General features: G+C 38.2%; 51 protein-coding genes and 1 other RNA gene (2 of these 52 cut by a window edge). 27 read left to right on the forward strand and 25 right to left on the reverse strand.

What is annotated here, in order from left to right; translation table 11 throughout:
* The 3 genes in view from HCU67_RS14360 to HCU67_RS14370 are tightly spaced (at most 51 nt apart) and all read left to right on the forward strand, a layout consistent with a single transcriptional unit that may run on beyond the window.
* Nucleotides 1-50, forward strand: the 3' end of a protein-coding gene (locus HCU67_RS14360) for a winged helix-turn-helix domain-containing protein (protein ID WP_168553285.1). The gene continues 244 nt to the left of window position 1, outside the view; the window shows 50 of its 294 coding nt (coding positions 245-294); the start codon falls outside the window, past its left edge; the stop codon is at nucleotides 48-50.
* Between the two features lie 51 nt (nucleotides 51-101).
* Nucleotides 102-1469, forward strand: a complete 1368-nt coding sequence (creD, locus tag HCU67_RS14365) for a cell envelope integrity protein CreD (RefSeq protein ID WP_345890717.1) — start codon at nucleotides 102-104, stop codon at nucleotides 1467-1469.
* A gap of 51 nt (nucleotides 1470-1520) precedes the next feature.
* Nucleotides 1521-2162 (forward strand): DUF1361 domain-containing protein, encoded by a 642-nt coding sequence (locus tag HCU67_RS14370; protein WP_168553286.1) that lies wholly within the window; start codon nucleotides 1521-1523, stop codon nucleotides 2160-2162.
* Between the two features lie 19 nt (nucleotides 2163-2181).
* Here the strand turns inward: HCU67_RS14370 and HCU67_RS14375 are convergent, their stop codons facing one another.
* Nucleotides 2182-2463 (reverse strand): hypothetical protein, encoded by a 282-nt coding sequence (locus HCU67_RS14375; protein WP_168553287.1) that lies wholly within the window; start codon nucleotides 2461-2463, stop codon nucleotides 2182-2184.
* A 78-nt stretch (nucleotides 2464-2541) separates the two neighbouring features.
* Nucleotides 2542-3747: an NAD(P)-dependent oxidoreductase gene (locus tag HCU67_RS14380; RefSeq protein WP_168553288.1), complete on the reverse strand. Its 1206-nt coding sequence runs from the start codon at nucleotides 3745-3747 to the stop codon at nucleotides 2542-2544.
* 275 nt (nucleotides 3748-4022) lie between these two features.
* Here HCU67_RS14380 and ssrA point away from each other — a divergent pair.
* From ssrA to HCU67_RS14405, 5 genes are all read left to right on the forward strand, one after another.
* Nucleotides 4023-4422, forward strand: a transfer-messenger RNA (tmRNA) gene (ssrA, locus tag HCU67_RS14385).
* 379 nt (nucleotides 4423-4801) lie between these two features.
* On the forward strand, nucleotides 4802-5086 hold the full coding sequence (locus HCU67_RS14390; RefSeq protein WP_168553289.1) for a DUF2188 domain-containing protein: 285 nt from the start codon (nucleotides 4802-4804) through the stop codon (nucleotides 5084-5086).
* Nucleotides 5087-5374: 288 nt separating this feature from the next.
* On the forward strand, nucleotides 5375-8662 hold the full coding sequence (locus HCU67_RS14395) for a hypothetical protein (protein ID WP_168553290.1): 3288 nt from the start codon (nucleotides 5375-5377) through the stop codon (nucleotides 8660-8662).
* A gap of 2 nt (nucleotides 8663-8664) precedes the next feature.
* A complete protein-coding gene (locus tag HCU67_RS14400) occupies nucleotides 8665-10587 on the forward strand; it encodes a DUF3857 domain-containing protein (protein WP_168553291.1) in 1923 nt (640 codons plus the stop codon).
* 6 nt (nucleotides 10588-10593) lie between these two features.
* On the forward strand, nucleotides 10594-12561 hold the full coding sequence (locus tag HCU67_RS14405) for a DUF3857 domain-containing protein (protein WP_168553292.1): 1968 nt from the start codon (nucleotides 10594-10596) through the stop codon (nucleotides 12559-12561).
* Nucleotides 12562-12627: 66 nt separating this feature from the next.
* Here HCU67_RS14405 and HCU67_RS14410 read toward each other — a convergent pair whose 3' ends face one another.
* Nucleotides 12628-14367, reverse strand: a complete 1740-nt coding sequence (locus HCU67_RS14410; protein WP_168553293.1) for an amidohydrolase family protein — start codon at nucleotides 14365-14367, stop codon at nucleotides 12628-12630.
* Between the two features lie 216 nt (nucleotides 14368-14583).
* Between HCU67_RS14410 and HCU67_RS14415 the strand changes: the two genes are divergently transcribed.
* The 3 genes from HCU67_RS14415 to HCU67_RS14425 are packed head-to-tail and all read left to right on the forward strand — an operon-like array spanning nucleotide 14584 to nucleotide 18517.
* The gene (locus tag HCU67_RS14415) at nucleotides 14584-15009 is read left to right on the forward strand and encodes a hypothetical protein (RefSeq protein WP_168553294.1); all 426 of its coding nucleotides are present in this window, start codon (nucleotides 14584-14586) and stop codon (nucleotides 15007-15009) included.
* Between the two features lie 21 nt (nucleotides 15010-15030).
* A complete protein-coding gene (locus HCU67_RS14420; RefSeq protein WP_168553295.1) occupies nucleotides 15031-17181 on the forward strand; it encodes a S8 family serine peptidase in 2151 nt (716 codons plus the stop codon).
* Nucleotides 17182-17191: 10 nt separating this feature from the next.
* Nucleotides 17192-18517 carry an MBL fold metallo-hydrolase gene (locus HCU67_RS14425; RefSeq protein ID WP_168553296.1) on the forward strand — a complete coding sequence of 442 codons (1326 nt, stop codon included), beginning with the start codon at nucleotides 17192-17194 and terminating at the stop codon, nucleotides 18515-18517.
* An 18-nt stretch (nucleotides 18518-18535) separates the two neighbouring features.
* On the opposite strand, the gene HCU67_RS14430 is transcribed toward HCU67_RS14425, so the two are convergent.
* The 5 genes from HCU67_RS14430 to HCU67_RS14450 all read right to left on the reverse strand — a co-directional run bounded on the left by HCU67_RS14430 (nucleotide 18536) and on the right by HCU67_RS14450 (nucleotide 23418).
* On the reverse strand, nucleotides 18536-19108 hold the full coding sequence (locus HCU67_RS14430; RefSeq protein ID WP_168553297.1) for a hypothetical protein: 573 nt from the start codon (nucleotides 19106-19108) through the stop codon (nucleotides 18536-18538).
* 24 nt (nucleotides 19109-19132) lie between these two features.
* A complete protein-coding gene (locus tag HCU67_RS14435) occupies nucleotides 19133-20209 on the reverse strand; it encodes a hypothetical protein (protein WP_168553298.1) in 1077 nt (358 codons plus the stop codon).
* Between the two features lie 108 nt (nucleotides 20210-20317).
* Entirely contained in the window at nucleotides 20318-20932 is a 615-nt protein-coding gene (locus HCU67_RS14440) for a response regulator (protein ID WP_168553299.1), read from the reverse strand.
* Complete coding sequence (locus HCU67_RS14445; protein WP_210423719.1) at nucleotides 20929-22638, reverse strand: sensor histidine kinase; 1710 nt, start codon at nucleotides 22636-22638, stop codon at nucleotides 20929-20931. The genes HCU67_RS14440 and HCU67_RS14445 overlap by 4 nt, the downstream gene beginning before the upstream one ends.
* Before the next feature lie 207 nt (nucleotides 22639-22845).
* Nucleotides 22846-23418 carry a hypothetical protein gene (locus HCU67_RS14450; protein WP_168553301.1) on the reverse strand — a complete coding sequence of 191 codons (573 nt, stop codon included), beginning with the start codon at nucleotides 23416-23418 and terminating at the stop codon, nucleotides 22846-22848.
* Between the two features lie 416 nt (nucleotides 23419-23834).
* Here HCU67_RS14450 and HCU67_RS14455 point away from each other — a divergent pair, with 416 nt between their 5' ends.
* From HCU67_RS14455 to HCU67_RS14470, 4 genes are all read left to right on the forward strand, one after another.
* Nucleotides 23835-25208, forward strand: a complete 1374-nt coding sequence (locus HCU67_RS14455; RefSeq protein ID WP_210423720.1) for an exonuclease domain-containing protein — start codon at nucleotides 23835-23837, stop codon at nucleotides 25206-25208.
* A 42-nt stretch (nucleotides 25209-25250) separates the two neighbouring features.
* Nucleotides 25251-26300 carry a sensor histidine kinase gene (locus tag HCU67_RS14460; RefSeq protein WP_168553302.1) on the forward strand — a complete coding sequence of 350 codons (1050 nt, stop codon included), beginning with the start codon at nucleotides 25251-25253 and terminating at the stop codon, nucleotides 26298-26300.
* Nucleotides 26301-26432: 132 nt separating this feature from the next.
* Nucleotides 26433-27515, forward strand: a complete 1083-nt coding sequence (locus tag HCU67_RS14465; RefSeq protein ID WP_168553303.1) for a sensor histidine kinase — start codon at nucleotides 26433-26435, stop codon at nucleotides 27513-27515.
* Between the two features lie 15 nt (nucleotides 27516-27530).
* Nucleotides 27531-28307 (forward strand): LytR/AlgR family response regulator transcription factor, encoded by a 777-nt coding sequence (locus HCU67_RS14470; RefSeq protein ID WP_168553304.1) that lies wholly within the window; start codon nucleotides 27531-27533, stop codon nucleotides 28305-28307.
* 99 nt (nucleotides 28308-28406) lie between these two features.
* On the opposite strand, the gene HCU67_RS16540 is transcribed toward HCU67_RS14470, so the two are convergent.
* The 3 genes from HCU67_RS16540 to aceB all read right to left on the reverse strand — a co-directional run bounded on the left by HCU67_RS16540 (nucleotide 28407) and on the right by aceB (nucleotide 31731).
* Complete coding sequence (locus HCU67_RS16540) at nucleotides 28407-28556, reverse strand: hypothetical protein (RefSeq protein ID WP_246865791.1); 150 nt, start codon at nucleotides 28554-28556, stop codon at nucleotides 28407-28409.
* 205 nt (nucleotides 28557-28761) lie between these two features.
* Complete coding sequence (gene aceA / locus HCU67_RS14475) at nucleotides 28762-30039, reverse strand: isocitrate lyase (protein WP_168553305.1); 1278 nt, start codon at nucleotides 30037-30039, stop codon at nucleotides 28762-28764.
* A 93-nt stretch (nucleotides 30040-30132) separates the two neighbouring features.
* Nucleotides 30133-31731: a malate synthase A gene (gene aceB / locus HCU67_RS14480; protein WP_168553306.1), complete on the reverse strand. Its 1599-nt coding sequence runs from the start codon at nucleotides 31729-31731 to the stop codon at nucleotides 30133-30135.
* 126 nt (nucleotides 31732-31857) lie between these two features.
* Between aceB and HCU67_RS14485 the strand changes: the two genes are divergently transcribed.
* Nucleotides 31858-33333, forward strand: a complete 1476-nt coding sequence (locus HCU67_RS14485) for a helix-turn-helix domain-containing protein (RefSeq protein WP_168553307.1) — start codon at nucleotides 31858-31860, stop codon at nucleotides 33331-33333.
* Here the strand turns inward: HCU67_RS14485 and HCU67_RS14490 are convergent.
* The 3 genes from HCU67_RS14490 to HCU67_RS14500 form a co-directional block, all read right to left on the reverse strand.
* A complete protein-coding gene (locus HCU67_RS14490; protein ID WP_168553308.1) occupies nucleotides 33330-34109 on the reverse strand; it encodes an aldose epimerase family protein in 780 nt (259 codons plus the stop codon). The two genes, HCU67_RS14485 and HCU67_RS14490, sit on opposite strands and share 4 nt — an antisense overlap.
* A gap of 44 nt (nucleotides 34110-34153) precedes the next feature.
* The gene (locus tag HCU67_RS14495; RefSeq protein WP_168553309.1) at nucleotides 34154-35134 is read right to left on the reverse strand and encodes a PLP-dependent cysteine synthase family protein; all 981 of its coding nucleotides are present in this window, start codon (nucleotides 35132-35134) and stop codon (nucleotides 34154-34156) included.
* 61 nt (nucleotides 35135-35195) lie between these two features.
* A complete protein-coding gene (locus HCU67_RS14500) occupies nucleotides 35196-36437 on the reverse strand; it encodes an ABC transporter permease (RefSeq protein ID WP_168553310.1) in 1242 nt (413 codons plus the stop codon).
* 3 nt (nucleotides 36438-36440) lie between these two features.
* Between HCU67_RS14500 and HCU67_RS14505 the strand changes: the two genes are divergently transcribed.
* Nucleotides 36441-37679, forward strand: coding sequence for an exo-beta-N-acetylmuramidase NamZ family protein (locus HCU67_RS14505; protein ID WP_168553311.1), 1239 nt, complete (start codon nucleotides 36441-36443; stop codon nucleotides 37677-37679).
* Here the strand turns inward: HCU67_RS14505 and HCU67_RS14510 are convergent.
* The 3 genes from HCU67_RS14510 to HCU67_RS14520 are packed head-to-tail and all read right to left on the reverse strand — an operon-like array spanning nucleotide 37670 to nucleotide 39541.
* Nucleotides 37670-38503 carry a sterol desaturase family protein gene (locus HCU67_RS14510; protein ID WP_168553312.1) on the reverse strand — a complete coding sequence of 278 codons (834 nt, stop codon included), beginning with the start codon at nucleotides 38501-38503 and terminating at the stop codon, nucleotides 37670-37672. The two genes, HCU67_RS14505 and HCU67_RS14510, sit on opposite strands and share 10 nt — an antisense overlap.
* A 25-nt stretch (nucleotides 38504-38528) precedes the next feature.
* Nucleotides 38529-39026: a YkgJ family cysteine cluster protein gene (locus HCU67_RS14515; RefSeq protein WP_168553313.1), complete on the reverse strand. Its 498-nt coding sequence runs from the start codon at nucleotides 39024-39026 to the stop codon at nucleotides 38529-38531.
* A complete protein-coding gene (locus HCU67_RS14520) occupies nucleotides 39023-39541 on the reverse strand; it encodes a DUF2059 domain-containing protein (protein ID WP_168553314.1) in 519 nt (172 codons plus the stop codon). The genes HCU67_RS14515 and HCU67_RS14520 overlap by 4 nt, the downstream gene beginning before the upstream one ends.
* A gap of 37 nt (nucleotides 39542-39578) precedes the next feature.
* Here HCU67_RS14520 and HCU67_RS14525 point away from each other — a divergent pair, with 37 nt between their 5' ends.
* Both HCU67_RS14525 and HCU67_RS14530 read left to right on the forward strand, forming a co-directional pair.
* On the forward strand, nucleotides 39579-40292 hold the full coding sequence (locus tag HCU67_RS14525; RefSeq protein WP_168553315.1) for a class I SAM-dependent methyltransferase: 714 nt from the start codon (nucleotides 39579-39581) through the stop codon (nucleotides 40290-40292).
* Nucleotides 40293-40334: 42 nt separating this feature from the next.
* Nucleotides 40335-41303 (forward strand): hypothetical protein, encoded by a 969-nt coding sequence (locus HCU67_RS14530; protein WP_168553316.1) that lies wholly within the window; start codon nucleotides 40335-40337, stop codon nucleotides 41301-41303.
* Here the strand turns inward: HCU67_RS14530 and HCU67_RS14535 are convergent.
* From HCU67_RS14535 to HCU67_RS14545, 3 genes are all read right to left on the reverse strand, one after another.
* Nucleotides 41290-41922, reverse strand: a complete 633-nt coding sequence (locus HCU67_RS14535; protein WP_168553317.1) for a 7-carboxy-7-deazaguanine synthase QueE — start codon at nucleotides 41920-41922, stop codon at nucleotides 41290-41292. The genes HCU67_RS14530 and HCU67_RS14535 overlap by 14 nt on opposite strands.
* A 44-nt stretch (nucleotides 41923-41966) precedes the next feature.
* The gene (locus HCU67_RS14540; RefSeq protein ID WP_168553318.1) at nucleotides 41967-44405 is read right to left on the reverse strand and encodes a T9SS type B sorting domain-containing protein; all 2439 of its coding nucleotides are present in this window, start codon (nucleotides 44403-44405) and stop codon (nucleotides 41967-41969) included.
* Between the two features lie 177 nt (nucleotides 44406-44582).
* On the reverse strand, nucleotides 44583-45032 hold the full coding sequence (locus HCU67_RS14545; RefSeq protein WP_168553319.1) for a RidA family protein: 450 nt from the start codon (nucleotides 45030-45032) through the stop codon (nucleotides 44583-44585).
* A gap of 130 nt (nucleotides 45033-45162) precedes the next feature.
* On the opposite strand from HCU67_RS14545, the gene HCU67_RS14550 reads away from it, so the two are divergent.
* Both HCU67_RS14550 and HCU67_RS14555 read left to right on the forward strand, forming a co-directional pair.
* Entirely contained in the window at nucleotides 45163-46674 is a 1512-nt protein-coding gene (locus tag HCU67_RS14550; RefSeq protein ID WP_168553320.1) for a helicase HerA-like domain-containing protein, read from the forward strand.
* A 13-nt stretch (nucleotides 46675-46687) separates the two neighbouring features.
* A complete protein-coding gene (locus tag HCU67_RS14555) occupies nucleotides 46688-47239 on the forward strand; it encodes a hypothetical protein (RefSeq protein WP_168553321.1) in 552 nt (183 codons plus the stop codon).
* Between the two features lie 3 nt (nucleotides 47240-47242).
* Here the strand turns inward: HCU67_RS14555 and HCU67_RS14560 are convergent, their stop codons facing one another.
* Nucleotides 47243-47665: a winged helix-turn-helix transcriptional regulator gene (locus HCU67_RS14560; protein ID WP_168553322.1), complete on the reverse strand. Its 423-nt coding sequence runs from the start codon at nucleotides 47663-47665 to the stop codon at nucleotides 47243-47245.
* 97 nt (nucleotides 47666-47762) lie between these two features.
* Between HCU67_RS14560 and HCU67_RS14565 the strand changes: the two genes are divergently transcribed.
* Both HCU67_RS14565 and HCU67_RS14570 read left to right on the forward strand, forming a co-directional pair.
* Nucleotides 47763-48602 carry an alpha/beta fold hydrolase gene (locus tag HCU67_RS14565; protein ID WP_168553323.1) on the forward strand — a complete coding sequence of 280 codons (840 nt, stop codon included), beginning with the start codon at nucleotides 47763-47765 and terminating at the stop codon, nucleotides 48600-48602.
* Nucleotides 48603-48658: 56 nt separating this feature from the next.
* Complete coding sequence (locus HCU67_RS14570; protein WP_168553324.1) at nucleotides 48659-49078, forward strand: VOC family protein; 420 nt, start codon at nucleotides 48659-48661, stop codon at nucleotides 49076-49078.
* A 567-nt stretch (nucleotides 49079-49645) separates the two neighbouring features.
* Here the strand turns inward: HCU67_RS14570 and HCU67_RS14575 are convergent.
* Nucleotides 49646-51376, reverse strand: coding sequence for an alpha/beta hydrolase-fold protein (locus tag HCU67_RS14575; RefSeq protein WP_168553325.1), 1731 nt, complete (start codon nucleotides 51374-51376; stop codon nucleotides 49646-49648).
* A gap of 171 nt (nucleotides 51377-51547) precedes the next feature.
* Here HCU67_RS14575 and HCU67_RS14580 point away from each other — a divergent pair, with 171 nt between their 5' ends.
* Nucleotides 51548-51688, forward strand: a complete 141-nt coding sequence (locus HCU67_RS14580; protein ID WP_168553326.1) for a hypothetical protein — start codon at nucleotides 51548-51550, stop codon at nucleotides 51686-51688.
* A gap of 5 nt (nucleotides 51689-51693) precedes the next feature.
* On the opposite strand, the gene folD is transcribed toward HCU67_RS14580, so the two are convergent.
* The 3 genes from folD to HCU67_RS14595 all read right to left on the reverse strand — a co-directional run bounded on the left by folD (nucleotide 51694) and on the right by HCU67_RS14595 (nucleotide 55857).
* Nucleotides 51694-52572 carry a bifunctional methylenetetrahydrofolate dehydrogenase/methenyltetrahydrofolate cyclohydrolase FolD gene (gene folD, locus HCU67_RS14585; RefSeq protein WP_168553327.1) on the reverse strand — a complete coding sequence of 293 codons (879 nt, stop codon included), beginning with the start codon at nucleotides 52570-52572 and terminating at the stop codon, nucleotides 51694-51696.
* On the reverse strand, nucleotides 52572-53900 hold the full coding sequence (gene ffh / locus HCU67_RS14590) for a signal recognition particle protein (RefSeq protein WP_168553328.1): 1329 nt from the start codon (nucleotides 53898-53900) through the stop codon (nucleotides 52572-52574). The genes folD and ffh overlap by 1 nt, the downstream gene beginning before the upstream one ends.
* 130 nt (nucleotides 53901-54030) lie before the next feature.
* Nucleotides 54031-55857 carry a hypothetical protein gene (locus HCU67_RS14595; protein WP_168553329.1) on the reverse strand — a complete coding sequence of 609 codons (1827 nt, stop codon included), beginning with the start codon at nucleotides 55855-55857 and terminating at the stop codon, nucleotides 54031-54033.
* A 114-nt stretch (nucleotides 55858-55971) separates the two neighbouring features.
* On the opposite strand from HCU67_RS14595, the gene HCU67_RS14600 reads away from it, so the two are divergent.
* The 3 genes in view from HCU67_RS14600 to HCU67_RS14610 are tightly spaced (at most 49 nt apart) and all read left to right on the forward strand, a layout consistent with a single transcriptional unit that may run on beyond the window.
* Complete coding sequence (locus HCU67_RS14600; RefSeq protein ID WP_168553330.1) at nucleotides 55972-56472, forward strand: RNA polymerase sigma factor; 501 nt, start codon at nucleotides 55972-55974, stop codon at nucleotides 56470-56472.
* Between the two features lie 49 nt (nucleotides 56473-56521).
* The gene (locus tag HCU67_RS14605) at nucleotides 56522-57457 is read left to right on the forward strand and encodes a FecR family protein (protein ID WP_246865792.1); all 936 of its coding nucleotides are present in this window, start codon (nucleotides 56522-56524) and stop codon (nucleotides 57455-57457) included.
* Nucleotides 57438-57671: the 5' end (the start) of a TonB-dependent receptor gene (locus tag HCU67_RS14610; protein ID WP_168553331.1), read on the forward strand. Its footprint extends 2331 nt past the window's final position; only the first 234 of its 2565 coding nucleotides appear in the window; it begins with the start codon at nucleotides 57438-57440; its stop codon lies off the right edge, out of view. The genes HCU67_RS14605 and HCU67_RS14610 overlap by 20 nt, the downstream gene beginning before the upstream one ends.

Below are 57671 nucleotides of genomic sequence, written 5' to 3' on the forward strand. Positions count from 1 at the left end.
CATTCAAGAAGCATATTGAAGCCCTTGAAAAACTATTAAACAAGAATTAAAAAAATTTTACTCATTTACTTTGTATTTCAAAGTACTTTTAAACTATTATTGTGGAGATTATAAGAAAACAACGATTCGGAAACTGGTTTAGAACATCGATAACTGCTAGAATGTTAGCCGTGGGATTTATATTGATTGTCTTACTCATTCCCTTAAGTTTTGTAAAAGGATTGATTCGCGAACGAGGTGCGCGCCAACATGAGGTCATTCGTGAAATAAATCAAAAATGGGGTAATGAGGTTGTGCTCTATGGACCAATACTTAGGATTCCTTATAAAACATATACCGAGAAACGCACCTATGATGAAAAGTCAAAAACATATTTAAAGACCTATGAAGATGTGCTTCATACCGCTTACTTTTTTCCTGCATCCTTCAAAGCTGAATGCAAGATAGACACTGAACCTCTTGAACGTGGCATTTATGAATCTGTAGTCTATTCATCGGATATAGCTATGAATGGCACCTTTACTAATTTCGATTTTTCACAAGAAGATATTCCTGAAAAAGACATCCTCTGGGAAAAGGCCTCTATTATTTTCAAGACTTCCAATCTAAAGGGAATTCAAGACGAATTGGTAGTTACCTTGGGGGACGAACATATGGTATTGAAACCTAAGTTTGATGATAATTATCTGAGTCTTTTGTCAAGTGGATATCTTAAAAAGCTCAAATCAATAAAAGATGCTGAGATTGAATTTCGATTAAATCTTAAGGTAAATGGCAGTGAGCAACTAAAGTTTATTCCTGTTGGTAAAGAGACCAAAGTCTCGATGATTTCTGATTGGCACTCCCCTAGTTTTACTGGTAATTTTCTACCCGATGATAAAACCAAGAAAATAAGTGAAAATGGCTTTCAGGCCAATTGGAAAGTACTGGAGACCAATCGCCAGTTCGGCCAACAGTTTTTTGACCAATTACCCGATTTGACAGCCTTCGCCTTTGGCACCAATCTTATCATACCTATTGACGATTACCAAAAAACAGAACGTACGAGCAAATACGGATTGATGATTATTGGTTTGACCCTCTTTGTCTTTCTTATGATTCAAATTATCAGTAAAATAGACATTCATCCTTTTCAATATTTGATGATAGGTTTGGCGTTGGTAATGTTTTACACGCTCTTACTCTCTATTTCTGAACATCAGAATTACCTAGTAGCTTACTTGATAGCAGGTGTTTCAGTAGTGATGCTAATCACCTTGTATTCTCGAACTATTTTAAAGAACAAAAAATTTCCGCTTTTTATTTTCGGTTCAATGACCGCACTATACGGTTTCATATTTGTCATTATTCAGCTTGAAAACTATGCCCTTTTGGTGGGAAGTATTGGTCTCTTTGTAATACTGGCCATCATTATGTTCACCTCTAAACGAATTGATTGGTCAGGTCAACAAGCTAGCCTTGCCCAGTAATTAATCGAATCCGGTCAACTCTGGCCGGATTTAAATTTATCATTTGACGTTATGCAACTTGTTGTTCCGATTATACGCTATTATCGTATGCCTTTATTGCTCCTCGGGTTTTGTCTTGGGCTTATTTTTATTCGGCTATTGGTTTCCGGGTCTTTTTTCTTTGGCTTTCTCGCTTGGAATCTAATCTTAGCAATTATTCCCTATCTGATTACACAAACCGTTATGTTTTATGGCATTTACAGAATACCAAAGGCTTTTCAAATTTTGTTGTTTCTGTTTTGGCTGCTCTTTTTACCAAATGCCCCTTATCTCATAACCGATTTGGTTCATTTGCACAGCTCTTTTGCTGACCAACGTTGGCTTGATCTTTTTATCGTATTTGTTTTTGCGCTAACAGGTTGGCTTTTTGGCTTGCTCAGTCTTCTGGATTTCAATCAATTTATTAGGACCCGTATTGTTTCAAGGGCAAGTGACCTGATACTTATCGTAATTTGTTTTACAACAGGTTACGGTCTGTATTTGGGACGGTTTCTTCGATTCAACTCATGGGATATTGTATTTAAAACGGAAACCTTATTGAGGGAAATGGCAATCAGTTTTGCAAAACCATATGTTTGGTTGATGACCCTAGCGTTTGGGTCATTTTTATGTCTATCCTTTTGGTTTTTAAAATGGGTGAAGGAAGATTCTTAAAATGAACAAAAGAATTTATTTAAGCCAAACTAAGATTTTTGGCCCCATTGAAGATGGTATCAAATCTGTCAGCCATGGAATTCAAATAGTTAACCGGTGTATCTTGGGCCATATATACCTCCGCAGTCTCAACATAAACATCAAAATGAAATGCGGCAAAATTTTCATCACTGTGCTCATCATCATCAAATTGTTCCAATAAAAATTTAATGATACGTGGCCTCAGCTGATATTCTAAGTCTATACAGCGCTTGCGTTGGTGATGGTCGGCTTCTCTAGTATATATCCAATTAAACGTCACTTGTCTAACTAAATGAGTTTGGAAAGTACTAAATGTTGGCTGTCGTTCAACGAATTGTTGATAACTATGAACAACTAATCAAATTTCGCCATCAACATAATCTTGTAGATAGAGATACCTACTTGTAAGTGCAGCATTCTGAGTCATCAAGGCTCTAGCCAAAACCCCTTCTTCATCTTGATTAAAAAATGCCGGAATTACTGCTTTTACAAATGCCCCACCAAAGCCGTTACTGGCGTCTCTAGGAAGTTCTGCTGGCAAATTATCAACTGCCATAACCGCAATGGCTTCTTCATTTCTATAGTCCACCACAGATTCATTTTCCGGGTGATAGCCATAAATCGGGTCTGCTATTGTTGATGGTTGAATGGTAGTGGCTACTGGGCCATCAATATCACAGCTGATATCGGCCACGACCTTTATGTTGAATTCAGGATGTTTGGCGTCTTCACGGGTATATAGATATGGAGCCCCGTCTCCATAAAAATGTCCTGCAATATAAAAATCAGTCACTTTGGCGAAACGAAAGAAATTCGATTTATACTCCTCTGGGTGTGCAAAAAAATCGGCTTTGTTACCGCGAACACCATCCTTTCTTTTGTTGTATTCTGAGGCATCAATCTGGCAATAGACTGGCTCGTCAAACGCTTCGGATAAGTATTCCGCCACATTGACTTTTTTCAATTTCATAGCATCCAACATTTCTTTGGCACCATTGCCTACCCTACCCTTGCCCGTCAACAAGATTTTGATGCTGGGAAGCTTGATTTTATTCAACTCGCTTATCAATTCGGCTTGGTCTTTTAAATCTTCAGCTTTGGGTAAGTCAAACAACTTAAATTTGAGTCCGTAAGCACGAATTCCATTATACGCTCCAACAATACCTGCATATCGACCAAAAGCGACTAAACGTTGGCCCTTTTGGTTGGTAATGACCTCATGATCGTAGAGTTCAATATTCTTTTCTAGAATTGCTAGCAGCAAATTGCGGTTGTAAGGCTGCTTTTTTATGGTATGGGAAAAGAAAAAATATTTTTTATTCGGAATAAGCGCTTCTATAGGCACTTCTTTGACTCCTAGGAGCACATCGCACTCATGCATTTTGCTCGCCACCTCAATACCCGCATCTCGGTATTCTTGGTCTGAAAACACCCGAATATCAGAAGGTTCCACAATGATTTCAGCTTTTGGAAACTTGCTTATGACTTCTTGACAGAGTTGAGGGGATAAGACCACCCTTTTATCAGGAGGATTCTTGCGTTCTTTTATGATTCCGAACTTCATATTTAGCTTGGTATACTTATTGAACTAAAATACAGGGAATGGCAAGGTTGGGCAAACTTTTTCGGGCATTGACCAATAAAAGTTAACTTTGCCGCCCGCGTTAGGGATTGAGGTAAATACCATGTATGGCCGAAAGCCCGACCATCTGAAGCGAATGTGGAAGATGGGAACGCACAAATGATCTTTGAAAATAAAATGAGAATGTGTTTTAGGCCCTTCGACTACGCTCAGGGCATAATTCGACTACGTAAATTGCAAATTTACTGTCTCATTATGGGGCCGACTGGTTTTGACAGCGAGACCAATGGCATTGTAAGCATGTCGAGCTATGGGAATGATGCTCGTTAATTCAATATCCCACACTTTTAAATGGCGAGTCTAACTACGCTTTAGCTGCTTAATCGACTGAATTATAGTAAGTCTTAGCCTAGTCGCGCGAGGCGCGAAAGCTGAATGTTCCTGAATAGCCCTTGTTGACGGCGATTCATTTAGGAGCACCATAAAAGTCAACACCGGATTGTTTGTGCTTCGGTAACAGTCCTAAACTAAAGAAGCTAAGCGTACGATTGGCAGTCTTAGGTCGGTCGTACGTCGACAACCAAACTAAGACTAAGCATGTAGAAAGCTCTGTTATTGCTTGTTTGGACGAGGGTTCGAATCCCTCCGGCTCCACTTCATAAGCCACCTCAATGGTGGCTTTTTTCGTTACGCCGTAGTGATTTGAAGTCCAGCGCGGTAGGCTCGCTCCTTCTCTAAAAAGGTCTTCCAGACCTTTTCCTTACGCTCGGCCGTCTCCGGCTCCACAATCACTCACAACTGCCCAATGGCAAGAACATAATAAACCCATCAAGTTTACTTGAATGGGTTTTGTTGTTTCTTGGTATCAATTTTAGAAAAGTTGGCAGTTTTATTTGGAGTATGGGAGTCAATGGGAAGGGAGTCAGCCAATGCCCTTGACTTCAAGCAGGTCGACTTAAAAGGTTAGATTTATCTAGTAATTTTAATTCTATGCTCTTGCTTACAACCACTATCTTTAATTAGAAAACCCAACCCCATGTCAAAAGGCAAATCTTGGCTCCGAACATTAATTGAACTCGTTGAAGTCTTTTTGGATAGTTCAAAAAAAAACAACCGAGCTCGAACCTGGCATCAGCATGTGGTTCCATACGAAGAAGGATGGGCCGTACGGAGAGAAGGCAATAAACGTATCACAAGCAAACACCGAAAGCAGAGCACGGCCATTCGTAAGGCGAAAACTTTAGCTAAGAAATACAAGGCCGATGTAATAATTCATCGGGCAAGTGGGGGTATTCGGGAGCGTATCAGCTACTCTGAATAATTAGTGAATTTAGTTCCTGAACATTAGGATATATTAACTGCTAAACTCCGCTTGATAACTTCATGAACAATGCTATCCTAGATATTCAACAATACAATAGACATTCAGGCCTGAATCCCGTTTGGTTCTTACCTAAAAGAGTTTATTGTTATCACTTAAATTTATTAGGTGATTCAATAAATAAAACAACTTTTTTTACGTTTAAAATTTCTCCTGTATTACTGATTAATCGAGGGTGAATACTAATTATTGCATTTTCAATTAAACACAATTAACCAACAACCAACAATGCGTCTGCTACTTTTTACAATCCTTTCTTTTCTATTTGTTCAAAATTTACGTTCACAAGAAGAGCTACCAAAAATTGATTATAAAGAGGTTTCCGCTAAAGCAGAAAAATTCGTTGAGAGTGGAGAATATCAAAAAGTAATTGATGAACTGAACAAAATCAATCCAAACGACAGTATTTATGCCGATGCGCTTTTATCTAAATCCTTTTATGCCCTTCAATTAAAAGATTATCCATTGGCAATGCAATATGCTGAGGAAGGTTTGGCCCTGCCATTTGGAGAAAACAAAGAAGCTTTTTATCAGAATTATGGGGTCGCCCTTATTAATAACGAATCCTACGAAGAGGCTATATCTAGCTTTAATTCGGCTTTACTCGAATTTCCTAAAAATTACAAACTAAGGTATAATCTAGGGGTCGCACATGAGTACTCAGGAGATATAAAAAATGCGGTTCTGGCATACGAGGAGTCAATCTTTCTTAATCCACTTTACAAAAAACCGTATTCCCAACTTGGTGGGCTATGCGCCAAAAACGGATTGGTTTCCCAAGCATTGTTATGTTACAATATGTACTTGCTGGTTAGCCCAGAAGGTTCCTTTAGTTCTTTAAAATACATCAACGATTTTGCTTCGGCCCCAACTGAAATTGAAAATAAACTTGAAGGGGGCATTTCAAATATTGATGGTGAATTTGAAGAACTTGATTTGATATTATCAAGTGGTCTTGCCTTAAATAATGATTACGAAACGGGAAATAAAATAGAAATAGCGCTTGTAAAACAAAACCATGCATTACTAAATCAAATTTCGGAAGTTACTGTAGAGAATGGGTTTTGGGGTGATAAAGTAATTCCATTGTTCAAATGGATAAATGATAACGGTTATTTCGATTTATTCACCTATACCATCAATTATGATATCCAAAATGAGAAATTCAAAGCTATTATTGAAAAAAACGAAGAAGAAATAGTTGAATTCTATAATGCTTTCAAAAAAAAATGGATAGAACTCAATCAAGATTATTTGAATAAAACTGGGAATAACAAAATTATAGTAAATGGGTACTTTGATGAATACTTTCAAGGAATTGGAAAACTTGAAAATGAAAAATTAGTTGGCCAATGGGAATTTTATAATGAAAATGGGAGTGTAAAAAGCAAAGGGGAATTTGATAGTTCTGGGCAACGCATAAATAATTGGACTTGGTTTAATGCAGATGGTAGTATAAATGAAACTTCAACTTATGTAAATGGCAATCTTGAAGGTCCAAATAAGGGCTACTACCCCAATGGAAAACCAATGTTCGAAGCAACTTATCAAGATGACGATTTGAATGGCCACTACTCCTATTTTAATAATAAAGGTGCCCAAACACAATCAAAGTATTTCAAAAATGGTGTGCTTGATGGAATGTATGAGTCTTACTTCCCGGTTGGTTCAAAAATTAAGGAATACCAGATTCCATATTCTGATGGTAAAATCGAAGGAGAAGTAACGCAGTATTTTATAACCGGTGATACCTTATTGAATGTAAATTTCAAAGCTGGAAAACGTCACGGAATTGAAACTAGTTACTTCATCACAGGGAATAAAAGTGGTATCTCAAAATATAGTGAGGGTGAACTGAACGGTCCTTACTTGGTGTATTATCCGAACGGACAAATAAAATCAGAAGGGAACACCAAAAGCGATTATTACGAAGGCCCGTACACTGAATACTATTCAAATGGTAATCTCAAATCAAGTTATAACTACGACGAAGGTGTTATAAATGGGCTGTACAAAGTCTATGATCGTGATGGCAAATTACATTACGAATATGAGTATCGAAAAAATGAAGTAATCGCTTATACCTTTTTTGATAAAGACGGTAATATCATTAAAGAAGCCCGTAAAAAAGGAGGTGAATTCTTTTATGAAGAATATTCTCCTTTTGGAGTCAAAATGACGGAAGGACTTTATGATATTAAAGGCGGTAAAATTGGAGAATGGAAATACTACAGTAATAATGGGGTTCTCAGCGCCACCTGTACGTACAAGGACAATCTACTTGACGGAAAATACACTTCCTATCATAGCTCTGGTGAATTACTTTCAATTTCTCATTATTCAGAAAACGTAATTGACGGGTATTACAAAGAGTTTTATCCGAATGGGCAATTATACATGCAAGGATGGTATAAGAACGGAAAGGAATTTGGTGAATGGAGGTTCTATTACAAAGACGGCACTATGTACTCAAAGAATTTTTACCATAAGGGCCAATTACATGGTAACCAGGTATATTTTGGAGTTGAGGGCCAACCTAGTTCAACGAATACCTACAGGTTTGGCGAGCTAATAAAGCAGGTTTATTTTAAATCAAACGGCCAAGTTTTACAAGAAATTGACCACAACGCTTTTCCAGCAGATACCACATTGGTGTTCTATTATGAAAACAAAGAACCCCAAATAAGAACAACATACTCTTACGGTGTTCAAAACGGCCCATTTATGTATTTGGATTTCTATGGAAATACATTGCAAAAAGGCAACTATCTAAATGGTGAAAAACATGGGGAGTGGATTACTTTTCATGAAAATGGTCAAGTCTTGAATAAGACGAACTATCTAAATGGAAAAGAACATGGAGATTACGAACGATTTAATGATGATGGCATTCTGCAAGAGGAAGGTATTTATAATCTCGGTGAATTATCTGGCGAATGGAAAACTTACGACAAAAAGGGACGCTTATCCTACACCAATAATTACAGTATGGGATTACTTCACGGTACTCGAAAATTTTATGATGGCCCTGATAATCTAGAATTAATTCGTCATTATGAATACGACCGTGTTATAGGCTATAGCTATCTAGATTCCAATGGTACGGAAATTGCAATGGTTCCATTGAAAAACGAGACAGGCAATGTGACCTCGTATTTTCAAAATGGTAAAATTTCTAGGGAAATGACCTATAAAAATGGAGTCTTCGATGGTAAATACCTTGACTATTATCCAACAGGCCAAATGGAGTCGGATATTAACTATAAGTACGGGAAATACCATGGTAAACGCACACAGTTTTTCGAAAATGGGAATTTAGAGTTGGAAGAGGTCTATCTAATGGACGATTTGCACGGCCCCTATAAAGCCTATTATCAAAATGGAAAACTAAAAGAAGAAGGCAATTATAAGAACGGCAGTAAAACAGGTGTATGGCGATACTATGATGAATCTGAAAAAAAATCCAAAGAAGAAACTTATTTTAATGGTGCTGTTGTGACTTCTAAGCAATTTTAAGAATGAAGAAAAATCTATTGACCATACTTTTTTTAGGCTTGGTTTTTGGGCTTAACGCCCAGCAACTTGAACAGCTAAATCGATTACAAGAAACCTATCCGAATGCCAATCGCATTCGTGTGAACCAAGAAGAGGTTATCACACTAGAAATTGTAGATGGAGAAATAAAGGTTGACCAAACAACAATTGAAGAAGAACTTTACCTGAGTAAAAGTGCAACCTACAATTCAAAGCAATCCATAAATTATTCGAGTTTCTTCCATTTGAAACAGATAGAAGCCAAAAACACCAACTGGATAAACGGAAAGCCACAGTCAGTTAAGGTAGAGGATTTTAAGGTTAAAGACGATTTGGAATCTTCTTTTTACGATGATAACAAGACGGTAAATTTTATATATCCGAACTTAGAAAAAGGGTCAAAAACGTATTTGAAATATTCATATGATATTAAAAATCCCAGGTTTTTGAGTTCTTTCTATTTTGGCAGCTATCTCCCGATTACCAATAGTAAACTTAAGCTCATTGTTGACAACGGTATCGAATTAAGTTTCAAAAGTTTCAACCTTGAAGGACTGGATATTAAGTTTGAAAAGGAGAAAAAACGAAAACAAACAATCTATACTTGGACCAGCTCAAGTGTTCCGGATTATAAATTCGAAGAGAATTCGCCAAACGGTCGCACAATTCTGCCACATGTAATCCCTGTTATAACGTCATTTACAGTCGACGGTAAAACAACCAAACTTGCTGATTCTGTTGATGACTTATACAAGTGGTATTTTTCTCTAACAGAAGAAGTGCGTTCTGAAAAACCTTCACCAGAACTCGTTAGCACCGTTAAGGAAATCACTAAAAACTGTACAAGCGACTATGAAAAGGTGAGCGCAATTTACGAATGGGTCCAACGAAATATAAAGTACATCGCTTTTGAATATGCTCTGGGCGGTTTTGTTCCAAGATTCGCCAACGATGTTTTTGCAAAGAAATACGGAGATTGTAAAGACAATAGCAGTTTACTGTACGCAATGCTTAAAATTGCTGGCCTTAAGGGGTATTTTACTTGGATAGGCACCAGAGATTTGCCCTATTCATACAGTGATTTACCCACTCCACTGTCCGATAACCATATGATATTAACTTGGAAGAATGGTGCTAATACATACTTTCTAGATGCCACGGGCAGGTATGCAAATTTGATGCAACCAACTTCTTTTATTCAAGGTAAGGAAGCCTTAATAGGCATAGATTCAAATGAATTTTTAATTGAAACCGTGCCCCTATTGCCTGCAACATCCAATGCTATAGTTGACAAGTCTTCTGTTACCTTAAATGGAAACAATCTTGAAGGTAGTTCTAATGCAATAGTGACCGGCTTTCAAAAAGTCAATTGCTTCTACGGTTTAGAGAACATGACTACAGAAGAGAAAACCTTAAGCTATTTTAATAGCCTGTTGGAAAAAGGAAACAACAGCTTTCTAATTTCAAAGTTTCAAGTCACGAATGAATTCGATTACTATGAACCCTTTGAAATAGCTTACGATTTTGAAATTAAAAATGCCGTTAATCATTATGGGAATGAAACTTACGTCAATCTCAATTTAAATCAAGATCTCTACAAATTTGCAACCAAAAGGAATAGAAAGAATGCTTTGGAGTTTGACTATTTGGAAAAAAAACAATTTCAAACCGAATTTATCATTCCTGAAGAATACAAGATTGATTACTTGCCTTCAAATTTCGCCCTAGATAACGAGTTTTTTAACTCTTCAATAGCTTACGAAGTTGAAAATGGAAAGATTAAATACACCCATCAATTCGAGCTTAAAAAAATAATCATTCCTGCAGAATCCCTAAAAGAATACAATGACAATCTAAACAAGGTAAATAAGGCCTTTCAAGAAGTTATTGTTTTAGTAGAAGATTAAAAAGACATGAAAAATAAAGCCATCCTACTTATTAGTTTTCTGTGTATTGCATTTAATGCCCCAGCACAAGAAATACTGCAAATATTATCGTATGACTGGGCCAGTAAACCCGTTTACGAAAAACCTTCAGGTGATTTTGACATTTTTGGCATTAAGGAAAAACAACTGATATACTTTGATTATGAAGGAGGTGATTTAACCGAACATTATCTTGAACACAAGGTAGTTTGGTTGAATTCCGATGAAAAAATTGAAGAGTACAACAAAGTTTATTTGCCCTACGCAGATGGCTCTAATCTAAAGGTGAGCAAAGCCCGTGTAATCACTCCCAACAATTCAATAATTGACCTGGATAAGACCAAAATTTTTACCTCAAAAGATGAAGAAACTGGTCAGCAATATAAATACTTTGCTTTTGAGGGTTTAGAAAAGGGAAGTTTTATTGAGTATTTGTATGTCGCCCAACAAAAACCCGATTACAACGGAACCCGAATCAAGCTACAATCAACTTATCCAAAAAAAGAAGTTGATTTTGAACTGGTGAGCCCTAAAAATCTATTATTTGCTTCTAAAAGTTTTAATGGTTTACCGGAGGCCAATAGAGATAGTTTACCCAACGGAAATAACAGATGGAATTTAAAGGTCGAAAATATGGATGGTCTTGAAAAAGAGGATCAGTCGGCACACTCGGCCTATTTGGGTCAAATCATCTATAAGCTGGATTCGAACACTGCTACAAAAGGAAAAAATTTAACCTCTTACGCCAATGTTTCCCAGAATTTATATGCCTTTTATTACAAGGATATTGATAAGAAAGTTGATGGTCTTCTTGATAAATTCATTAAAGAAAATAACTTGGCAAATGGAGAAAACGAAGATGCTACTTTAAGTATGCTTGACAACTATCTTAAGACCACTATTTTTCTAACTGAAGGTAATGACCCTGGTTTGAGCAACACGATTTCAATTTTGGAAAATAAAGTCGCTAATCGCCGTGGTATTGTTCAATTGTACGTTCAATTGTTCTCAAAATTGGGAATAAAGAATGAAATGGTGTTGACCTCAGACCGCAACAATGTAAAGTTCGACCCCGAATTTGAATCCTATAGTTTTTTGAATAATTTTCTCTTTTACTTTCCAAACACCAAGAAATTCCTTGCTCCAAATGTTCAAGAAAACAGATATGGTTTTCCTCCAATTGAGTTTACCGACAATTATGGTTTATTCATTAAAGAAGTCAAGTTGGGCAGTAATAAATCCGCCATTGGAAAAATAAAATATATTGATGCTGTTGAGGCAGAATTAAATGTTGATGTAATGGACATTAAAGTATCATTTGATGAAAATGATATTACCAAAACCAATATTCAACTTAATCGAAGTTTCTCAGGTTACAATGCCATGTATTTTCAGCCTTTTATGAATCTGATGCCCAAGGAAACAAAAGAAGAGCTGGTTGATCAGTTTGCCAAGACCATGCATGAGGATATACAAATTATTTCAAAAGATATTCAAAACGGTGAACCAGAATCGTTTGGTAAAAAGCCAATAGTTTTTTCCTATGAAATAGAAGCCGATGTATTCATGGAAAAAGCTGGTAGAAAACACTTGTTTAAATTGGGTGACCTCATCGGGCCTCAAATTGAAATGTACCAAGATAAAAAACGCAAATTACCCCTTGAAAGTCAGTATGAACGTACATACTATCGAAATATCACCATAGAAATACCTAAGGGCTATAAGGTTGTAAACCCAGAAGATATAACTATCGATTATAAAATTGAAAAAGATGGAGAGTTGCTCTTCTTTTTTGATTCAAGCTATACGCTAAAGGATAATCTTTTGAGTATCAAGGCAGATGAGCAATACAATACAAATATTGTTTATCCTGAAATCTTAGAGGGTTACCGTCAAGTTATTAATGGTGCTGCAGATTTTAATAAGATAAAGCTGATTTTTGAACAGGAACAATAGTCTGTCTGAAATACTCGTAATACCTCCTAAGGGTTAAGTTATCCGGATATTCTATCTAGAAAGTCACTAGGTCAAACCAATAAAACTATTCGGATTGATACTTGCCAACTGTTCCCATTTCTCTGGGGTTAATTGATTTTGCATATCAATCCAATATGCTTTTTCAGTTTTCTGGTTGCTCACGACGTAAAAGTCAGTTCCGAAAAGGATACGTTTATTGACTTTCTTATTGTTCATTAATTCTGAAAGCAGATTCACGTATTGGGTATCATGGGTGGTATAACTCACATCTGAATAAACATTCTCAAATTCAATGAGCATACTGGTTATCAAACTAAACCAATCGCTATAATGCCAATGTGCATAAAGATTACCCAGTTTAGGCAGTTCGTTTTTTAAGTTCAACGCAACCGCAGGTCTATAAACCAATTCGTTGGCTACTTGTTGTCGGTCTTTTTCCAAAAAGCGATCCCAATTTTCCGCTCCGCCATAGTGGGCTAGATTAATTTTTAACCCTTTCAAATCCCTTTTTAACTCTCCATCTTCATAACCGAATAGATCATTTAAATCTTGGTCTTGATATACATCCAAAACCTGTTTCAAAAAATGGGGCATCAACAAACAGCAGTAGTTTAGCGGATGGGTAAAGTTGGCCTGAAATTCTTTATTGGGTACCTGGGTCAATCGAAGATTTGCTATCACTTGATTATTTGCCTCCTTGGTTCCCGTTATAACTTCGTTGAAAATAGGGTGACGGTCCCATGCCTTTTTCTTATTGCCACGATAAAAAATAGGTCCAACAGAGCAATGTGTCGTAATTGGAATTTTATTCTGCACACAATACAACCACAAAGGCAGTAATTCTTTATCAAAAGGGTAATAACCCAATGCTGGATAAATCTTGATGCCACAAGCTCCCCTATCCAAGTATTCAGCCAGTTTGCATGGTTTCAAGGTAATTTTATCCGGATTGCTGGCATCATAGTCAAAAAAAGGTTGGCTCGGGTCTTGTTGGGCAATTCTTCTTGGATCTACAAAAACAAAAGGGAAAAGTGTTTCTCTATTCTTCGATTTCAACTCCATCAACTTAGCCATCTGCACCAAATAAGGTTGCTTTACCGAACCGGCATTCATGAACTCCATATCCATTGGTAGTACAACAAACTTGCTTTTAGGAGGGTATTGTTGCTGTAATTTGCTGAAAATGTAGCTCATACCATTCTTACCAGCACCCTTAGAAAAATCGAGAATTTTTAAATACCGCAAAAGGTACTCCAGCTGCTCTTTGCCCACCATTTTTTGTAAACGCTTTTTCAGTACTTGGTAAATGGACTTTCGAATATGACCGAATATCAAGGCCAGGACCAGCAATACAAAAAACTGATTCCAACCGGTCTCAATCTTCGGCATAAACCCTAAATAGTTTTCAAAAATTGGATATACCCATTTTCCGATTGTGGTTGTATCTAAAAGTGGATATAACCAAATCAATAAGTAATATGCAAAAATTGCCGTTGTGACCCATCGAAAAAGGCCATAGAAAAAATTAAATAGAGGGTTTCGAACAAAAAACATTTTTGTCTTGTAGGCTGACCAACTTCGATTGCGTTCAGCATAGGTGTATTCTTTTTTGCCCAAGTTGCGGAACCAAGTAATTGTACGTATCAAAAAACCAGTACCCAACAGTACATAAAAAGGCCAGACCACAATTTTCTTCGCCAAATATTTCGGCACATGGTCTTTAGTGAAAATATGGGCATGGATATTAAAAATAGGGGTCTCCCTTTCTTGAATTTGGTCTGGCATAACGGTTGTTGTTTATTGGAGGAAGAACTTAAATTTAAAGTAAATAATTTAGAATCAATTACTTGAAGACCATTAAGATCTACAATTCAAGTTACTTTGCCTTTGTTTTACTTAGGTCTTTTCTCACAATACAGAAAATGGTACCGATTGTACAAATTAACACGCCGATTGTGTTTAGCTGAACTAACTTTTTACTTCAATTCTTAAACACTGGTCATGGAGAACAAACAATTTCCTTACAAAACATTGATTTGGGCCTTGGTAGCCCTAGTTGCCCTATTCCTGTTCAAAACGCAGATTGCAGGCTTATTGGAAGATAGTGAAGAGGTTAATGTCTTCGGTATTGGCATAAAGGTTTCAAAAGACGAATCGGATAAACTTCTTTTGGCCCAGAATGAATTCAGGGATAAAGAGGAGGAACTCAATCAAAAAATTGAACAACAAGAGGTGGTCATGGATTCCTTGAATGCCTTGGCCAAAAACTTGGCTGGAGAAATTCAGGGGTGCCAAGCCGCCCAATCTACTGCAGTTAAATTGAATTCAAATATTCGAATGTTGGAAAATTTAAATGGCACCATAAAAAGGGAACAAGTTGAACTTAAGGACTATCAAATCATCCAAAGGAAATCTTCCCTAAATTAAAGTACTCAAAACATAGTTCTGATGTCAAAAAAGAAAAAATCCATCAAGGAGCTGGGTAACTATTCTAAAGTTTATGCCAAGCTCCGCATGATTGCCAATGGCAGTAATGAGGTCAATGCAATACGATCCATAACCAATCAATGTATCGCCGTAAGGGATACAATTCTTAAACCGGAAGCCTATAAAAATGTGACCAATCAAATGGCACAGAATATTTCTTTGGCACCCGAAACGGAAATTTCTATCGACGAACTCTCCCCCAAAGTAAAAGAGCCCACGAGAACCCAACTTAAAAAGGGTAGCATTGATGACAACCCTCCAAATGCCATTCAAGCCAATGTGTATATCGAACTTAAATCCAGTAGCAGTTGGAATGATGTCCTTAATGATCTTAAAAAAAATAAAGAGAAAAGCGATTTTAAGTCACACATTACCAACGTCCGACAACTCGGAAATACGGTAAAAGCGACCATCATTCTTGATTATTTAAAAGTTTTGGCCAGCAGTGAGCATATTGTGGGTATAGAGGGTACCCAATCGATATTGACACCACCATTGACCTTGGCCCCAACCGCGACCAGTTTGAAACCTAAAAAATTTACCTTTGATCAAGAGCTGCCCAAATTCGACCATAGCAATGTTATCATTGGTATTATTGACGTTGGAGGATTTGATTACGCACATCCCGACTTTCTTGACGCTCAAGGAAAAACCCGTTTTCTGGCCATTTGGGACCAGGGTGGTGACCATAGACCTTCACCGAAAAAGTCCTTAAATGGTTTTGAGGGTATGGATTATGGGAGCTTACTTTTAAAGGAACATATGGACCAAGCTATCAATGATGCACCAAACATTGGTGTACCCGTAAAAGCATTGGAACCGCAATCACAAGAATTTGAATCCTCACATGCTACGCATGTGGCCAGTATTGCTGCAGGAAATTCAGGAGTTTGTTCCGAGGCCGATATTTTAGGTGTGCTTATTTCTTTGCCTCCAGTGGATAACGACCGAGCCAAATCGTTTACCGATTCTTCACGAATTTCCGATGCAGTGGATTTTTTATTGGAGTATGCCAAAGAACAGAGTAAACCCATTTCAATAAATATCAGTCTCGGTACCAATGGCCATGCACATGACGGTAGTGCAGGCGTAAGCCGCTGGATTGATAATCAATTGACTGTTGATGGCCGTTGCGTATGTGTTGCCGCAGGTAATGCCGGACAGGAAAAGGGTTTGACACCTGATGATTTTGGGTACATCATGGGCCGAATCCATACCTCGGGAAAGATTTCGAACAAAGGGCTTTCCATTGATTTGGAATGGCAGGTTATCGGTAATGGCATCAGTGACATTTCTGAAAACGAGCTCGAGATTTGGTATGAACCCCAAGACCGTTTTTCAATTATGGTCAAACCACCAGGTGAGGACTGGATAGGTCCTATTAAACCGCAACAGTTTATTGAAAACCAACAGCTGGATGATTTTTCGTTTCTCAGCGTTTACAACAAGATTTATCACGAGGCGAACGGCAACAATTATATTGCGGTTTATTTGAGCCCCAACCTCAACCCCCAAAAAGTGGTAGGCATCAAATCAGGATTATGGAAGGTACGTTTGATAGGCGATGAAATTCGAGATGGCAATTTTGATGCTTGGATAGAACGGGACGACCCAGTACGCCGAGTTCAAAATTTTTGGAGTTTCCCTTCCTTTTTTACCGAGAAAACCAATGTCGACAACAAATCAATTAACTCCTTGGCCTGTGGACATAACGTCATCGCCGTTGGAAACTTTGATACCAACAATGACCTTATCAATATTACGAGCAGTCAAGGTCCATCTCGAGATAACCGGAAAAAACCAGAAATAGTTGGTCCTGGCACTAATATTGTCGCTGCAAACGGCTTTGCAGGTAGTAATAACTTATGGACGGCGAAAACAGGCACCAGCATGGCGAGTCCTTACGTTTGCGGAGTTGCTGGACTTTTATTGGCGCTACAACCGAGATTAACCTCATCACAAATAGCAGGAATTTTAAAACGAACTGCTTCACCAATTACGGGATTGAATTACGATTGGAAAAACGATACCGGTTTTGGACTCATAAATAGCGAAGCCTGTATTCAAGAGGCCATGCTATTAGCGAATTTCGAAGACATTACAGCAAACTAAACACCTAACTATGCAACTTATCATATTTCGTTCTTCAAAAGGAGATTCACTGCTCATCTCAAACCCAATTGGTGATGGGAAAAACACCAATATTTTGGTCGATGGTGGTATGAAGTCAAGTTTCAACGCATCAGTGGCACCCTATCTGAACAAAGAGATACAACAAAAAGGGGAAGTAGTCGACCTATTATGTGTTTCCCATATTGATGACGACCATATTGTGGGCATTATTGCGCTTATGGAATTATTGACCGAATGGCGGGTGTACAACCACCATAAAAGCAACCCGAATTCCACGGCCAATGTCAAAAAACCAAAGATTGTTGAACCACCAACTATCAACTCTATTTGGCATAACTCTTTTGCAGAGGCTTATGATTTGGGGGAATCCCTTCCACAAATTGCAAACGCCTTGCAAAATGTAGAGCAAATGACCTCAGAACATTTGAAAAATGACCTTTTTCATCGAGTGAGTCATAAGGCAACAAGCATCAAGAAGGGCATCATATTATCCCAACGCATTGACCCAGACCAATTGAATATTCCTTTAAACCCAGAATACAATGGTCGTGTGGTCAAATGCAACCAACGTACCGTTAGTAAAAACGAACATGCAGTCGGTAATATCAACCTTTCGGTCATCGGCCCGTTTCAAGCAGACCTGACTGACCTAAAGGAAAAATGGGAGAAATGGGAAAAGGCCCATGCCGAAGAACTTAAAGAATTTTTCGCCGATTTGAGCGTGAGTGCTATCAACCAACCTTTAAGTTTGGAGCAGCTTTCGCAGCTATTAATTAATAGTGGCACCCTGGGTGATCGAGATGAAGTCTCCATACCCAACTTGGCCTCCATCATGTTTTTAGCAGAGGCTGACGGGTCAACTATTCTAATGACAGGTGATGGCCATTCTGATGACATTTTAAAAGGACTCGCCAAGAACGAAAAACTGAATGCCAATGGTGGGCTGCATGTGAATGTGCTTAAGGTACAGCACCATGGGGCCGAGGCTAATATCGATTTAGCATTTTGTAAAAAAATTACAGCTGACCATTATGTGTTTTGCGGTAATGGTACCCATCATAACCCTGAAGAAGCGGTTTTGGAAGTCATTTACAAATCACGGGCCGGTGAAGCCAATGAAAAAAGTCCAAACCCAGAAGTGGAACAACCTTTTACCTTTTGGTTTAATGCCAACCCCAAAGACTCTCTAACGGAAAATCAGGAAAAACACCTTAAAAAGATTGAAAAATTAGTCAAGGAATTTAAGGAGGACCACGCCAATTTTCATTTTAAGTTTATGCCCAAGAATGAGCATTTTATGGTGATTGGGGTTTAGTCTTTTTTAATGTGTTTTTTAAATGTTGGGATTTAGTTTATTTTCTATTAGTTCCACAAGGCTTTTTAATTCTGAAACATCTTCTCTAACACGAGACAAATCAAAATCCAATCCATATTCATCGATTTCTCTATCTGAACTAGTCAAACCATTATTACTTGTTGTAAATCTTCTATGGAGGTTTAATTCCCTGTCAATAGTTCTTGGTCGAACAATTCGAAACAAGAACAAAGTATAAAGAACTATGGCTATTAAAACGCAACTAGGAATAATAATCACTCCAGCGCCAATTGCAATTAGAAAATTAGTAACGCGATTATCAAATATCTCGGAAGCATCATTGTGATATGCTTCATGACAATGGTTCCAACCATCAACTGGGTAAAATGTGAAGTCAATTATGTTTTCAAACCAACGCCAATACCAGGGCACTCCTTGAGACTCATAGGGTTTATAATAATGATTGTAAAAACCCACTCTAGCCGATACCGTATTATCAGGGTTTCCTCCGGCTATTGCATTACCTAATTGGTCAATAGAAACAAATAGGTTTGAAACATATTTCCAGAGGCTTGATTTACTTGTTAGCATTCCTTCAAGTGTTTTAGTGCTTAATTATAATTTAAAAAGTGAATATCCAAGGCCAATACCCAACCACATCCTATTCTGATAGTCCCATTCATCTCTCGATTGGCCTCTTGCATGATCTAGACCAACAAAAACTCCAAAATTAAAATTGTCAATGGCATACATAATTCCACCTCCTAGAGTTAGGGCGCCTACCGTTCGATTAATATCTGTATCAAGATTCGGATTTAAACTTCTGGCATTATTTGTATTAGCATTATTCAAGGCGACTGGAGTAAAACCTAAAATAAAACTTCCTGTTAACTTCCAAGTAGTCGTTTTAAATTCATTCCCTTTTGAAGGTCTAGCGAATCTGGTATTACCGTAAGAAAGTCCAAATGCAGCATTTATATTAAAGTTTGCTGAAAATTCCTCAATTCGTTTGAACTCTGAATTCCCAGTGGCAGCAATAGGAACATTAGTTCTCTTGGTCCTATATTTTATGGGAATGACAATAGGATTAAAGCTAACCTCCCAAAAGCCAAGCCACTCATGATTAAATGGTTCAATATTTATAACATAATCATTGTTATCAGCTCGTGCATCTGAAATAAACTTCCATTTCTCATTATTTATAAAAAGACTTGAAATGTTGGATTTTGTAGAGTCGAGTTTATTGTTTATTATTTTTTCAGCCCGTGATGTTTCGGTATTTTTTGAATTATTTAATTTTTGATTCCTAATTCTTCGTGGCAATTTTGGTATGGCTTTTAAAGTTCCATTTTTTTGAGTTTCAATGTAAAAGTTTCTTCTTCCATTCCAATCAGCTTCGGTTTGAGCAGGCCAGCTGTTCATTTTCAAGTATGGAATATCTATTAATAGTGTATCGTAAAGTGTGAGATTACCCTTTTCTATTTTCTTAACCGCAATTTTTCCTAGAAGAGGATTCATGGATTTTATTAGTGCTTTTTTTTCCTTTTCTGTTAAAGAATCAAATCTAAGTTTGGTTATTACCTTAACATCATTGGCCTTTAAACGATATACCCGCTTGTATTGTTCTTGTCCGAAGGCGGCAATTACAAACTGTAAACAAAAAATTAATGACAGAATTCTAAAAGCTTTCATTACCTCAATTTGTATATAGTTACCATTAGGTGGTTATTCAATAAATTTCATAATACCAAAAATGATGTGTAGTTTGCTTCTAAGCAATACCCATTTTTGGGGATTTTCTCAAAACTCATACTTCTTTTCCACTGCATAGCGTAACAACTCCCCTGCTCCGCTTAAACCTAGCTTGCGAATCATGTTTTTTCGGTGGGTATCAACGGTGCTTTTACCAATAAATAATTCATCTGCAATTTGGTGCGAAGTATGGCCCTTGGCAATCAATTGCAAAATTTCTCGCTCTCGAGTAGAAAGAACACTTTTAGAGCTGTTTTTCTCGGCCTCTTGGACTACGATTTTTTTGTCATAATATGTCTTGCCAGAGGCGACGGTGCGAATCGCTTCTAAAACTACATCTAGGCTGCTGTTTTTAATAATATAACCTTGAGCTCCGGCAGCTAACATCTGTTTTACCGCACCTTCTTGGTCAAACATAGTAAAGGCAACCACCTTGGTATGCGGTAACTCTTTCAAAATGGTTTTGGTGGCTTCAATACCATCGAGTTTGGGCATTCGAATATCACATAGCACTACTTTTGGTTGCTTTAGGCGTACCAATTTGAGTAATTCTTCACCATCATTGGCTTGGCCAATTACCTTGATGTCCTCTTCGTATTTTACATAGGATTTGATACCATCAATTAAGGCTTGGTGGTCTTCGGCTATTGCAACGGTTATCATACAGGAATATCGATTAAAATGGAGGTACCCTTACCCATAACACTGTCAACCGTAAAGCTACCTTCCAAATGTTCCACACGTTTTTCAATATTCGTTAAACCCATACCAGATTTGGCAAGATTTAATTTTGACCTGTCAAAACCTTTGCCATTATCTTCAACAATGATATTTAAATTGTCTTCATATTGGGTCAGTTGAATAGTTACCTTTGTTGCCTCTGCGTGTTTAATAGCATTGGCCACCAATTCTTGTACCATACGAAATATGGAAAGCTCCAAAGAGTTCTCCAGGCGTTCGCCTAAACCAAAATCTTCAACCGAAACTTCCAACGCATTTGTTTCTGTAATAGTTTTTGCCATTTTCTGAATGGCAGCCAACAAACCTTGGTCACTCATTACACCTGAGTTTTTGCTATGTGCCATTCCACGGATTTTTTGATAGGCCTCATCTAGTAGTTTTTGGGCATTTTTAAGCGCAGGGTCTTTTCTGCTAATTTTCGCATTGTCGAAGTGCAGTTTAATTGTCGCCATAAGACTGCCTAAATCATCGTGGAGTTCTCCAGCAACCTTTTGGCGTTCTTTTTCTTGGCCGGCAATCATAGCATCAATGCTTACCAATTCTTGATCTTTTAAAAGATTTTCGACACGTTGTTGCTTAAGTACTGCTTCTTGTTCTGCCAGTTGGCGTTTTTTCGTGGTGTTTTTTTGAAGGAATACAGCTGTAATCGAACCGATGACCAATAATGAAATAGCAATAATCAAATAATTCTGGTTTGTCTTTCTTCTATTATCAAGACGAAGCTTATCGTTTTTTAATTTTTCGGTTTCATTCTCGATAGATAAAAGACTTGATTCTAAAGAGTTTTTTTTTGCATCCCATTTATACTCGCTTTTAATAGACTTATCCAAATAATAGTATGCAGAATCGAACCGTTCAGATTTGTTAAAAATCCATGAAGCTAATCGTTCGTCGTAATAATTATCCCTTGGTCCAACTGAATATTTCTTCGATTCATTTAAATAAATTAAAGCTGAATCTAATTCTGACTTTAAATAAAATATACTTGAAAGTTGCCAAAAAGTAGTGGCATATTTTTTACGCTGAAACTTCTTGTCAAACAAACTATTTGCCTTGTGCATATAAATTAACGAGTTCTCGAAGTCACTTTTCAACTTTGCTTGGATTGCCTTACTATAATAGTATTCTGCTTTCCACAGATTATTTTCTGGGACCCTAGCAAATAATGAATCTAGTTTAGTTAATCTTTCAATTCTTTCGGCTTTATAATTTAAATTGGAATCTTCCTTTGAATTTAGATCAACTTCAAATAAAGCGATTACCAATGCATCGGTAAAATCGGACTCTACTTCTTTTAAATGATTTAAATATGGAGTATACTTTTCTTTGTCAAGAAAAATTTCCTGTTTAAGTAGTTCCAACATGCTAATCAAAGAGAACTTTAAGCACTCTTTCAGTTCTAAATCATCTGCAAGTTTTATGGCTTTTGAAAAGTTCTGATATGCAATCAGTTTTGTTTCCGATGGGTCATTTACATTCTGATATCCTTCAATTAAGTAATATATAAAGTCATCCTTACTACCTTTAATTTTATTGTCATTTTTAATATTGAGACTTTTACCTGAATAGGTAAGAATAAATTTTTCAACTAATTTGTTTTCATCCCAATTCTGCGGTGTTTCAATCATAAAATTGAGGACCTTTTTATCCTTTCTTTTTAAAGCACGGAAAAGGTCTTCAATAGAAAATTCGTTTTTTCGAGAATTATATTCTTCTGAGGGTAAAGCTGCATTTAAAAAATGCAGCTTACAAAAGATTAGAATTAAAGGAATTATTTTGTTCACACGGAACCAAATTAAAAAGTTGTCTTATCCAAAAGGTTTTAATTCATTTCCTTAGAGCAATATAAGTGAAGTAATTTTACACACCCCCGACGCTGCGGTCTCCATGTGTGGATCATCGTGCACTATTTCTTCAATTTTAGTATCCATTCTTTCTCTTGGAGAAATCGCGGCACCATCACGTTCATAAAACTCACTATCAAGACAATGATTAAATAAATGTTGCGTCAAAGGATCCCCACTTTGATAAAAGCTATGAAGTTGCCTATTCACATCCATTTCAACAATATTTGTTAAATCTGCGTCTTCACAATCAACAGTAAGCTCCTTACCATTGCCATGAACCCCATAGAATGCGGAAAGATGTAATGTCAACTTTGCCTTGCCACCATCCAATTCAAAGGAAGTTCTTGTAGCATCTAATAAGCCGAGATTATATAAGCCCTTATAGTTTACCAAAGTTAATTTCATAGATTTCAGCAAACTTCCGTTAAATTCCAACTTGGCACTAACAGCGAAAAAAGTTCCATATAACTGACTTGCATAAATTACTTGGTGATTCGTGGAATCACTCTTGTTGAGGTTCAATTTAAATGGAGTAACGTCTTTAAGAATTTCTAAACTCATAGTTAAATTAGTTTTTTGGTTTTGTCAAATTTGATTTTAATAATGAAACAAATAAATCCCCATTCCTAGGGATTTTTTACCAATGCAGAAAGAAGATATGTAAGGAAAGAAATGGTTAGCTGTAAAAAGATAGCTACCAAGTTTGATTTTAACAAATCATCCTCAGTAATTCTCTTAAATTTCAAAGAATTCTGTAAGAAAAAAAGTATTCTTAATCCTTTTCTTACACTATTTCAATCAAAATACCCAGAAGTAGGTATAGTCCAACCTGCCTACCCATTTTACATTTGTTGTATCATTTGAGTTAGTTAGTTGGAGGGTTAGCACAAAACACTAACCTAAAATTTCAAGCCCTTTAGTAGTAATCAAGATTGTCTTGGGGGAGGCAGTTGCGATGAATCCAAAGGGCTTGAATTTTGTTACTTTGTAGTGTGCTTTATACCATCATCGACATTGAGACCACGGGCAACGGCCTTAAGGGCAATAAAATCACTGAGATTTCCATTTTTAAATTTGATGGAGAACAAGTAGTTGATGAGTTTACCTCATTGGTAAATCCCCAATGTCCTATTCCATTTTTTATCACCGGGCTAACCGGTATCGATGACCAAACCGTGGCCAAGGCGCCCATCTTTGAAGAAATTGCTCCTAAGGTTTTAGAGCTAACCGAAGACTGCATTTTTGTGGCCCATGCCGTGAATTTTGATTATGGGGTTATTAAAGAAGAGTTTCGCCAATTGGGTGTAGACTTCGTTCGCAAAAAATTGTGCACGGTGCGCTTATCCCGAAAATTGATTCCTGGCTTACGGTCCTACAGTTTGGGTAAATTGTGTTCGGCCATCAACATCCCCATTACCGACCGCCATCGCGCCCGAGGTGATGCCCATGCCACCGTCTTGTTATTTCAACAACTCTTGCAAAAACCAGACTCCGAAAAAGTCATTGCCACCTTTCTCAATGCCCGCAGTCAAGAGGCTACCTTACCTCCGAACTTGGATAGGGCTGTCATCAATGGCCTTCCCAATCAACCCGGAGTGTATTATTTCTATGGTAAAAACCAGGAAATCATTTATGTCGGTAAAGCTAAAAACCTAAAAAAACGGGTACTTGGGCATTTTTACGATAAATCAGAGCACGAAATTCGGCTTTGTAGAGAAATTGAACATATTGAATATACACTCTCTGGCAGTGAAATCATTGCCCTATTGATGGAATCGGCAGCTATTAAAAAAAACTGGCCTAAATACAATCGCGCACAGAAACGACGGGTCAAGCAATACGGCATTTTCAGTTATGAAGACCGCCGGGGACTTATCCATCTAGGGTACGGCCCACTTTCAAAAACCACTTCGCCTCTTCAGGTTTTTAATTCAGTAACCGATTGTCGTGCCTTTTTGACTTCGGTTTGCAATGCGTATTCCTTATGCCCGAAATACTGCCAGTTGTTGGATTCCAAAATCGAATGTTCTAAGAACATGGTTTTTGAATGCTCAGGTGTTTGCGAAAACAAAGAGTCAGTTCAAGATTACAATGAGCGGGCAGCTCAGGCACTTTTAGCCCTTCGTAAAAAAGAGGAAACCCTGTTTTTAAAAGAAAAAGGCCGTACCCCAGAGGAAGATGCCATTCTGTACTTGAAAGACGGCCAATACATGGGTTATGGGTTTGTACCAAAAACGGCCACAATTTCAACTGATGCCGATTTGGAACCTTTTATCGAATTGCAAACAAATACTCGTGAAACCCAGTTGTTGGTCGAATCGTACTTACAGAAAAGTGCTGTTGTGATTTAACCGCATTAAATGCGTAAATTACTTTAATCAACCAAATAGCTTATGCTTTTTAAAAATTCAAAACCTTATATAGGCTTTGACGACAGACCATTGATTGTGGCAGGAGTCATAATCAACTCTCTCGTAGCCATATCTATCTTTTACCAAGGTGCAATTTTTAAAGTTGACTTTAACGTGTTTCTATACAAAGGACTTGAGTACCTGATAGTGGTTTCGGTAATTTGGATTGTTCTCAGAAATATATTTCTCTACAATAAAATTCGATTTCCTGGCCCAAAAAACAGAAGAAAAAGGTGGCTTTACTTACCAATACTAATAGTACCTTTTCTAGTCATCATCTATTTATACGTTTATCACATTCAACCTCTATTTCATTTTGTGATGCCTGGTTACCAAAACCCATCGCTAGCCCGAATACTAATGACCGGTTTCACCATTCTTGTTATAGATGTAGCCGTCTACACCATTCTCATCTACATCTATGAGCTCAACAGTGCAAAGATCATGGAAGAAAGCTTAAAAAAGGAAAACGCCATAAGCGAATTAAAGGCATTAAAAAATCAACTAAGTCCCCACTTTCTTTCGAATAGCTTGACGACCTTGCTTTTTCTTATTGATTACGATACCGAGAAGAGCAAGGAGTTTGCGTTGAATCTGGCCTCGGTCTACAATAAACTTTTAGATTTCTCGGATAAAGATTTGATTTCAATCAAAGATGAAATGGCCTACATCGCAGAATATACCGAACTGTTGCATAGTAGGTTTGACCCCAACCTCAACATCGAAATCGATTTACCAGACAGCATCTACCAAAAGAAAATTGTGCCCTTGTCCCTTCAGGTCGGCGTTGAAAATGCAGTAAAACACAATGTGGTTTCTAAATTGAAGCCTTTGAAAATATCCATTACCAAAAACGGCCAACATATCTTGATTACAAATAATTTTCAACCAAAAGGTAGTGTATCCGACCGTAATGGAATCGGAATTAGCAACCTTAAAAAAAGGTATCAGTTGTTAACAGAAAAAGAACTTTTAATTGAGAAAAGTGACGAAAGCTTCATACTTAAAATCCCAATAATTGAGCTTACCTAAAGCACTCATATTGGTATTTTGAAGGTGTCCAAAAGCTAATAAATTCAACTTGAATCCAACCTACATGTAGAGTCAGAAAATATGCATATTCGATAAATGCTTAAATTACGATAACTAAACTGATCTGACTGCATGTTATTTAAAAATCAAAAGCCAATCCTTGGCTTTGATGACCGTTTATTGGTTATAATCGGCGTATTGCTGAATACCCATACGGTAATGGCAATATATTACACTTCGGCCTTTTTCACGATACCTTTTAAACCATACATTACCCGATGGTTCGGAGAGTTTCTAGTAGTACTTGCCCTCTGGCTGGTCATACGATGGTTATATCTCGTATTACTAAAAAAATCTCCAGGCCTTAAAAATCAAAAAAAACGGTTCTTAATTATTCCGCTGTTATTGATTCCGTATTTCATTATTTCTTTCTTCTACATTTATCTTGTACAACCATATTTTAGTTGGGAATATGAACAATTCACTGAGCCATTGGTGGCTGTGCAAATCATAACTGGCATAATTACCTTTTTTGTTGATATTGGTGTTTATGAAGGATTGCATTTGTTTGTCGAGTTGAAGGACACTCACATTAAAGAAGAAAAACTTTTAAAGGAAAAGTCCAGCGCCGAATTGATGGTCTTTAAAAATCAAATGGACCCACACTTCCTTTTTAATTCCTTGACCACCATCTTACATTTAATCGACACTGATAGTGAAAGGGCTAAGAAGTACGTCTACAAACTTTCTGAAGTTTATAAAGGATTACTGCAAAACAATAGTCAAAATTTAATTGAACTCAAGGAAGAGATTTACAGTACAAAAGTATATTCAGAACTGGTAAACGAACGTTTTGGAAACAATTTAAACGTAGATTTTGAAGTTAGTAAGGAAGACTTAAAACGGATGATTGTACCTTTTTCCTTACAGGTAGCTGTAGAAAATGCTATCAAGCATAATGTAATTTCAAACAAAAAGCCACTCACGATTAGAGTATTTACTGATAATGAGTATCTTATCGTTGAAAACAGTCTTCAACTAAAAAAACTGGATAAAAATCAGGAGGGTTTTGGGTTGAAAAATATTTCGGAACAATATAAATTGCTCTCGGATAAAGCAATCATAGTTGAAGAGAATCAGAATACTTTTGTGCTGAAGCTTCCTCTATTGGGGACGAAGACAAAGAAAAGGAGAAAAGTATTGGCCAATCGATAAATGTCAAAATTGCGTATGAATCGACCGCTAAAATTAGTGTTGGTAGAGGACGAACCTGTATCCAACGCCTATTTAAGAAAGCAACTTAAATCAACCGATATTCCATTTGAGATAATCAAAGAACTGGATAGTGTTTCAGATGCCGTACTCTTTTTTGAAAGTGCTCCGGAAATTGATTTAATATTCATGGACATTCATCTAGGCGATGGCAATTGTTTCGACTTGTTGAGCGAAGTGGAGTTGAAAACACCGATTATCTTTTGTACCACCTACGACAATTATGCCATCAAGGCCTTTAAATACAACAGCATTGATTATTTGTTAAAGCCAACCAATAGCGAGGATGTAAAAAATGCGCTCGAGAAGTTTCTTGAAATTCGCAGGGAAGACGAGGATTCTTACTTGGCACGAATCGATTCGATGATGAAGTCGTTAAAAGAACCACGCTACAAAAAACGGTTTTTGATTCGGAAAAACAACCACCAAGAAATTGTCGACATCATTGATGTTATCTGTTTCTATTCTGAAGATGGCCAAAGCTATTTGGCCCATCGCAATGGTGAACTATTCGCAATTGATTTTACACTGGAACGACTGGAAGATTTGATTGACCCCAATGTATTTTTCAGAATCAATAGAAAGGCCATGATCAACATTGATGCCATTAAATCGGTCGAAGACTATTTCAACAGTAGACTTAAGGTCTTTTTGGTAAATGACATGGATTTTGACCTTTTGGTAAGTCGTAACCGCGTAAAGGAATTTAAGGGTTGGTTAAAGGGCCTAGGGTAGGCTATTTTTTCTTCATTTTACGGTACATACGAGCAACAAATACCAACCAAATAACAAATATTAGGGAGACTAAAATCGAGTACACTAAGATAAATTCCATTAATCTCTATGCTTAAGGTAATTCATAAAACCTAAAATGGTCGGTGCCCAGAACGCGATAAAAATGGCGTCCATCTTGTTTCCTCTTAGGAAAAGTACTTCAGAGACGATGATGATTGAAACCACCACCAGGAGTAATACGCAATTCATCACCCCTACTCTTTCAATAAAATCTTTGAACATTTAGTGCTACTCGTAATAACTTTTACTCAAATATAGCCAATAAATAGGTTCAAATGTTAAAAAAATTGTGATTTTTTTAACGGTTTTGTTTAATGTTTCAGTAAAAAGCCCTCTTCAATAAAAAGAGGGCCTTTCTTAGCAAAAAACCAAACCAACTAGAAATCGAAGGTTTTTAAAATTGGGCAGTCTCTGTGCTACCTTTCATAGCTACAGTACTTGCCGTTCCTGAAGTGACAATATTTTGAACACTGTCAAAATAAGAGGTTCCGACAAAGCCCTGATGTTTCACGGCATTGAAGCCATCTTTTTGCAGTGCAAATTCACGTTGCTGCAATTCTGAATAACCGGCCATACCCCTTTCCTTATAAGATTTTGACAACTCGAACATACTGGTATTCAAAGCATGGAATCCTGCAAGGGTAATAAACTGGAATTTATACCCCATAGCTGCCAATTCCTCGCGGAATGTTTCCATTTCCTTCTCTGATAATTTTGCTGCCCAATTGAAGGACGGGGAGCAGTTATAGGCCAACATTTTGTTGGGATAAACCGCATGAATGGCTTCAGCAAATTTTCGCGCCTCGGTCAAATCAGGGGTGGAAGTCTCCAACCAGATCAAGTCGGCAAAGGGTGCGTAACTCAATCCTCTATCAATACCCTGCTCCAATCCATTTTTGACATAAAAGAACCCTTCAGGGGAACGCTCCCCAGTGATGAACTTATGGTCTCTTTCATCAATATCACTGGTCAACAGATTGGCTGCATCGGCATCAGTTCTAGCTATGATTACGGTGGGTACGCCCATAACATCAGAAGCCAAACGTGCAGCAACGAGCTTATTCACCGCCTCTTGAGTCGGCACCAATACCTTTCCACCTAAATGCCCACATTTTTTAGCAGAACTCAATTGGTCTTCAAAATGAACCCCTGCCGCTCCACTCTCAATCATGGATTTCATTAGTTCAAAGGCATTTAAATTACCCCCGAAGCCTGCCTCTGCATCGGCAACAATTGGTACCAAATAGTCCTTTTTATTTTCGTCTTTGTTTACGGACTGTATCTGATCTCTACGCAATAATGCATTATTAATCCGTTTGACCACCATAGGAACACTATTCGCAGGATACAAGGATTGGTCAGGATACATCTCACCGGCTAAATTGGCATCAGCAGCCACTTGCCACCCACTAAGATAAATAGCTTCCAGACCAGCCTCTACCTCTTGAATGGCTTGGTTGCCTGTCAGGGCTCCCAAACCAGCTACAAAATCTTGACTTTTCAATTGCTTCCATAGCTTTTCAGCGCCCATTTTTGCAATTGAATATTCGATGTTATAGGAGCCTCTCAAGGTGACCACTTCTTCTGCAGTATACGGTCTTTCAATACCTTTCCACCTAGGGTTTACCGTCCAATCGGAAACCAATTCTTGAATTTTCTCCTTTTTTTCCATACTATTGAATTTTAGAAATTTAATTTCATCCCAAGTTATGTTCGCCCATGCTTGGGATTTTTTGTTAATGATTATTTGTAAAGCGTAGCTTAATTAGATTTGTTGATAAGCGTCAAGGGTTAAAAACTCCTTGAATTCCCTGTCGGTCACTAGTTGATGAAACAACTCAAAGGCCTTTTCGAATTGGGTGTTTCGCATATTGCCCTCTCCAACAAGGTGACGTATTTTCTCGGTTTCTTCATTAAAGAACCTTTGGTATAAATCATTGGTAAAACGGCGTTGGTCATCAAGTAAAACTTCATATTTACGCCATTGCCAAACCTGGGTTCTTGAAATCTCGGCCGTCGCCGCATCTTCCATTAAATTATATAGTGCCACGCAACCATTTCCGCGCAACCAGGCCTCTAAATAAAGAATACCCACATTGATGTTTTTTCGAATCCCTTCTTCGGTAATCGTTCCTTCGGGAATAGAAATCAAATCCTCTTCAGAAATAGCATCGTTCTCTCGCATCACGTCAAGCTGATTTTCTTCTTGCATGTATTTATCAAATACCGTTTTTGCAATTTGAACCAATGCAGGATGTGCGACCCAAGTGCCATCATGTCCATTTTTGACCTCGCGTTCCTTATCCAACTTAACTTTCTCCAAGGCAGCTGCATTTGCCGTTGGATTATCTTTTATTGGAATTTGGGCAGCCATGCCGCCCATAGCATGAATACCTCTTTTGTGGCAGCGCTGAATAACCAGTCTGGAGTAGGCATCCATAAATGGTGCGGTCATCGTAACCTGATCTCTATTGGGCAAAATGAACTCCCTGTGGTTTCTGAATTTCTTGATGTAAGAGAAAATGTAATCCCATCGCCCACAATTTAAGCCCACAATGTGGTTCTTGAGTTCATATATGATCTCATCCAGCTGAAAGCTAGCTGTAATGGTTTCTATTAGTACCGTAGCTTTGAAAGTACCAACGGGAATACCCATGTATTCTTCAGTAAAGGTAAAGACCTCGTCCCACCATCTCGCCTCTAAATAGTGTTCCAATTTCGGAAGGTAGAAATAGGGTGCTGAACGTCTTGCACGGAGAACTTCAGTGTTATGGAATACATATAGTCCGAAGTCTATTAAACTACCTGATGCTTCCTTTCCATTGATAATCAAATGGCGTTCATTAAGGTGTAATCCCCTTGGTCGAACCAAGAGAACGGCCACCTCATTATTTAAGGAATAGGACTTGTCCTTCTTTGGGTCGTAATAACTTATCGTACGCTTATTGGCATCCAATAAGTTTTGTTGACCCTGCATGCAATTGTCCCAAGTAGGTGAATTGCTATCCTCAAAGTCGGCCATAAAGGTTTTGGCGCCTGAATTGAGAGCATTAATTACCATTTTGCGTTCCACCGGTCCGGTAATTTCCACTCTACGGTCTCTTAGGTCTTGAGGGATATAAGCCGCGTGCCAATCCTCATCCCTTGTAAATTTTGTTTCCTCTGGAAAGGAAGGAAATATACCCAAATCAAATCTAGACTGCTGCCTATCACGTTCTTCCAATAATTGTAGTCGTCCCTTATCGAAACGTGTGTGAAGCGCCACTAAAAACTCAAGGGCCTCATCGGTCAATAACTCAGGATAGTAATTTATTACCCCTTCTGAAAACTGTAGGTTCAACACCCGATTTAATAATTCCTCCATGACGTATTGTTTTGTTGTTACAAGATTAGATCAAAACCAAATACAAAACAAGCGAACGTTCGCTAAATTATACTATTTCGCTATTTTTATGAAATTCGCAAATAATCGTACTTTTGTTTGCGAAAAATGGAAGAGGACTATATCAAACTTGTTTTTGGGCTTAAACTCAAACAGCAACGACTTAAAAAAGAGCTATCGCTTTTTGGCCTTTCAAAACTGACAGGCCTTTCAAAATCGTATCTCAACGAAATCGAAAAGGGGAAGAAATATCCCAAGACTGATAAGATTGCCTTGCTTGCAGAGAAATTGGAAGTACCCTACGACAGTATGGTTTCCTTGAAGCTTGATAAGAACCTAGCCCCAGTAGGTGAATTGTTGCAATCAAAGATTTTAAAAGAGTTGCCCCTTGAGCTTTTCGGAGTAAAAGAGAGTGATTTAATTGATATCGTGGCCAACGCACCAACCAAGGTCAATGCCTTTATCAGTACCATCATAGAAATTGCCAAACACTACAACTTTGGCCGAGAAAGTTTTTACCTGGCTTCTGTACGTTCTTTTCAAGAAGCCAACAACAACTTTTTTCCTGATTTGGAAAAAGCAGTAATAGACTTCGCCAAGGGCTATCATATAGATTTAAAAAACTCAGTCTCTTCAAAGGAACTAGAAGAAATCCTTATTGAAGAATATGGTTATACCATAAACAATGAGGATTTACGGAAACATCAAGAGTTAGACAATCTTCGTTCCGTATTTATACCAAAGACGAAAACCCTTTTGATTGCAGGTCATATTGATGAGGCACAGCGCAGTTTTATCTATGCCAAAGAAATTGGTTATAATTTCTTGAAAATTACTGAAAGGCTCTACACGTTTACTTGGATTAAATTCGAGAATTTCGACCAAGTCCTCAATAATTTCTACGCTTCTTATTTTGCAGGGGCCTTATTGATTCCGCGTAAGTTGCTCAAAACACACATTGATAGATTTCTCGGGAAACCAAAATTCGATAAAACATTCTTAACCGGCATAAAGAACAATTACAATGCCTCTCCAGAATCGCTGTATCAGCGCTTAACGAATATTCTGCCCAACGATTATTTATTGGAAAATCTTTTCTTTCTTCGATTCAGTCATAAAGAAGACAGCGACCGGTTTGACATTACAAAGGAATTGCATTTAACGCATCAGCATTCACCCCATGGTAATGAAATAGATGAAAAATACTGTCGCCGATGGGTTTCCATTCGGGTGCTGCAAGAAATTTCGAAATCAAAGGTAGACCACCATATGGATGTTCAAATATCGCATTACCCCTCCGATGGACTTTCTTACCTTATAATGGCCTCAGCAACCAAAGACCCTTTTAAAGATGGCGAATACCGAAGCGTTAGTTTAGGACTTCTGATAAACGACCAACTTCGAAAAAAAGTAAAGTTTTTAGATGACCCAAAACTAAAAACCATTGATGTGGGTGTAACCTGTGAACGCTGTAATATAGAAAACTGCGAGGTACGACAGCGACCTCCTAAAATTTTATCAAAACTCGAAAAGAATCGAAAAACAGCTCAAGTCGTTAATAGTCTTTACGAAAAGTTCGGTTAAAACTGAGGGTGTAATTTCACCTTAAATACCTTAGGCTCATCTCCTAAATATTCAAATCCCTCGTGAAGTTTATGTTGTTCCACAGCATAGGGATAAAACGAAATTGGTTCAATACAAACCATGTTTCGTACTTCGGTCCAACACATGAAATTTCCGAAACCTTCAGTTGATATGGTTAGCTCTCTTTCGTCTACCAATGTGATTTCCTCACAATTGGCCACCTCAAAAGCTCGACTACCAACGGCCAAAACCTCATCCAACGAAATTTCTTTCTCAAATGTTTTAATTGTAGGATTTTCAGCTTGCAATTTAAAAGCTGGGTGATAGCCCAACATTAGTGGCATATCTCGTTCACCTGAAATTGTGAACGAAATTTCAAGGCCATCTGCAAGCAAGTTAAATCTTTTTTCAAATGAAAAACTAAAGGGCCATACCAGCCATTGCTTTGGAGATTTCTCAGGATACTTTGAATTTTTTATTGGTGTACCTGCCTTGTATTCCTTTTTAAATATCGCAGAAGTTGTAGTCTGCGCTATTAGCTCATATGGAAATTGCCGTAACAATCCGTGTTGGTCTTGAATGGCGGTGCCTCTTGAAACCTGAACTTGAAAACCTGCCTCATTGACTGGCCCAATGATTGGAAACATTTCAGTGTCGGCACTACCCCAACCAGGACTTCCTTTCTGGTGAATGTATTCATTGGCATTTACAACATAGCCCACAAGTTCACCTGCATCAATACGCGTCGTTTGGTTTTCTAAAACAAGTTCTACCATTTGTTAATTACCAAGATTTGATTAAAATATTTAAAAAAGTAATCTTATTCGATGTACCCCATTTTTCGCATCCAATCGTCGTTATACATCTTTCCGACATAGCGGCTACCGTGGTCATGAAAAAGAACGACGACAACATCATCTTCACCAAAATGTTCTTTTAATTGTAAAACTCCTTTGATTGCAGCACCAGCTGAGTTGCCCAAAAACATACCTTCTTCCTTGGATAAACGTTGGGTATAAACTGCGGCATCTTTGTCCGTAACCTTGGTAAAACCATCGATAATATCAAAGTTTACATTCTTCGGAAGTATATCTTCACCAATTCCTTCGGTCACATAGGGATAAATCTCCTTCTCATCAAAAATCCCTGTTTCATGGTATTTTTTGAAAACCGAACCATAGGTATCTACGCCCCAAACTTTTACGTTAGGGTTTTGCTCCTTTAAGTATTTACCAACCCCTGAGATGGTTCCGCCAGTTCCTACACCAACAACGAAGTGGGTAACCTTGCCATCGGTTTGTTCCCAAATTTCTGGCCCAGTACTTAAGTAATGACCTTTGGTGTTTGAAGGATTGTCATATTGGTTTACATACCATGCATTTGGTGTCTCCTCACCTAATCTTTTTGCAGTGGAATAGTAACTCCTTGGGTCTTCAGGGGCAACATCGGTCGGGCAAACATGAACCTCACTGCCTACCGCCTTTAGAATATCGACTTTCTCTTTGGATTGTTTGTCCGTGGTTACACAAATCATCTTATAGCCCTTAACAATTGCCGCTAGGGCCAAACCCATACCTGTATTACCTGAAGTACCTTCGACTATGGTACCACCTGGTTTGAGTCTTCCATCAGCTTCAGCGTCCTCAACCATTTGCAAGGCCATGCGATCCTTTACCGAATTTCCGGGATTAAAAGTTTCGTATTTAGCTAGGACCAAACAAGGTAGTTCAGCGGTAAGTTTGTTCAATTTCACCAAAGGGGTTTTACCGATTGTCCCCAATATATTTTCAGCGTATTCCATCACTGCAAATTTAATGCTTTGCTTATGGATAACTGACTTACTTCTATCTTAGATTCTCGTACTATTCAAACTTAATGGCCTTAACAGGAGCAATTTTTGAAATGGCATAGGATGGCACCAGTAACATTAACGTACACAGCATCAAAACACCCAGATTCAGTACTATAATTGTTGGCACATTTACTTGCATGGGTATGTATTCAATGTAATACTCTTCTGGGTTGGGAAATTTCAAAAAGCGATATTTTGATTGTAGAAAAATCAAACCCAATCCGATTATGTTTCCCCAGAACAACCCCAATGAAATAAGGTAAGCCCCGTTGTAAATGAAAACTTTTCGAATACTCCAATTTGAAGAACCTAATGCTTTTAGAACCCCAATCATCTGTGTGCGCTCAAGAATCAGCACAAGCAATGCCGTTATCATATTGATGCCACCAACGATAATCATAATTCCGATAATTAGGGCGATATTGAAATCAAAGAGTCCAATCCATTCAAAAATTTGGTAATACTCCGATTTGATATTTCGAGTATCAAGATTTGATTGGGTCTTGCCATAAATCTCATTTGATTTAGCTTCCAAATCATCAAAATCCTCTAAAAAAACTTCGAAATGCCCTACTTCCGTGGACTCCCATTTGTTCATTCGTTGAATGTGCCGAAGATCAACGAAAATGATATCCCTATCAAACTCTTCAAAACCGCTATCATAAATGCCCACCACTTTAAACCTCCTATTGTTTGGGAGCTTATTTGGGTCGTTATCCTTTAGAAAAACAGCATAGAATGAATCGCCAACACCTAGCTGAAGTAAATTGGCCTTAAGACTTGAAATTAAAACCTCATCATTCAAATCCCCTGAAAAATTCGGCAACGCACCTTCAACCAAAAAATCTTCGAAATACCTCCAGTTATAATCCGTTCCCACTCCCTTTGCAAGCATACCTTCAAAAGTATCTTCGGTACGTATAATTCCGCCTTTGGTTGCGACTGCCTGAATACGCTCAATACCTTCAACATCAGGAAATTCCGGATAAAAATCTTGTGTTATGGGCAGTGGAACTGTTGAAACATCTGAATTGTTATTGTCATAATTCTGTATCTGAATATGACCATTGAAGGCCGCAACCTTCTCCCGTATTTTTTCTTTAAGTCCAACCCCTGATGCAATTGCTATAAGCATCATCACAAGACCAATAGCAATGGCGGCAATGGCGATTTTAAGGATTGGAGCAGAAATACTACTTTTAGTTTCACCACCTTTAATCAATCGCTTAGCGATAAAATACTCTAAGTTCAACTGATGTCGATTTTTTCTGTTTTCAAATGTACTGTTTTAAGCCTAGGTATTTGTTTGGCTTCTTGTATACCGCAACCCAAGGCAAATCCCAATGATCAAATTTCAAATTCCAAAGCAGAAAAAAAGGATGTTGTTGTTGGAGCAAACCGCACAACTTCTTACGTACCACTTATTAAGAACAAAAGAGTGGGTATCGTTGCCAATCAAACATCGGTAATCTTCAAAACATCAGGTGAAAATTCAACATACGTTCATCTTGTTGATTCCTTGCTTTCTTTGAACATGGACATAAAAAAAGTTTTCGCTCCCGAACATGGTTTTCGAGGCCAAGCTGATGCCGGAGAAACCGTCAATGATGGGTTGGATGAAAAAACAGGATTACCAATACGCTCACTTCATGGTAAAAACAGAAAGCCAACTGCCGAACAACTTCGTGATTTAGATGTAATACTTTTTGACATTCAAGATGTTGGTGTTCGATTTTACACCTATATCGCCACATTGCAATTGGTTATGGAAGCTGCTGCCGAAGCAGATATTCCGGTTGTTGTTTTAGATAGACCAAACCCTAACGCTCATTATGTAGACGGACCAACAATGGAAGCTGAACACACTTCATTTTTAGGAATGACAGAGATTCCATTGGTTTACGGCATGACGATTGGGGAGTATGCAAAAATGCTGAATGAAGAAGGTTGGCTTGGAGCAGACCTCAAAGTGGAATTGAACATAATCGAATTGGAGAACTACACTCATAGTTCTTTTTATTCATTACCAATTCGACCCTCCCCTAATTTGCCGAACGACACGGCTATTAACTTATATCCTAGTCTGGGACTTTTTGAAGGAACCAATATCAATGCCGGGCGTGGCACGGAATTTCAATTTCAACGCTATGGTGCCTCTTTTCTTGATAGTACCCAATACGATTTCAACTACTGGCCCAAACCCAATTTTGGCAGCAAATACCCAAAAGAAGAGGGGAAAAAAGTTTTTGGAAAAGATCTTTCGAAACACCCCAAAATGAGTTCGTTTTCTTTAAAATGGGTCATGGATGCCTACCGAAACTCGATTGACAAATCGAAATTTTTTAATACTTCGGGATTTACAAGGCACGCAGGAAATGAAAGACTACAGCAACAAATCGAAGCGGGTCTTTCAGAACAAGAGATCAAAGCTACTTGGCAAGAAGATTTAGAGGCTTTTAAAAAGATTCGGAAGAATTACCTTATCTACGATTGACCGGTTGTAGGCTTGCGGTATTTATGAAAAGGTTGTTTCAGCAAACCTAAAATACTTGCATTTTCCTTCTCATCAGGAAAAGTATCTACCCCATAAGTGATTTTTTCAGGTTCGAGTTCCATGTAAGTGCCAAAAAGTCTATCCCAAATGGAAAAAATGTTCCCATAATTGCTATCTGTATAGGGGAGCACGTAATGATGATGTACTTTATGCATATCGGGTGAAACAATAACCCAACTTAAGGCCTTATCTAGTTTTCTTGGCAGCTGAATATTGGCGTGATTAAATTGTGACAGCACCACTGATAAACTTTGATAAAGCATTATGATTCCTATTGGTGCCCCAACCACAAAAACCCCAATTAGTGTAAAGGTGTAACGAATCAGACTCTCCAAAGGATGATGCCGATTAGCCGTTGTGGTATCAACATTATGGTCGGTATGATGCACAAGGTGTACCATCCATAATGGCTTTACCTTATGCTCAACTAAATGTGCCGTGTAAGCCCCTATCAAATCCAATAACAGCACACCCAAAACCACATATAACCAAAGTGGCATTTCTGGCAGCCAGTTTATTATACCAAACTCGTTTGCAACCGTCCAATCCGAAGTACTTAACAATAAAAATGCCAACGGAAAATTTACAATAATGGTTGTCAGCGTAAAAAAGAAATTGGGAATAGCGTGCTTCCACTTTTTATAGCGAACATTGAACAAGGGTACAATACCTTCTAAAATCCAAAAAAAGGTAATTCCTCCGACTAAAATGAGTGCACGTGGTATTGGTCCAATTGTTTCAAAAAACTGCATTATCGCTTCCATAGCTTAAAAATACAAATTACAGATGCTATAAAGCAATGCGATTCTTCATCGCTTCAACAATATTGTAGGCAGCCGGACAAATTTCCATGTTCTTCAAGGTCAAGTTCGAAATTTGATGGAATTTTTTTCTGTTGGTATGGGGATATTCACGGCAAGCTTTTGGGCGTACATCGTAAATCGAACAATAGTTATCAGCCCCTAGAAAGGAACATGGTACCGATTGTAAAACATGGTCGCCATCTTCATCAACTCGCAGGTAGGATTCGATAAACACGGAAGGTTTCATTCTAAAATGTTTGGCTATACGTTCAATATCAGCATTGGTAAAAAGCGGACCTGTGGTTTTACAACAATTGGCACATGTAAGGCAGTCCGTAACAGCGAACTCGGCTGAATGTAATTCTTGCATTACATAATCGAGGTTTTTCGGCGGCCTCTTTTTGAGTTTGGAAAAAAACTTTTTGTTTTCGTTTTTTTTCTCTGCAGCCTTTTGTGGCAGAGAATGTAGCTCATCTGTTGTCATTCTTTTAGCAGTAAGGATGCCGTTTGATAAAGGTCACGACTCCATAATTCAGAAACAGCCTGTATTTCTTCGGTCAGTGCCATTTGTTTTGAGGTCAAGGATAAACCAACATCAGAATCATAAAAGTCCTTTATTTCTGCCTTTTGGGATTCTGATAATTTGTCTTTATCCGTTACTAACTGTTTACCCGTCTCAGATGCGTAAAAGTTACTCATACCGCGTAATTCTTTTTCAGAAAAATTGTCAAGATAAACTGCGGTCAACATATCTTTAATTTCAAATATCGCTTTTGTCTTATTTCGTTCCAGATATAACCATCCATTGCTATTCTTATCAGATTTTGGAAATTGTCGCTCCATTAAATTTAGCAGTTCGTCATAGGCATCAGAATATTGTTTCGTCGAGCCATTGGCATCTAAATAAGAATTGACCAAATCAACCAATTCTGGGCTCTGCGCCTGCAAGTGAATGCCTGCCAATAACAGAAATACTGGAATTAATTTGACTAGTTTCATTTTGTTAGTGTTATTTGAGCTGTAAAGTACAAAGATTATGCCGTTCGATATTTTGGGCAAGGCCCTTGTCGACTATTTTGAGGGCCATTATGACCAAGATATCATCACCCATTCTTCATTGGAAGAAGAAGATGTTTTGCCCCTGCCGTATTTGTTCCGCAACTTCAAAGACATGCCCTTAATAGAACAAAGGGCATTGGAAATTTGTTATGGAAATATTTTGGATATAGGGTGTGGTTCAGGCAGTCATAGCTTATGGCTTCAAGAAATCGGTCTAAATGTTACCGCCTTGGACTCTTCTAAAGGGGCCATTGAAGTTTGTCAAAAAAGAGGTCTTGAAACAACAGTGCTTTCTGAGATACTTGAGTTTAAACAAAATGGTTATGACACCTTACTACTGCTTATGAACGGGATTGGAATTGTCGGCCAGCTTCAAAAATTGAAAGACTTTCTAAATCACTTGAAATCTCTAATGAAACCCAATGGTCAAATACTTTTAGACTCAAGTGATATTATTTACATGTTCGAAATTGATGAAAATGATGGTGGGCACTGGGTTCCAAGAAACGTAGATTATTATGGTGAAGTAGAATTTCAAATGGAATATAAAGGTGAAAAAGGCCCAATTTTTGATTGGCTTTATTTAGATTATTCAACCTTGAACGAATACGCTGCCAGATGCGGATTTAAAACTGAACTGTTGGTTCAGGGTGAACATTACGACTATTTGGCTAAACTTACCTTAACATAATACGATTAAAGTACTGTTTGCGTTTAGTTTAAAATGAATTTTATGAAAAAGTTAGTTCGCTTTAGTTTTGGACTTTTACTACTGGTTTCTTTTGCTTGTTCCAGTGACTCAAGCGGGGACCCTGTAGATGACACACCGACAACTACAGATGACAATGGGGGGCAAACCGGCACTACCGGGGATCCGAGACAGGATTTTCCTGAGAATTTTCAAGCTACGGGTTCATCTGGTGCTGATATTGTTTCCAACGCTGATTTTGATAGGTTGGTGGTACAAATTGCCCATGTAACAGGTTTTAGACCTACCCAGGCGGCTATGGATGCTTTTGAAGAATATTTAAGAGAGCTCACTTTTAAGGAAGATATAACCATCAATTTCTTAGAGCTAGGCTCCCCTGATGAAGAAACTTTAACCCTTTCGGAAATCTCCGAATTTGAAATAGATAACAGAACCAGTTACAATGACGGCAGAACCCTCGCGATTTATATTTATTTCGCGGATTCACCTTCTGATGATGATGAGGAAGATGAAGGTTTGGTCACATTAGGTGCCGTTTACAGAAACACTTCAATGGTCATTTTCGAGTCAACAATTCGTTCTTTAGCCAACCGAAGCGCACTGATAACCCTTGCTGATTTAGAAACGGCTACTTTGAACCATGAGTTTGGACATCTTTTTGGATTGGTTAACCTTGGTACTCCTACAATCAATGACCATGAAGAAACCACTACAGACGAAAACAATGAAGTTATTGGTAATAATCATTGTAATGTAGATGGATGTCTGATGCGGGCAGAATTACAATTTACCGCTGCCAAAAGTTTTGCGGCGAATAGAATTCAAAATCTTCACAATCCATCATGTCAAGTATCGGCGAGTCAATTTATAAAAACACTGGAATCAAGGGTCTCTAAAGGCTTGGTTGCGCCACCAATTATTGATACTGAATGCCGATTGGATATTGAAGCCATTGGGGCTAGGATAACAAGCAACTCGGCTAAGGGATATTAAGGTATTTATGGGTTTGTAATGAGACCTTCCATTTTGGATTCTGCATTACATAATCAACAATCAAGGGCGTTACCTTATCTCTTACGCTCCATTCGGGCTGCAAATACAAAACACAGTCTTCCCCTACTTTTGACGCATGTTCTTCAGCGAAGTTGAAATCGCTTTTGTTATAAACGATTACCTTGAGTTCGTTTGCTTTTTGATGAATATCCCCAAACGGAAGTTTCAACTTTTTTGGTGAAAGACAAATCCAATCCCACACCCCTGTTAACGGATAGGCCCCTGAGGTTTCAATATGCGTTTGTAAGTTTTTTGCTTTCAAGCCTATTGTCAAAGGTCCCATATCCCATGTCAAAGGCTCACCCCCTGTAATAACAATGGTATCTGAATACTTGGAAGCGTTGTCTATGATATGCTCTATTGCAGTAGGTGGATGCTTTTCCGCATCCCAACTTTCCTTAACATCACACCAATGACAGCCCACATCACATCCCCCGATTCGAATGAAATAAGCCGCGGTTCCTTTGTGAAAACCCTCGCCTTGAATGGTGTAGAATTCCTCCATAAGCGGAAGCATTAAACCCTTCTCAACTAAGTTCATTGTTTCGTTCAGCGCCATGGGTCAAAGATACGCTTACCAAACGGGTTGTGAAATGGTTACCATTAACGCTTCAAGGTGAAATTACCGGAGCGTCTCTGGGGTAACCCTTTTAAATCAACAACCTCGAGTATATACCAATAATCAGATGAGGGCAACTGCTGATTCTGATACAAACCGTCCCAACTACTTGAAAATCCGTCCAGCTGTTTCAATAACTTTCCATACCTATCAAAAATTCGTAAAGAAGCGCTTTGATAGATTTCGGGCGTAACACCAAGAACCTCAAGAACATCGTTCTCTCCATCGGCATTAGGTGTAATAAAATTTGAGATTCCAATAACCCCAATTTCAAAGGCATCGCCTCCACAACCATTTTTATCTACGGCGTAGACCGTATGGATTCCTGGCAGTACATCGTTAAAAATGGGTGCATCCTGAAATGGCCCAAATGGATTGTCCAAAGCGAATTCATAGTCTCCCAAACCAAGGTTTTGAGATTGAATCAATATATTGTTCTCCCCATTTTCGAAGGCTGTTGAAACGACGTCTAAACTTAGTTTCGGAGCGGCTGAAACAGTAACTGAGATTGATTTTGAAGGAGAAATACACCCGTCCGCTGAAATCGCTGTAACGGTATAAGTACCTTCAGAGCTCAGCGTTGCAAAACTTTCATTACTGATTACAGTACCATTGGAATCAACCCAACCAAATAAATAATCTCCTTGGGCATTTGTAATTTCAACTGTCTCTGGAAAACCCTCACAAATTTGAATTTCATTGGGCAAATTAAAATCGACCAAAGGCAAAACCTCTAAGCGAACATGTGGTCCAATTCCAAAACAAGAACCGTCGACTTCACTCTCAATACGAACAAAAAGAGTTTGCGAAAATGGAGACTCATTTCTAAAAAAGTTAGTATTATCAATTTCCTCTTCTTCTAACACCGCATTTTCGGCACTCCTGAAAAAACTGGCATTTAAAGACTGACCGGTAGGGAATAATGCCAATAAATCTTCTTCAATCGATTCCAAATCAAATTCATAGACACCATCCGGTTCATCTAAATCACATACTTCAATTTCGGCAACAAAATTTGACGGGAAGGATGTAGTTGAAACATTTAAATTGATTGTTGAAGTTGCATAACAGCCAAAGCTATTCTCTGCCCTAGCGTATACCGTATTCGATATGGCATTTGAAAATGGGGAAGCGTCTATTTGATTTATTGCCATTTGGGCATCATTAATATTCAGATGATACGAAACCAATAATTCATCGTCTCCCATGGTTATGATAGAAGTAGCTTCATTCAGATTGAAATCCACAATCCCATCGGGATTTCCATCTTCATCACAATTACCAAACAAAAAAACCTGTTCTACTATCGGCAAGGGATTTACTGTTGCCAATATTTCGGTACGCTTTCCTTCAGTGCACCCATTCACAGAGGCTACGACATAATAGGAGGTTGTTTCATCTAAAACAGGTGTATTGAAAACGTTGCCTGTGTATAACAAGTTCCCACCTTCGGGAGCATCAAACCAAAGAACGTCACCTTGAGATGTTTCGGCCTCAAGCGCTATACTACCACTACCACAACTACTATTTCTTCTTGCTGAAGAAATAAAAGGGACTGTTAGTCTAGTACTCGCCGATAATTGCAAATCTGGATCATCAGGAAATCCGCCGTATTCCACGATATACCCTTTGGGTTGATAATCCCCAGAATCTGCTCCTTGATTACTTAGATCATTCCATGTGCCTGGTACACCTACATTGGGACTAGTAACATGTGCATAGTGTTCGCCACCACAACAGTTGTTGGGCTCAGAGGTATTCCAAAAGGCGAAATTAGGAGTAGTTCCATTAATGCCTCCATTCCAAAATACGGTCCCCGCTTCTGGGCCAGTCATCCACCGCCAACTTCCTTCAGCATCTCGATCACTGCCCCCTATCCATCCCGCGCCAGCCGCCTGTTCGCCTGAAAGTTGAGCCTCTTCACGCGAGGTTATTGTTGCCAGATAACCTCTGAGACCGAAATAGGTTCTCGATTCAGCCTGGGCTCTGGCATCTTGCCAAGTAATTCCAAAATTTGGAACGTATTCATAATAATGGCCGGTTTTTGGTAGAAAATTTGCTTCACCAATGGTTAAGGAAAACTGTTTTTCTTGAGTTGGATTTTCAGAAGTGCTTTCAAAAACAATATCGTAAACTGCTGGTATTAAATCCGTATAATTGACCGGACCTCCGCCGACACCTCTTAAGGTCAATTTTCCTTCAACGGCATTCCAACTGGTTGTGATATTCGGATGTGAGCCCGAGAGGCTAAGAAGGTCAAATTGTCGCTGATACCCAACCGATATTTGTACAAAAAAGGCTTCTATTTCAGTATCATCTGGGTCTTCTATGGAAAATGAAGAAACAACATTTAGTTGAGATTGCGGGCAGTAGACAAAATCTCCTTGGGCCGAAACCACAGGAGGGGCATTTGTTTGAGCCAATCCCCCTTGCATTTGAAAAACACAGAAAGTGATTAACAATAAATAACTTGCAATTTTATTGGTCAAATTCAATGGGAGCGCATTAGAGTGCAAACTATGAAATTGAAAGGGTAGCCACAAATCTTGCGGCTAATCGGATATATTTAAAAGACTAATTGCTTGAATTTATTAGAATAGCTATTTCACAGCAATTACATCAATTTCAATTTTAGCCCCAACGGCCAAACCTGCCGCGGCGTAGGTTGTACGAGCGGGTTTCTTCTTGAAATATCTAATATAAACCTCGTTGAAAGCCTTAAAATCGTTGATATCGCTTAAGATAACGGTACATTTAACCACATTATCCAGGGTCAAACCATGATACCGCAATACGCCTTCGATATTTTTAATGGCCTGCTCTGTTTCACCTTGTATTCCTCCTTCTGCTAATTGCCCTTTTGACCTGTCCATTCCAATTTGCCCTGCAAGAAAAAATAAGTTACCTGCTTGAACAGCTTCACTGAAAGGGGCACTGGCCCTAGCAGGATTCTCAGGTTTATGAAATTTGATTTCGGTCGCATTTTGTCCCAAAATGGCATGACTGCAAAAGAATGCTACAACAGCTAAGAGTATTAAAGGTTTTCTCATGGCAATTTTTTGTTGGTTTATAATTTCATGATTTATGGCTAAATGTAAAAATTACACTTTAAAAGATAGCATACGGACTTTCGATTTTACACTTTATTTAAATCCTTATTTTTAGCACAAATTGAATGCGATGGATATCAAAGAAAAATTCTTTGCAACTATAGAAAAAGGTTACGCTACAAAAGGGGATTTTATCACCATGGGCGCGGGTATGGTAAATGGCGAGACGGTTACCGAGGCCTTTATTAAAGTTCCGCTTAAAACCTTGAACCGCCACGGATTGATTGCTGGGGCAACAGGTACTGGTAAGACCAAGACCTTGCAGGTAATTGCTGAAAACCTCTCCGAAAAAGGAATTCCCGTATTGCTAATGGATTTAAAAGGTGACCTCAGCGGTATTGCGCAACCAAGCCCTGGCCATCCTAAAATAGACGAACGGCATGAAGCCATTGGGCTTCCTTTTGAGGCCAAGGGTTTTCCTGTCGAGATAATGTCGCTCTCAGAGCAAGATGGTGTTCGATTAAGGGCTACGGTATCCGAATTTGGGCCCGTTTTACTTTCAAGAATTTTAGATTTAACGGTAACCCAAGAAGGTATAGTGGCAGTGGTATTCAAGTATTGTGATGACAATAAACTACCACTTCTTGACCTTAATGATTTTAAAAAGGTCTTGCAATATGCAACCGGAGAAGGAAAAAAGGAATTTCAATCAGAATATGGCCGAATTTCTACCAGTTCGACAGGCACCATTTTGAGAAAGATTATTGAATTGGAGCAGCAAGGAGCTGATTTGTTCTTTGGAGAAAAGTCATTTGAAGTTGATGATTTAACTAGAATTGATGAGAATGGGCGAGGGTATATCAACATCATTCGCTTGACCGATATTCAAGATAAGCCCAAACTGTTCTCAACTTTTATGCTGAGCTTGCTAGCGGAGATTTATGGCACTTTTCCAGAGCAAGGCGATAGTGACAGACCCGAACTTATTTTGTTCATTGATGAAGCTCATCTAATATTTGATAATGCCTCCAAAGCATTGTTGGACCAAATCGAAAGTATTGTTAAGTTAATTCGTTCAAAGGGAATCGGATTATATTTTGTGACCCAAAACCCAACTGACGTACCTGAGGATGTATTGGCCCAATTAGGATTGAAAGTACAACATGCTTTAAGGGCTTTTACCGCAAAAGACAGAAAGGCTATTAAACTAACAGCTCAAAACTATCCTGATTCTGAGTTTTATAAAACGGAAGAGGTATTGACTTCTTTGGGTATTGGTGAGGCCTTAATTTCCGCTTTGGATGAAAAAGGGCGCCCTACACCTCTTGCAGCAACTATGCTCAGGGCACCAATGAGCCGAATGGATGTTCTAACTGATAAGGAATTGAAAGAGGCACTCGGAAAATCCAAACTCATCAAAAAATACAATGAAGTTATCGATAGGGAAAGTGCCTACGAAATATTGAATGAAAAAATAGAAAAGGCAGAAAAGGAAGCCGAGAAAGAAAAAGCAAAAAAAACAACCACCAGAAAGAGCAGTTCACGCAGTAGAAGTACTCGAATGAATCCTGTAGTAAAGGTTTTGACCAGTGCTACTTTTATTAGGGGGGTTTTAGGTGTATTGAAAAAAGTTATTCGCTAAAATTTTTAAAGAGATGAGAAATACGGTTTACATCTTGATTGCAAGTGTCTTTTTAATGGTGATTGCTTGTCAAAAACAAGATTCCAACTTTTTAGTAAGCGAGACCTCTATTGGTCAATTCAACAAAGAAGTAATATTTGCAGATGTAGAGGCTTTGGTCGGTGAAGGATTCGTTGAAAAAGATACCTTTCAATTAAAAGAGGGCGAAAATCCCAAAAAAATAAAAGTTTTTGAAAAGGGAGGAAAGCATTTACTAACACTCACTGCAAGTAATGATAGTATACCAAAAATTGAAAACATCAATATCATCGATGCACGGTACACCACAGGTGAGGGATTAAACTTAAAAAGCACCTTTAAGGATATTCAAGACGCCTATGAGATAAAGAAAATTGTAACCACTTTGAACAGTGTGGTAATCTTTCCTAAAAGCAGTAATCTTTATTTTACCATTGATAAAAGTGAATTGCCTGCAAATTTGCGGTTCACCAGCTCAAATATCGAAGCTGTGCAAATACCGGATGATGCAAGAATAAAGTACTTGATGTTGGGGTGGACCCATTAAAATTTACAAGAGACCATACTTTTCAGGATGCTTCAATATTTTAGGACTGTTCTCCCGCATCCATTGGGTCAGTTCAAGAAGACGTTCTACATATTGCGCACCAAAATCGGTTAAGTTGTATTCAACCCTTATGGGCACCTCTGGGTAAGCCTTGCGCTCAATGTAGCCATCTGCTTCCAAAACCTTGAGCCGTTGACTTAAAACCTTATTGGAGATTCCGTATACGTATTTCTTTATTTTATTGAACCGTAAAACAGGAAAATAACCAAGCCACAATAAAATCAATATACTCCACTGATCCGAGGAAGCTGACATCACATCTCGAACAGTACATAGTTCAGGAAGGTTCTTTCGGTCTAGGTGACCGAACATTTTTTCCAATTTTTTTTGACGTTCAACTAATTGATTTTCACTTATAGTTTCCATTTGTTCACTAGGTTAGGGATTCGTGACTTCTTTTTAATTCGATCAGGATTGTTTAATTTTAGTTTCAATTGTAGAGTAAGTTACAAAAAGTAACCATATGAGAAAAATTATAAAGGCATTAATAGCCTTCACTTATGGTAAGTGGTTCAACTTTTGGGTTAACGTAAATCCTCGAAACACCGCAAAAAAAGCATTCGATGTATTTTGTACCATTCGCTTAGGAAAGGTTTTACCAAATCAGAAAGCATTTCTGGATGCGGCAAAATTAGATGTTAAGGAAGTTGCCGGTCACCAAATACAATCCTATCATTGGTCAGGAAAGAAAGGTCCGATTTTATTGATGCACGGTTGGGAGAGTAATACGTTTCGATGGCGAAATTTTATCAATATGCTGCGTGCCAAAGATTTTGAAATCTTTGCGTTTGATGCTCCCTCCCATGGTTATTCTTCAGGCAAGAAACTTCATGTGCCACTTTATGCAGAGGCAACACAACATGTATTGGAGGCCTATCGACCCAAATGGGTGGTTGCCCATTCGGTTGGTGGTATGACCATCAACTATACCCATTTTCTTAATCCAGATACTACTGTTGAGAAGGTAGTTACCATTGGTTCTCCAAGCGAGTTCAGTCAATTTATGGATTCCTATCAAAAAATTGTTCCCTTTAATAATAAGGTTAGAATGGCTATGGACTCCTATTTAAAGGAGTGGTTGGGCTTTCATTTTAAGGAATTCTCGAGTGCCCGATTCGTGAGTAACAGCACAAAAAAAGGACTTTTATTTCATGACAAATATGATTTGCAAGTTCCCTACACCGAATCTGTTCGTGTTCATGAAAATTGGGAAGGTAGCGAACTCAGGTTAACAGAAGGCCTTGGGCACTCCATGCATCAAAAACAGGTCAATGAAGACATCATATCCTTTCTAGAGTCCTAAATTTGAAAGTAAATTAGGATAGCTTATTTTTAGTTCAACCTTTTATTTTTATCACAATGAATATCGCACCTTTTCATGTAGCAATACCAGTGCATAATTTAGCTGAATGTAGGATTTTCTATCGAGAAATATTAGGCTGCGAAGAAGGTCGAAGTAGTGACCATTGGGTCGATTTCAACCTTTTTGGTCACCAAGTGGTTATCCATTACAAACCAAAATCAGAAGAAGAATTACACACCAATGCCGTCGATGGAAAAAACGTTCCTGTTCCCCATTACGGTGTCGTTTTGCCATGGGATACATTTGAATCTTTTTCTGCCAACCTAAAATCAAAAGGAATATCTTTTGTTATTGAACCTTATATAAGATTCGAAGGCCAAGCTGGTGAACAAGCAACAATGTTTTTTCTTGATCCTGCCGGTAACGCCTTAGAATTTAAGGCGTTCAAAGATATTGCTCAGTTATTCGCAAAGTAAGGATACTCGAAATCTTCAGGCAAAGAACACTACCCACAACACCAGAAAATAAGCTGATAACAAAAGAACAAGCCACAGACTTTTTTTAAGTTTTCTTTGAATGTGCGCCCAATTTTTCTGTTTCCCCTGAAGGTATTCTCCTTGGGTTTCTTGATTTGGAGAATCGGTCAAGTGATGCTCTTGGTAATTCAAAATCCATGGTTTTCATAGTTTGAAACCGAATTTTGTAATAAGTCACATACTTAGGCCAATTTAGGTTAGGTACATTGCCCAAATGATACCCAGGTATGCTAAAATCGTTAAAATGAGACAATACAATAAGAATTGATTTTCTCTTATCATTTGGGAAAATCGATTTGTAAATCTATTTTTTTGATATCCCAAATACCCTTTGTTTTTGTTTGCTTTATTGGTCTCCACGGTCATTAATTGATCTGTATTCGACTCGTAGGAAACAACGCACTCGACAAAGTCACATTCTTATGAAAATTTTAACGCTAAAAGAGGTATTGTGCTATAAACGTGGCAATTAAAACTTCTCGCCTTTTGAACGGGCAAATGTCTATACTATTGGTATCTCCAACTTGTGAGGTCGGCGCCATCAGGGGCAGATTCTTCAATTCGTTTCATGATTTTTGGAACATACATACTATTATATCGTAATCTACTGATGTGGTTCGGATTTTCTTGATCACCATTCCAACAGTGTTCGGCGCGATCACCATAGTCAACTTCACCTTCATAGTAGGGGTCAGAGGTGTTTTCTAGGAAGTCTTCCATCAGATAGACCGCATTATTCAGGTAATAATTGTCCATATCACCGCAATAGATATGGATTTTTCCTCGTAGTTTTTCCCCAAGTTTATCCCAGTCCCTTTCTAGTATATGTCGTAAATCATAATTCTCCTTCCAAAATTCAGCAACTTCAGGATTGATATCACCAGACATTTTATCCCACAATCGCACAGGATAACCATCCGCTCCCTGTGGCGAATAGGTTGCCTCCCAAATATCCCATTGTTGACCTGAACGTGATTTGGTACCTAGAACCAGTTCTAAATGATTGTACTCCAAAACTGAATTTTGGACGTGCCCTAGGTAATCGCGGTGGGCCGGCACTTCCAATCTTTTATGCTCACTAGGATAGAAATAAGCATTTTCATCTTCATATATATTGGTCAAACAATATGCCCTGAAATCAATTGGGTCAGGGCAAGCGGCAAAACAACCGTTATATTCATCAGGATACTTTACCTGTACTGCCAAAGCCTCCCAGCCCCCTGTCGAACCTCCGTATAAAAATCTTGACCATCCTTCACCCAATCCTCGGAATTCCTTTTCAATATGTGGTATGAGCTCATAGGTAATTGCATCACCATAGGGCCCTTGACTTTCAGAGTTCACAGCATAGGAGTCGTCATAGTACGGTGTTGGATGTTGAATTTCAATAATCAAAAATCTTGGAAAATCAGGGTCATTCCATCTTTTATAGAAGTCAAAAGCCTCTTGTTGCTGTAAAATGTTATACCCTTCTACATTGAACCTGGCCGAAAAATCAGGTTCTAAATTAGCATCGGGCGGTGTGGTTCTAAATCCTCCAAAATCACTAGGGAAATGGCCATGAAAAATCATTAAGGGGTATTTTGCTTCTGGATGTTCATGAAATCCTTTTGGCAGCAAAACATGTGCTCCGAGATACATATCCCTACCCCAAAATTCTGAGAGCTTTTCTGACTTAATCTTGATATGTTTTATCCATTCGGTGTCTTCAGGCTCTTCAATAGGTGGAATGACCTTATTCATTTGAACCGTCATATTTTCAATTCCGTTTTCGCCAATAGTTATTTTAAAAGGTTCGCTGTACAAGTTACCGGGTGAACGATTCCATTGCTGGCCTTCACCGTTATCCATTGGTAATTTTACGGTATGGCCGGTTGATAGATTAAATGTTTCATATGTATGAAGCAACGCTTGTACTGAATACTCTCCGGGGGGAACATCTTTCAAGCTTTTGTATGGGAAGCCAAAGTTGGATTCATCAAATACCATGGCTTCGCCTGGTTTCATTCCTTCAACATCCATTCCGAAAATGGGCTGGGCATTTAGACCAGCATTTATCTGAAAACGCGGCTCTCTCTTGTCATTGGAAGAAAGTATAAGAAGTAATCGTCCATCCAAAGTTTCTGAACTGACTTCCTCAGAAAATATCACCGCCACTTGAATTGAATTTGAATCTTCCGGTTTACAATTGGCAAAGAAAATGACACAAGCCACTAAGTATAGGTAATTCGTTTTCATATCGGTTGATTTTCCTTTGAAGATACATAATTACGATTTCCTTATAAGTACTAATGCTAAAAAGGCTTTTCGATAAATAAGCAACTTGTCGAATTGCAAACTCTGAAAACAAGATGTTTGGCCCAATTGCGTTATTCCTATTATATGGAATCCCAAACGCCACATATAAACATGAAAGTTATCCTACTACTACTAACCGTATTCTTTACGATTATGGCAGTCTCAAGCTGTACCAATGATGAAGGTGAGGATTTAGAAATTCTAACTCCTGAAGAGCAAGAAGAACAACTAGAAGCGAAAGCTATGAAATAGCTGCTTTAACCCATTCTTCGCTGTCTTGCCAAAAGCGTATTTTTTAGTAACATCGCGATGGTCATGGGTCCAACTCCGCCAGGAACTGGTGTTATATAACTCGCTTTTGGTGATACCTCGGCAAAATCGACATCACCAGTGATGTAATAGCCTTTTTCCTTGGTTTCATCAGCGACCCTTGTAATTCCGACATCAATGATGACAACACCATCTTTGACCATATCGGCTTTCAAAAAGTCTGGAGACCCCAAAGCAGAAACTATAATATCTGCTTTTGTGGTAAACTCTTTTAAATCTGCGGTTCTACTGTGCGTAATGGTTACAGTGGAATTTGCGGCCTTTCCTTTTTGACTCATTAAAATACTTATGGGCCTACCGACAATATGACTCCGACCAATGACAACCGTATGTTTTCCTTCGGTATCCACATCGTATCGACGAAGTAATTCCATTATACCAAATGGCGTGGCTGGAATAAAGGTTTCCATATCAAGAGCCATTTTGCCAAAGTTGGTAGGATGAAACCCATCGACATCTTTATCAGGATGAACGGTCATCAATACTTTTTCCTCGTCAATATGTTTTGGAAGAGGTAGCTGAACAATGTAACCATCTATGTCATCATCGTTATTTAGCTTATTAACCTGCTCCAATAATTCTTCTTCGGTAGTCTCTTCTGGAAGATGTACCAACGTAGATTCAAATCCTATTTTTTTACATGAGCGCACTTTACTGCCAACATAAGTCAGACTTGCACCATCATTACCAACTAAAACAGCGGCCAAATGGGGAACTTTTTCCCCACGTTCTTTCATTTCAGCAACCTCAACGGCAATTTCTTCCTTGATTGCATTCGATATTTTCTTACCGTCCAATAATTCCATTAGCGCATGTTTTGCATCATTTGCATCATTTGTTTTCCTTTACTTCCCTGCATCATCTTCATCATTTTACTCATCTGGTCGAACTGTTTCAATAGTTGGTTTACATCTTGAATGCTACGCCCACTGCCTGTTGCAATACGTTTTTTTCTACTTGAATTCAACATTGAAGGATTGGAACGTTCTTGGGGAGTCATTGAATAAATCATGGCTTCAATATGTTTGAAGGCATCATCATCAATTTCAATTCCTTTTAGTGCTTTTCCCATACCAGGAATCATACCCATCAGATCTTTCATATTACCCATCTTTTTAATTTGATGGATTTGAGAAAGAAAATCATCAAAACCAAACCTGTTCTTCGCAATTTTCTTTTGAATTTTTCTGGCTTGCTCCTCATCAAATTGCTCTTGGGCACGTTCTACCAGAGAAACTACATCACCCATCCCAAGAATTCTATCGGCCATCCTAGAAGGATAGAAGACATCTATGGCTTCCATCTTTTCACCCGTACCTATGAATTTTATTGGTTTATTGACAACTGATTTAATTGAAATTGCTGCTCCACCGCGAGTATCACCGTCTAATTTTGTTAGAATGACACCATCGAAATTCAATACATCGTTGAAGGCTTTTGCAGTATTCACAGCATCTTGTCCTGTCATCGAATCTACGACGAACAATGTCTCTTGAGGCTCTATAGCTTTGTGGATGTTTGAAATTTCATCCATCATTTGTTCGTCAACGGCCAGTCGACCAGCGGTATCAATAATAACTACATTGCAACCTAGTTCCTTCGCCTTTTTTATACCATCTTTAGCAATAGCAACTGGATTAGTGTTACCCCTGTCAGAATAGACCTCTACCCCTATTTGCTCCCCAACAATATGCAATTGGTCAATCGCCGCAGGTCGGTATACATCACAAGCTACCAACAAAGGTTTTTTGGTCTTTTTCTTAAGTAAAAAATTGGCAAGTTTACCTGAGAAGGTTGTCTTACCAGAACCTTGCAGACCTGACATTAAAATCACCGAAGGGTTTCCTGTTAGGTTTAACTCAGCAGCATCACCACCCATGAGCTCGGTCAATTCATCTTTGACAATTTTGACCATTAATTGACCTGGCTTCAGGTTGGTCAAAACGTTTTGGCCCAGCGCCTTTTCCCTTACGGTATTGGTAAATTCCTTGGCTATTTTGAAGTTAACATCGGCATCTAATAGTGCACGACGAACTTCTTTCATAGTTTCGGCAACATTGATTTCGGTAATCTTACCGTGGCCCTTTAAATTATGGAGGGCTTTATCTAGTTTATCACTTAAATTATCAAACATCGATTATCGGCATTTTTGGAGAAAGGCAAATTTAAGAAATACCAAAGGACTGCCTAATCTTTTAAGGCCCTAAAACGAAAAAGGACGGCCTTGGGGCGGACCGTCCTTTAAATAGATGTGGGGCAAAAACTTAAGGTTTCTTTTCGAATACCAAGGTTTTGAAGTTAACTTCTTCGTCCTCGTAAACCAGCATAACACGGTCTGTGTTAACTTCAGTTACATACCAAGGCTCAGTAAGTTCACCGAGTGGGGCGCTATCTCCCATATTCAGATAAAAAACCAGGTTTCCTTCAGTATCACGAACCACTCTCCAAACTCCGTTTGCAATAGGGTCGTCATTAATACTTACTTCAACTTGATTGAACATTGAAAAACCAAAGTCCATATCAGCATAATCTTCAGTTGAATTAACACCTTCATCATCGTACATAGCTACGTTCCACAGACCACCGCCCATAACGATGTTTCTGATTTCACCTACATCGCCATCTTCTGGGTCTTCACAGATTTTTTCAATAATAAGTTTATAACCAATTGTCTCATCGTACATTTTAATCCAGTCGGTCTTTACAATACTTTCACCATCAATTTCAACTAATGGCCATTCAAATGTTAAGGCGCCTTCCATCTCAAAAGTCAATGATAATGTACGATGTCCTTCGTCGTTTGCTCCAACCTCATAAGTTCCTGGTATTTCGGTAAGGCCATCACTTAAGACTACCATACCCTCTTCACCAAAAATCAATCCGAAACCTAACAACCTATCCAAATCTTCATTTTGAAGCTCTAGGTCTTTTATCAACCATTCGCATTCCTTCAGAGTATTGATGAGGGTTTCTACACTAATGATACCGTTATCGTTACCACCATCACCGTTGTCCCCACCATTATCATCTCCATGGTCATCTTCACAATAACGCTTCAGAATTAAGCGATTGTCATTATCGTTATAGAATTTGATTTTTCCTTCTTCGATTTCATAAACCAACCAAGTTGCACTAAAATCAACATAGTCACCAAAAGCCAATTCTATCAATACACCATTAGGAGTAAATTCAAAAGCCCATTCACCTGAAGACATATTGCCTGCCGGACCTGTAACCTCTACTGTTCCGTCAGCATTGAAATCGAACATAAAACCTTCGTACTGACCCAACTGGTCTGCACCGAACCTACGGATATCACGCAACTTCCATGGGCATTCTGTTAGATACTCAACAAAATGTTCTTCATTAAAATCATCATCATTGTAATCATCGTCGTCGTCTTCATCGCACTCATCTTTGGCAGCTTCCAAAGCCATAGCCAACTCTGCATTGTTTTCAACAACAATTTCAGTTCCATCATACTTTTTCAAGGTCACGGGATAATCCAAACTCACCAAGTCGTCCTCTTGAAGATTTGCAAAGAATCGGCGAAGTTCCCTGTCACTATTGATTACTACCTCACCGGTAACTTGCGAATTCACATCAAAAGTGAAAAGTGTTATTGGGTAAACGAAATCAATACATTCTATATCATCGTCACCTCCACCTTCGATACATTCTTCAGCTAATTCTCGCAACTGTTCCTTGCTTTCAATAACTAATTCGGTATAATCAGCGTATACTATTGTGATAGGGAATAGAATATCAACAATGTCTTCGTCCGTATCAAAGGCATCGAATAATTCTTCAATAACCCTTAAATCTTCAATTGAATCAATTGTTATTTGAATTCCTGCAACCTCAACGGTGTACGGAAATTGAATGGCAAAACAACTTGCCTCATCTACAATGTTATCAAAAGAACCATCTTGGGCAGAGGTATTCTGAATTAAATTGGCGGTTGTGGAACCGGCTTCAATCGTTTCTTGTTCTTCGCCACCTATATCTTCAAACTCTTCTTGACAAGAGGCAAAAAGCAACACAATAGATAAGATGAAAACACGTAAAAAATTGGGGGTAAAAGTTTTCATAATGATTTGGAATTTTCGTTTTACATCAATGAAACAACCTTCAAGCACAAAACCCTACCAACCACGTTAATTTTATTTAAAATATCTTTGAACACATAGCGATTTAAGGCCAATATGAACAACGTTTGCGAGGAAAAGGTTTTCAATTCAATCTTCAATTCTAATTCTAAAACCGTTTACAATTACATTTATTATAAGTTCGGCAATGAAGAAAAATCATATGATGCCGTTCAAGAGGCTTTTGTAAAACTATGGGAAAACTGTGCCAAAGTATCCCCTGAAAAAGCAAAATCATATTTATATACCGTTGCGAACAATTTATATTTAAATGTGATAAAGGCAGAAAAAGTACGTTTAAAGTATGCCGACCTTCATTCAAATACCACAACCAATGAGTCACCAGAGTATGTATTGGAAGAAAAACAGTTTCAGGAAAAACTGAACAATGCCCTTGATGCTTTGCCTGAAAACCAAAGAACAACATTTCTTTTGAATCGAATTGATGGCAAGAAGTATGCAGAAATTGCTGAAATGGAGGGAGTAAGTGTAAAAGCCATTGAAAAACGTATGCACTTGGCATTAAAATCCTTAAGGGAAAAAATTGATGGTATATGAAACCTATTCATAAAAAAGTAGGGTTTTTGAATTCTAAGTTGTTCTAACCATGGAAAAGGAAAACAAAATGCAAGAAAATTACTTGGCCAAATGGTTGAACAACGAACTCTCTGATGAGGAGTTGGCGACTTTTAAAGAAAGTACCGAGTATTCTTCTTATAAGCGAATCGCAGAAACTTCCAAAGGAATATTATCTCCAAAATTCGATTCAGATAGGGCTTGGGCGGATATTAGTTCTAAAGTTTTAAAAACTGCAGAAGAGCCCAAGGTTATTGCTTTTCGTCCTTATAAAAACTTTTTACGGGTTGCTGCGGTTTTGGCTTTGCTTTTGACCGGTTCATATTTTTATTTGAATACCCTTGATACCACTGTAAAAACCCAATTGGCAGAACAATCAGAAGTGTTATTGCCTGATAACTCTGAAATCTTTTTAAATGCTGATTCTAGAGTTTCATTCAGTGAACGAAATTGGGATGATGAGCGCAACGTTAGTTTAAACGGTGAGGCCTTCTTTAAAGTGGCCAAAGGGAAAAAATTTACGGTTTCCACCGATCAAGGCAAAGTTTCCGTGCTAGGCACCCAATTTAATGTAGAAAATCGAGAGGGCTTTTTTGAGGTTACCTGCTACGAAGGTTTGGTTGGTGTCACCTTTAATGGTACCGACCGTAAACTACCAGCAGGAAGTTCATTCGTTGTGGTCAATGGTGAAATAAAACTTTTTGAAGAACCTAAAAATGGTCAGCCTTCATGGATGATGAAAGAAAGTTCATTTAAAAGTATTCCTCTAAAATATGTTCTTGCAGAACTTGAACGACAATTCAATATTGTTGTCGAGACCAAAGATGTAAATACATCCCAACTTTTTACAGGTACCTTTAGCAACACCAATTTAAAATTAGCGTTAGAAAGTATTAGTACTCCTACCCAAATTCGTTATAACTTGGGCGAGGAAAAGGTACTTTTCTATGCAGGGGACACGCCGTAAAACACTATTACCATTCTTGGGAATAATCCTATTCCTGTTTTTTACTGCCTGCCACGCTCAAAAATCAAGGCTACTTAAAGATTTAATACCCCAAATTGAACAGCGGTTTGATGTGAAATTTTCATACTTGGATGAAGATTTAAATGGTATAGAATTACCTCCGCAAGAATACAGTTCATTAGCCAATTTTTTGGAAGTTATATCAGCCGAGACG

The organism is Croceivirga thetidis (assembly GCF_012272815.1).
Lineage (GTDB): Bacteria > Bacteroidota > Bacteroidia > Flavobacteriales > Flavobacteriaceae > Croceivirga > Croceivirga thetidis.

Bases quoted from the DNA above. Each gene is read 5' to 3' on its own strand.
- HCU67_RS14370 (WP_168553286.1), top strand. From the start codon at position 1,521: ATGCAACTTGTTGTTCCGATTATACGCTATTATCGTATGCCTTTATTG.
- HCU67_RS14380 (WP_168553288.1), bottom strand. From the start codon at position 3,747: ATGAAGTTCGGAATCATAAAAGAACGCAAGAATCCTCCTGATAAAAGG.
- HCU67_RS14390 (WP_168553289.1), top strand. From the start codon at position 4,802: ATGTCAAAAGGCAAATCTTGGCTCCGAACATTAATTGAACTCGTTGAA.
- HCU67_RS14395 (WP_168553290.1), top strand. From the start codon at position 5,375: ATGCGTCTGCTACTTTTTACAATCCTTTCTTTTCTATTTGTTCAAAAT.
- HCU67_RS14400 (WP_168553291.1), top strand. From the start codon at position 8,665: ATGAAGAAAAATCTATTGACCATACTTTTTTTAGGCTTGGTTTTTGGG.
- HCU67_RS14405 (WP_168553292.1), top strand. From the start codon at position 10,594: ATGAAAAATAAAGCCATCCTACTTATTAGTTTTCTGTGTATTGCATTT.
- HCU67_RS14410 (WP_168553293.1), bottom strand. From the start codon at position 14,367: ATGCCAGACCAAATTCAAGAAAGGGAGACCCCTATTTTTAATATCCAT.
- HCU67_RS14415 (WP_168553294.1), top strand. From the start codon at position 14,584: ATGGAGAACAAACAATTTCCTTACAAAACATTGATTTGGGCCTTGGTA.
- HCU67_RS14420 (WP_168553295.1), top strand. From the start codon at position 15,031: ATGTCAAAAAAGAAAAAATCCATCAAGGAGCTGGGTAACTATTCTAAA.
- HCU67_RS14425 (WP_168553296.1), top strand. From the start codon at position 17,192: ATGCAACTTATCATATTTCGTTCTTCAAAAGGAGATTCACTGCTCATC.
- HCU67_RS14430 (WP_168553297.1), bottom strand. From the start codon at position 19,108: ATGCTAACAAGTAAATCAAGCCTCTGGAAATATGTTTCAAACCTATTT.
- HCU67_RS14435 (WP_168553298.1), bottom strand. From the start codon at position 20,209: ATGAAAGCTTTTAGAATTCTGTCATTAATTTTTTGTTTACAGTTTGTA.
- HCU67_RS14440 (WP_168553299.1), bottom strand. From the start codon at position 20,932: ATGATAACCGTTGCAATAGCCGAAGACCACCAAGCCTTAATTGATGGT.
- HCU67_RS14445 (WP_210423719.1), bottom strand. From the start codon at position 22,638: ATGATTGAAACACCGCAGAATTGGGATGAAAACAAATTAGTTGAAAAA.
- HCU67_RS14450 (WP_168553301.1), bottom strand. From the start codon at position 23,418: ATGAGTTTAGAAATTCTTAAAGACGTTACTCCATTTAAATTGAACCTC.
- HCU67_RS14460 (WP_168553302.1), top strand. From the start codon at position 25,251: ATGCTTTTTAAAAATTCAAAACCTTATATAGGCTTTGACGACAGACCA.
- HCU67_RS14465 (WP_168553303.1), top strand. From the start codon at position 26,433: ATGTTATTTAAAAATCAAAAGCCAATCCTTGGCTTTGATGACCGTTTA.
- HCU67_RS14470 (WP_168553304.1), top strand. From the start codon at position 27,531: ATGAATCGACCGCTAAAATTAGTGTTGGTAGAGGACGAACCTGTATCC.
- HCU67_RS16540 (WP_246865791.1), bottom strand. From the start codon at position 28,556: ATGAATTGCGTATTACTCCTGGTGGTGGTTTCAATCATCATCGTCTCT.
- aceA (WP_168553305.1), bottom strand. From the start codon at position 30,039: ATGGAAAAAAAGGAGAAAATTCAAGAATTGGTTTCCGATTGGACGGTA.
- aceB (WP_168553306.1), bottom strand. From the start codon at position 31,731: ATGGAGGAATTATTAAATCGGGTGTTGAACCTACAGTTTTCAGAAGGG.
- HCU67_RS14485 (WP_168553307.1), top strand. From the start codon at position 31,858: ATGGAAGAGGACTATATCAAACTTGTTTTTGGGCTTAAACTCAAACAG.
- HCU67_RS14490 (WP_168553308.1), bottom strand. From the start codon at position 34,109: ATGGTAGAACTTGTTTTAGAAAACCAAACGACGCGTATTGATGCAGGT.
- HCU67_RS14495 (WP_168553309.1), bottom strand. From the start codon at position 35,134: ATGGAATACGCTGAAAATATATTGGGGACAATCGGTAAAACCCCTTTG.
- HCU67_RS14505 (WP_168553311.1), top strand. From the start codon at position 36,441: ATGTCGATTTTTTCTGTTTTCAAATGTACTGTTTTAAGCCTAGGTATT.
- HCU67_RS14510 (WP_168553312.1), bottom strand. From the start codon at position 38,503: ATGGAAGCGATAATGCAGTTTTTTGAAACAATTGGACCAATACCACGT.
- HCU67_RS14515 (WP_168553313.1), bottom strand. From the start codon at position 39,026: ATGACAACAGATGAGCTACATTCTCTGCCACAAAAGGCTGCAGAGAAA.
- HCU67_RS14520 (WP_168553314.1), bottom strand. From the start codon at position 39,541: ATGAAACTAGTCAAATTAATTCCAGTATTTCTGTTATTGGCAGGCATT.
- HCU67_RS14525 (WP_168553315.1), top strand. From the start codon at position 39,579: ATGCCGTTCGATATTTTGGGCAAGGCCCTTGTCGACTATTTTGAGGGC.
- HCU67_RS14530 (WP_168553316.1), top strand. From the start codon at position 40,335: ATGAAAAAGTTAGTTCGCTTTAGTTTTGGACTTTTACTACTGGTTTCT.
- HCU67_RS14535 (WP_168553317.1), bottom strand. From the start codon at position 41,922: ATGGCGCTGAACGAAACAATGAACTTAGTTGAGAAGGGTTTAATGCTT.
- HCU67_RS14545 (WP_168553319.1), bottom strand. From the start codon at position 45,032: ATGAGAAAACCTTTAATACTCTTAGCTGTTGTAGCATTCTTTTGCAGT.
- HCU67_RS14550 (WP_168553320.1), top strand. From the start codon at position 45,163: ATGGATATCAAAGAAAAATTCTTTGCAACTATAGAAAAAGGTTACGCT.
- HCU67_RS14555 (WP_168553321.1), top strand. From the start codon at position 46,688: ATGAGAAATACGGTTTACATCTTGATTGCAAGTGTCTTTTTAATGGTG.
- HCU67_RS14560 (WP_168553322.1), bottom strand. From the start codon at position 47,665: ATGGAAACTATAAGTGAAAATCAATTAGTTGAACGTCAAAAAAAATTG.
- HCU67_RS14565 (WP_168553323.1), top strand. From the start codon at position 47,763: ATGAGAAAAATTATAAAGGCATTAATAGCCTTCACTTATGGTAAGTGG.
- HCU67_RS14570 (WP_168553324.1), top strand. From the start codon at position 48,659: ATGAATATCGCACCTTTTCATGTAGCAATACCAGTGCATAATTTAGCT.
- HCU67_RS14575 (WP_168553325.1), bottom strand. From the start codon at position 51,376: ATGAAAACGAATTACCTATACTTAGTGGCTTGTGTCATTTTCTTTGCC.
- HCU67_RS14580 (WP_168553326.1), top strand. From the start codon at position 51,548: ATGAAAGTTATCCTACTACTACTAACCGTATTCTTTACGATTATGGCA.
- folD (WP_168553327.1), bottom strand. From the start codon at position 52,572: ATGGAATTATTGGACGGTAAGAAAATATCGAATGCAATCAAGGAAGAA.
- ffh (WP_168553328.1), bottom strand. From the start codon at position 53,900: ATGTTTGATAATTTAAGTGATAAACTAGATAAAGCCCTCCATAATTTA.
- HCU67_RS14595 (WP_168553329.1), bottom strand. From the start codon at position 55,857: ATGAAAACTTTTACCCCCAATTTTTTACGTGTTTTCATCTTATCTATT.
- HCU67_RS14600 (WP_168553330.1), top strand. From the start codon at position 55,972: ATGAACAACGTTTGCGAGGAAAAGGTTTTCAATTCAATCTTCAATTCT.
- HCU67_RS14605 (WP_246865792.1), top strand. From the start codon at position 56,522: ATGGAAAAGGAAAACAAAATGCAAGAAAATTACTTGGCCAAATGGTTG.